The following is a 55737-nucleotide window of genomic DNA, read 5'->3' as shown; positions in this document are numbered from 1 at the left end:
GAGCGAAATGATCTTCAGCGCCATCATCAGCCGCACGACCGGCTCGGGCGTCGCCGGGCCGACGCCGCAGCAATGCGAGAGGATCAGATTGCGCTGGAGCTGCGCGGTCTGATCGGGCGGGATGCGCTTCGAGGCCAGCTTGCCGAAACCGGTATTGATGCCATAGACCGGCTCGGCGCCTTGCGCCGCCTTGGCGACGATCGCGGCCGCCGCCTCGACGTCAGGCCAATAGGAAGGCTCGAGCACGACCGCAGCTCCCGCATAGATCTGCGCGAGATCGTCGAGGCCGACGCGGCCGGGCGCCGCAATGATCGTGCTCATTGGCCCCTCCAGACACGCTGATGCAGCGGATTGAAGCCCATGCGGTAAACCAGCTCCGCCGGGCGGCTGATGTCCCAGATCGCGAGATCGCACCATTTGCCGGCGTCGAGCGTGCCGGTCTCAGCCGACAGACCAAGTGCGCGGGCGCCTTCGCGCGTCACTGCGGCAAGACACTCGTCGACGGTCATGCGAAACAAGGTCGCGGCCATGTTCATCGTGAGCAGCAGCGAGGTCAAAGGCGACGAGCCTGGATTGCAGTCGGTGGCGAGCGCGAGCTTCACGCCATGTTTGCGGAACAGCTCGACCGGCGGCTTCTGCGTCTCGCGGATGAAGTAGTAGGCACCGGGCAGCAGCACTGCGACCGTGCCGGCGCGCGCCATCGCGGCGGCGCCGGCATCGTCGGTGTGCTCGAGATGATCGGCCGAGAGCGCGCCGAATTCGGCGGCGAGCGCAGCGCCACCGAGATTGGACAGCTGGTCGGCATGCAGCTTGACCGGCAGGCCGAGCGCTTTCGCCGCGGCAAATACCCGCGACGTTTGCGCGTGAGAGAAGGCGATGTTTTCCATGAACGCATCGACGGCATCGGCGAGGCCCGACCTTGCGACCGCCGGCAGCATCTCATTGCAGACGAGATCGATGTAGCGGTCCTTGTCGCCGCCAGCCTCCACCGGCAGCGCGTGGGCGCCGAGAAAGCTGGTGCGCACGCCGACCGGCCGCCTGCTGCCGAGCGCGCGGGCTGCGGACAATTGCCGCAGCTCGGTTGCGGTTTCCAGGCCATAGCCGGACTTGATCTCGATCGTGGTGACGCCCTCGGCGAGCAGTGCATCGAGCCGCGGCAGAGCGCTTGCAACCAGCGCCTCCTCGCTGGCGGCGCGCGTTGCAGCGACGGTCGAGACGATGCCGCCGCCAGCGCGGGCGATCTCCTCATAGCTCGCGCCCGCCAAGCGCAGCTCGAACTCATGGGCGCGGTCGCCGCCGTAGACGAGATGGGTGTGACAATCGACGAGGCCCGGCGTGATCCAGCGGCCCTCGCAATCGATGCGCTCGGGCGCATCCGCATTGGCTGGAAAATCGGACTGCGGGCCGGCAAAGGCGATGCGGCCGCCGCGCGCGGCCACCACGCCCTGCTCGATCACGCCGAGGCCCGGCTGCCCCTCGCGCAGCGTCGCGAGCCGCGCATTGTGCCAGATCCGATCGAAGCGCTCGGCCATGCTGCTGCCTCCCAACTTCACGAAAGCTTGACGGGCGATATGTCTATACATAAACTCGCTTCCGCCGTCCTGTCCAGCGGGCTTATCGATCATGGCGTCACTGCACTTCGCATCCGCGCTTCTGCCCACGGGATGGGCCGAGGGCGTGCAGGTCGTCATCAGCAACGGCACAATCGCGTCGGTCACCGCGGGCGTGCCTCCGACCTCCGCCGACGAGCAACATGAGGTCGCGATCCCCGGCATCGCCAGCCTGCACAGTCACGCGTTCCAGCGCGGCATGGCAGGGGTTGCCGAGGTCAGCGGTCCTTCCACCGACACGTTCTGGACCTGGCGCGAGACGATGTATCGCTTCGCGCTGGCGATGAGCCCTGACGATGTCGAGGCGGTCGCGACGCTGCTCTATGTCGAGATGCTGGAGCACGGTTTTACGCGGGTCGGCGAATTCCATTATCTGCATCATGATCGCGATGGCACGCCTTACGCCGACATCGCCGAGATGGCGGTGCGCATCGCCGGTGCAGCTCAATCATCCGGCATCGGCCTGACGCTGCTGCCGAGCTTCTATGCGCATGGCGGGTTCGGCGGCGCCGCGCCGCACGAGGGACAGCGGCGCTTCATCTGCGATGTCGATCGCTTCGAGAGGCTGCTCGCGGCGTCGCGCAGGGCTATCAGCACTCTTGCCGGCGCCAATCTCGGCATCGCGCCGCACAGCCTGCGCGCCGTCGCGCCGGATGAGCTGAGCACGCTGTTGCCGCTTGCGGACGGCGGCCCGATCCACATCCACGTCGCCGAGCAGGTCAAGGAGGTCGAGGACTGCCTGGCCTGGTCGGCGCAGCGTCCCGTGCAATGGCTGCTCGATCATCATGCCGTCGATGCTCGCTGGTGCCTGATCCACGCGACGCACATGACGCCGGATGAAACGGCGGCACTCGCGAGCAGCGGCGCGACGGCCGGCCTTTGCCCCATCACCGAAGCCAGCCTCGGCGACGGCATCTTCCCGGCGCGCGACTTCTTGCGCGCGCGTGGACGCATCGGCGTAGGCACCGACTCGAACGTGCTGGTCGGCGTTAGCGATGAGTTGCGCCAGCTCGAATACGGCCAGCGGCTGACGCATCGCGAGCGCAACGTGCTGACGTCAAGTCCGGATGCGTCGACGGGCCGCACGCTTCTCGATGCCGCGCTCGCCGGCGGCGCGCAGGCGCTGGCGCAATCTCTCGCCGGGCTGCAGGTGGGCGGCCGTGCCGACATCGTCACGTTCGATCTGACGCATCCTTCGCTCGCGGGGCGGACGCAAGATGCGCTGCTCGACGGCTGGATCTTCGCGACGTCGAACGCCGCGATCGACTGCGTCTGGGCCGGCGGCGCCAAGGTCGTCCAGGGCGGCCACCATCGTTCGCGCGACGCGGCCCGGCGCGGCTTCAACAGAGCCGTGCGGAGGCTGCTCGCATGAGCCTCGCCGATGACAGCGCCAAGCAGGCAACCGGCACGCTCTACAAGACGATCCGGCAGGACATCGAGCGCCGCATCCTCACCGGCGAATGGCCGCCGGGCCATCGCATCCCGTTCGAGCACGAGATCATGGAGCACTATGGTTGCTCGCGCATGACCGTGAACAAGGCGCTGTCGGAGCTTGCCCAGGCCGACCTGATCGAGCGGCGGCGGCGCGCCGGCACTTTCGTGCGGCGACCGCAATTCCTGTCGGCCGTGCTGAAGATCCCCGACATCCGCGCCGAGATCGGCGCGCTCGGCCGCGCCTATGGCTACGAGCTGATCTCATCGACGCGCCGCACCGCCAACGCGGCCGATCGCGAGCGCCTCGGCGTCAAGACGCCATGCAAGGTGATCGCGATCCGCTGCCGGCACAGCGCCGACAATTTGCCATTCGCGATCGAGGATCGCCTGATCGACCTCGATGCCGTCCCCGACGCGGCCAAGGCCAATTTCAAGGTCGATCCGCCCGGCTCCTGGCTGCTACATCACGTGCCATGGACCGAAGCGGAGCATGCGATCAGCGCCATCGTCGCCGACGAGGCGATCGCCGATGGGCTCGACATCGCGATCGGCGCGCCCTGCCTCGTGATCGAGCGGCACACCTGGCGCAGCGGGCGCCCGCTCACGGCGGTGCGGCTGATCTATCCGGGCGAGCAGCACCGGCTGGTGGCGCGCTTCAGGGGCAGCGAATGAGACGCTCCTGCGCGCCCGGCCTGAGCACGAGATTTGCAAGCACGCTTGCAGACGCAGGCGGACCGCGCAGCCTTGACGGCGCGCGAGCCGCGCGACCAGTTTCCTCCCACCGCAAAGGACGATGACGATGCGCAGATTCGGGCTACTTGCAGTAACGGCCGCGCTCCTGACTTCGACGACCGCCTACGCCGATGACGTCAAGGTCGGCATCGGCATTTCCGGCTGGACCGGCTTCGCGCCGCTGACGCTGGCGAAGGAAGCCGGCATCTTCAAGAAGAACGGCCTCGACGTCACCATCAAGAAGATCCCGCAGAAGGATCGCCACCTCGCGATCGCCGCCGGCGACGTGCAGTGCGCGGCAACTACGGTCGAGACCTGGATCTCCTGGAACGCCAACGGCGTCGCCACCAAGCAGATCTTCCAGCTCGACAAGAGCTACGGCGCCGACGGCATGGCCGTGCGCAACGACATCGCTTCCATCAAGGACCTGAAGGGCAAGACCGTCGCCGCGTCCGCACCCGGCACCTCGCCCTATTTCGGGTTGGCCTGGATGCTCAAGAAGAACGGCCTCACGGTGAAGGACGTCACCATCGTGAACTTGGAGCCGGCCGCCGCAGCGCAGGCCTTCGTCGCCGGTCAGAACGACGCGGCGATGACCTACGAGCCGTATCTGTCGACGGTGCGCGCCGCTCCCGACAAGGGCAAGATCATCGCCACCACCCTCGATTATCCGATGGTGATGGACACGTTCGGCTGCACACCGAAGTTCCTGTCCGAGAACCCGAAGGCCGCCAAGGCGCTTGCCGACAGCTATTTCGAGGCGCTGGACATGATCGCCAAGGACCAAGCCAAGGCCTATGAGATCATGGGCGCGGACGTGAAGCAGACGGCTGAGCAGTTCGGCAACTCCGCCAAATATCTGCGCTGGCAGGACAAGGCCGCGAGCCAGAAGTTCTTCGAGACCGAGTTCAAGACCTTCAACAAGGAGGCCGCTGAGCTCCTGCTCGAGGTCGGCATCGTCAAGCAGATCCCGAAAATCGACGACCTCTACGACGCGAGCTTCATCAAGTAACTCGGAGCTAAGCTCTGAGTGATCCATCATTGCGAGCGTAGCGAAGCAATCCAGGGCCGGGGTACGACTCTGGATTGCTTCGTCGCTTCACTCCTCGCAATGACGCTGTGGAGACATCATGCCCTCGTGAATTTATTCGAACCGACCACCAGCAGCCCGCGACACCGGGCGTACCGCCTCCACCACGAAAGCCTTTCTCCGTGATCCGACCTCTCGATCCCGTCAGCGCCAGGTCAAGAACAGCGCTCGGCCTCGCCTTCTTCGTCGTCTTCGTCGCGGCGTGGTCCCTGGCGACGTTCGGCGGCTACGTGTCGAAGACCTTCCTTGCCGATCCGCTGACGATGGTGCGCGAGGGCTGGGATCTGCTGACCAAGTTCGGCTTCCTCTATGACATCGGCATGACCGTCTGGCGTGTCGTCGGCGGGTTCGTGCTCGCGGCTGCCATCGCCGTCCCGCTCGGCCTACTGATGGGCGCCTACAAGCCGGTCGAGGCGTTCCTCGAGCCGTTCGTGTCCTTCGCGCGCTATCTGCCCGCCTCCGCTTTCATTCCGCTGTTGATCCTGTGGGCCGGCATCGGCGAGCTCCAGAAGCTTCTGATCATCTTCATCGGCTCGGTGTTCCAGATCATCCTGATGATCACCGTGACTGTCGGCAATACCAGGCGCGATCTCGTCGAGGCTGCGTATACGCTGGGCGCCAGCGACCGCGGCATCATCGGCCGGGTGCTGCTGCCGTCCGCTGCGCCTGATATCGCCGAGGTCCTGCGCCTCGTGCTCGGCTGGGCCTGGACCTACGTCATCGTCGCCGAGCTGATCGGCTCCTCCTCCGGCATCGGCCACATGATCACCGACAGCCAGGCGTTGCTCAACACCGGACAGATCATCTTCGGCATCATCGTCATCGGCCTGATCGGGCTGATCTCGGACTTCCTGTTCAAGGCGTTCAACGCCTGGCTGTTCCCGTGGAAGCTCGCATGACCACGCTCGTCATCAACAACGTCACGCGCACCTTTCCGGCCCGCCAGGGTCATGCGCCGACGCGCGCGCTGGAGCCGGTCGACCTCACCATCGGCAACAACGACTTCGTCACCATCCTCGGCCCCTCCGGCTGCGGCAAATCGACCTTGCTGCGCATCGTCGCCGGCCTCGACCATCCGACCAGCGGCAAGGTACTGCTCGACGGCAACGAGGTGACCGGCCCCGGCGCCGATCGCGGCATGGTGTTCCAGTCCTACACGCTGTTCCCCTGGCTCAGCGTGCGCGAGAACATCGCCTTCGGCCTGCGCGAGCGCGGCGTATCCGAGGCCGAGCGCAACGCGATCGCCGACCGCTTCATCAATCAGATCGGGTTGAAGGGTTTTGAGAACCACTGGCCCAAGCAGCTGTCCGGCGGCATGCAGCAACGCTGCGCGATCGCGCGCGCTCTCGCCAACGATCCGAAGATCCTGCTGCTCGACGAGCCGTTCGGCGCGCTCGACAACCAGACGCGGGTGCTGATGCAGGAGATGCTGCTCGGCATCTGGGAGCGCGACCAGAAGACGGTGCTGTTCGTCACCCACGACATCGAGGAGGCGATCTTCCTCGGCAGCCGGGTGCTGGTGATGAGCGCGCGGCCCGGCCGCATCAAGGCCGACATCAAGATCGAGCTGCCGCACCCGCGCTCCTACAAGGTCAAGACCTCGCCGGAATTCGTGGCGCTCAAGGAGCGGCTGGTCGAGGAGATCCGCGCCGAGGCGCTGAAGGTCGCGGCGGAGGCGTAATCCCCGCCGCGCCCGATCAGAACCGCTCGGGCCTGACCACCTCGACATCGGACACCGTGACGAGCCCGACCTGGTGCTGGACCACGGCAAAGACAGCATCGACCACAGCATCGACGCGGCCACCGTCGACGATGCACATGATCGCCGCCATCTGGCCGACCTCCGAGACCTGCCCGCCGGCCGACCAGGGGCCGGACTGGCCGCGCCCGGCGATCACCGGCAGCACGGAGTAGCCGGTCACGCCGGCTTGGTCGAAGCGCTCGGTGACCCGGCGCAGCAGCGGCATCTCGATGATCAGATCGATGCGCTTCTTGGCGAATGTCTTCATCGTCTCCTCCCTCATTTCACGGCGCCGGCGAGCATCGTCGCAGCGCCGATATAGAGCGGAATTCCGACCAGCAGGTTGAACGGAAAGGTGATCCCTAGCGAGAGCGTGAGCGGGATCGCCGCATTGGCCTCCGGCAGCGCCAGCCGCAGCGCGGCGGGCACGGCGATGTAGGACGCGGAGGCCGCGAGGGTCATCAGCACGGCGGCCGAGCCGGCCGATAGCCCGATGGCACTCGCGAGCAGAGCGCCCAGCGCCGCGCCGATCAGCGGCATCAGCACGGCGAAGCTGCACAGCGGCACGCTGAGATATTTGCGGCCGTGCTGCAGGCCGCGGCCTGCGATCAAGCCCATGTCCAGCAGGAACACGCAGAGGAAGCCTGGGAAGAGATCGACCAGGAACGGCTTCACCGTTGCGAGCCCCTTGGGGCCGGTGATCATGCCCACCACGAAGGCACCGAGCAGAGTGACCACGGAGCCGTTCAGCATCACCTCGCGCCACATCGAATGCCCGTCCGCCGTTTCAGTCTTGCGATGCGGACGCGCGAGCTGCAGCGCCGACACGATCGCGGGCGTCTCCATCGCAGCCGCGACCGCGACCATGTAGCCCGCGAATGGCAACGACACGAGATTGAGCGCGCCGGTGACAGCGGCAAATGTCACCGCCGAGATCGAGCCGTAGTGTCCGGCCACGGCCGCGGCGTCGACCGGCGACAGCCGGCTCATTCGCGTCAGCAGCAGATAGGCCAGGATCGGCGTGAAATAGGACAGCAGGACGCCGGCGCAGATCGCGGCGACCAGATCCCAGCTCATGCCGTGATGCGCGACCTCGACACCGCCGCGGAAGCCGATCGACATCAGGAGATAGAGCGACAGCAGCTTCGCCACCGCCTCAGGCACGGTGAGATCGGACTTCGCCAGCGCGGCGGCGAGGCCGACCACGAAGAACAACACCATCGGCGACAGCAGATTCTGAAACGCAAGCTCGGTCAGCCCCATGAAGCCCTACTCCGCATCGGGCGGACGGCCTCCGGTGCCGGCCTCCGCCCTCCAAGGGCGCCCCCCAATGGGCGCCGGCCGCACTTGCAGCAAAGGGCGATAATTTGTAAAATTGATAATTGAAACCTTTACCATTGTGTTTCTCAATCATGACCGCCCATGCCGAAGACGTTGACCAATCTCGACATCGACCTCGTGCGCACCTTCGCGACCATCGCGCGGCTCGGCAGCTTCACCCAGGCCGCCGAGCGGCTCGGACGCCAGCAATCGACGATCTCGCTGCAGATCGGGCGGCTCGAAAGCGCGGTCAACGCCAAGCTGCTGGAGCGCTCGCCGCGCGCGGTGGCACTGACCACCGAGGGCAAGCTGTTCCTGGACTACGCGCAGAAGCTGCTCGACCTGAACGACGAGGCGGTGGCGCGGTTCGGCGAGCCGATGATGACCGGCGTGGTGCGGCTGGGGACGCCGGAGGATTTCGCGACCCGCCATCTGCCCGAGGTGCTCGCGCGATTCGCGCAGGCCTATCCGTCTGTCGCGCTCGAAGTCACCTGCGACCTGACGCTCAACCTGGTCGACCGCTTCCGCGCCGGCGATTTCGATCTGGTGCTGGTCAAGCAGGAGCCGTCGGTGCGCGCCAAGGGCCTGCGCGTCTGGCGCGAGCCGCTGGTGTGGGTGTCAGGCAGCCGCGACTTCCTGCATCACGGCGCGAAGGTGCCGCTGGTGGTGTCGCCGCCGCCCTGCGTCTACCGCAAGCGCGCCACCACGGCGCTCGACAGAGCGAGGAAGCCATGGCGCATCTCCTACACTTGCGCCGCCTTGTCCGGCGCGCATGCCGCGGTCAAGGCAGGGCTCGGGCTCGCGGTGCTGCCGAAGGACATGGTGCCGGCAGGCCTGCACGTGCTCGACGGCCATGACCTGCCGGATCTCAAGGACACCGAGATCGCGCTGCTCGAGGTCAAGGGTCTGTCGCTGCCGGCGCAACGGCTGAAGCAGCACATCGTCCGCTCGCTCGAATAGCAACGTAGCGGCCGATGCGCTTCAACCATGGCACGAGGTGGAATGCGCTCATCAGCAGATACATCACCGTCATGTCGCCGAGCGGCGCGCCCGCCGGCATGGCGGAGCAGATCACGTCCGACCGGCCGTCACGCGCCATGGCGTTCAGCACGGCCATCAGCGCGAAGGTCGGCGCCGCAGCGAAGCGGAGACCATTGGCGATGTCGGGCATCGCGCGCATCCTGGTCGGGAGGAACGCCATGGCTCTGCTCCGTGGTCAGCGCTGGCCGTATTCGTCGTGGCGACGCCACCAGACGCCCTGCTCGTTGCGCCCCTTGGGTGCGCGATCGAGCCATTGATAGGCGCCCCATAGCCCGTCGAGGCCGCGCGCATAGGCCGAATAGGTGTGATAGACGGCACCATCCTCAAGGATGAAGGCGCTCATGCCCGGCCGATCGCGCATGAAGGTCGCGCCATCCGTGCCGGTGCCGGCGGCGATCTCCGCCACCATCGCCGGCACGTCGCCAGCCCCGAGCGGAGGACTGGTGCGGTAGTTGTAGTCGGTGCCGCCCCGGCGCTGCTGCTCCTCGGTGATCGCGACGTTGAAGTCGAAGTTGAAGTCGCTGCTCGCCGATGACGCCCACGGGAAGGTCCAGCCCATCCGCGCCTTGTACGCCTTCAGCTTCGCCAGCGGCGCGCGTGACACCGCCCATAGCATCACATCATGATTGGCGAGATGGACCTGGAAGCCGTTGAAGCCGTCGGCAATCATCGAGCAGGACGGGCAGCCGGCCTGGAAGTCGGGTCCGAACATGAAGTGATAGACCAGCAGCTGCGAGCGCCCCCTGAACAGGTCAGGCAGCGCGGCGGGTCCGTCTTCGGTGTCGAAGCGATAGGCCTTGTCGACGCGCACCCATGGCAGGGCCTGGCGGCGCTCCGCCAACTCGTCGCTGCGGCGGGTGAGTTCCTTCTCGGCTTGCAGCAGGTCGAGCCGGGCCTTCAACCAATCTTCGCGCGTCCCGGTGATATGCATGGTCATGATCGTCATCCTTTTGCGTGTTGACCGCAGCTCAGACTAGGATCGGCACGGGAGGGGCCGGGAGTGACAAGTATGGCGGGATTTGCATGGACTCGCTGATCTCAGCGGCGGCGCAGGCACTCGCTGCGGGCGATCCGCTCGGCGCATTGAACCGGGTTGCGTTGCGCGATGATCCCCCGGCGCTGGCGCTGCGCGGCATCGCGATGGCGCGGCTTGGCGATTTCGGGCGCGCGAAGGCGCTGCTGCGGCAGGCCGCGCGAAGCTTTGGCCCCAAGGCAGTTCTGGCCCGCGCCCGCTGCACCGTCGCAGAGGCCGAGATCGCACTCGCAGCGCGCGATCTCGGCTGGCCGACCAAGTCGCTCGCAGCGGCGCGTGAGACCCTGGAGCAGCAGGGCGACCGCGCCAATGCCGCCTATGCGCGCAGCCTAGAGATCAGGCGCATGATTCTGATCGGGCACCTCGATGACGCCGAGCGAGGCCTCGCCGAGCTCGATCCCTCGCCGCTGCTGCCGGCCGCGCGCACGATCTACGAGCTGATCGTCGCCGGACTGGCCTTGCGCCGTCTACAAACAAAGACCGCGCGATCGGCGCTCGAGCGCGCGACGCGGTCGGCCCGGCAGGCCCGCATTCCGGAGCTCCAGGCGGAGATCGAGCGGGCCTCGTCGGCGCTGTCGGCGCCGGCCGCGCGGATGATCCTGCGCGGCGAGGAACGCCTGCTGCAGCTCGACGACGTCGAATCGCTGTTCCGGTCGGATGTGCTGATCGTCGATGCCTGCCGATTGGCGGTACGCCAGGCGAGCCAGATCGTGCCGCTGGCGCGGCGCCCGGTGCTGTTTGCACTCGCCCGGCGGCTGGCCGAGGGGGTCCCCGATGATGTGCCGCGGGCCGCACTGATCGCGCATGCATTCCGCGGCAAGGAAGCCGACGAGTCGCACCGCGCCCGCCTGCGCGTCGAGATCGGACGGTTGCGCCAGCTCCTCCATGGCCTGGCCGATATCAATGCCACGCGCGACGGCTTTGCCCTGGTGCCGTGTCGCGATCACGACGTCGTCGTCCTCGCACAGCCGATCGAGGACGACAATGCCACCGTGCTTGCTTGCCTCGCCGACGGTGAGGCATGGTCGAGCTCCGGCCTTGCGCTGGCGCTGGGCGCGAGCCAGCGGACGGTGCAGCGTGCCCTCGATGGACTGGCATCGTCCGGCAGGGTCCAGTCGTTCGGTCGGGGCCGCGCGCAACGCTGGACCTGCCCCGTCGTGCCGGAATTCGCGACCGCGTTGTTACTCCCGGCGTGGTCGTCGCTCGACTAGCGTGGGTCCATCGGAAAAAGTGGGATGGCAGACATGACACGAGCAACCGCAGAGATCATTCGCGAGTACGGCCCGTTCGACGACGCCGAGCGCGTCAACGGCGTCAGCTATGACGGCCGGCAGGTGTGGATCGCGACCGGCAACAGCATCAAGGCGTTCGATCCGGCCGACGGCGCGGTACGGAAGTCATTGGATATCCCCTCGCATGCCGGCACGGCGTTCGATGGCCGGCACCTCTATCAGATTGCCGAAGATCGCATTCACAAGGTCGATCCCGATAATGGCCGCGTGCTCGCGACGATCCCGGCGCCGTCGGGAGGCGGGGACTCGGGGCTCGCCTGGGCCGAGGGATCGCTCTGGGTCGGCGCCTATCGCGATCGCAAGATCCACCAGATCGATCCCGCGACCGGGCAAATCCTGCGCAGCATCCCGTGCACGCGTTTCGTCACCGGCGTCACCTGGGTCGATGGCGAGCTTTGGCATGGCACCTGGGAAGACGACGTCAGCGACATCAGGCGCATCGATCCCGCGACCGGCGAGGTGCTCGACCAGCTCGACATGCCTGCTGGCACCGGCGTCTCCGGCATGGAATCCGACGGCGGCGAGACGCTGTATTGCGGCGGCGGCGGCAGCGGCAAGGTCCGCGCCGTCAGGCGGCCGAAGCGGTCGCGAGGGTGAGCCGGCAAATCGACCCGCGGACGGCGTAGCGAAGGGAAGGCAGCCCTATTTCCCGATCGACGTATAGGCCGCCTTGCGGAAGTTGGCGTTGGCTTCCTCGCGGGTCTGCAGCTGCTGGCCACCGCCGCCACCGACCGGCTTGGTCGGCGTGACCACCGAGAACAGGACGAAGCCGCCAGCCTTGCGCGGGAAGATGAAGTATTCGGCGATGTCCGACTTCTCGCTGTCCTCGCAGGAGGACATGCCGCGGAACACAACGGCGCTGTCGACCAGTTCGCTGTTGCGCGCCGAGATGAACTTGCCCTTGCAGTCGCGGGCATCGTTGCCGATGATCGTGGCGGCGACTTCGAGGCCGTCGACATTCCGCTGCGGCGGCACGATCCGAACGAACCCGGTGGCGTTGTCGGCCTTCCAGGCGACCCCGCCCGATGTCAACCACACTGGCCGTTCGCCCCCGCCCAGAATGGCCGGATGCGACAGCGCGGCTTTGAGAATGAAGTTGGAGGCGATCTGCATCGCTTCCAATTGCAACTCGGGAGAGTCCTCCGACGCCCGCGCCGGCTGCGTGCTCGTCGTCGCGGTGGCGGCGGGCGGCGCTCCCTGACGCTGCGCCGAGGGAGCGCCGTGCTGCACGGTGAAATTCGTCGCGGCCGCCATTCCGCCGGCATTGATCATGCGCACGCAATTCGCCAGCGACGGCAGCAGCACGGACGTGCCGTTCAGATCGAACTGGAACAGATTGCCCTGCGCGAAGGCCGACATCGTCCGTGCCGCCCTGAACGCCTTGATCAGGCTGGAGTCGTTCGGCATCGGCACGACGACCATGTTGGCCGACCATACCGAGCCCTCGACATTGTAGGAATTGCGCCCGTCGAAGCTGAGCACGATGGGAAACTTCTGTCCCTGCGACAGCGACCAGCCGGGATGGATGAAGGCGAGAGCCCAGTTGAAGGTCGGCAGCGCGAGAACACCGAAATTGATGCCGCTCTTGTAGCTGGCGGAAGCGATGCAGCTCGAGAATTTTCCGGTGTTGTCGTCGGTGTAGGCGCCGCCCGACCAGCCCGCGACGGAGATGGAGCCGTAAGGCCCCTTCGCATGCGCAGGCTCATTCAACGCAGCTGTCGCCAGCGCCAGGAGCGAAAGCATCGTTCCAACGATCGTACGCCGCACCGTCATCCCAATTCCCCGTTTTCGCCGCATTGTTGCAATTCCCGCGGCTACGTCAAGTAGCAGCAAAGAACGTGCGACTACCCCAGGGATTGCGAGGCCGACCGGCCTCGTGCCCACGAAGGCACAACATGTCGCGGACGTCCTCCACAGCCCTTCATGGGAGCGTCATCGAACTCCGCTAGCGCTTGCCGGGTCTCACGCAGGCCAAGGGCTTCCTCGAAAGGGTTTCCTCGACATGACCACCACGCTGCCGGTGCTCGGCGCCGCCCTCTCCGTCAAGTCCATTCCGGCTCATCGCGACTGGCTGCTCGAACGTCAACGCGATCTCGAGATCCAGGACTTCTTCCGCGCGGACCTTCTCGACAGCGACTGGCGCAGCACCGCCAAGGAGATCAAGTCGATGCTGGACGGGCACACCGGTCGGCTCGGCATCCACGGCCCGTTCTGGGGCTTCAAGATCGACAGTCACGACCCGATGATCCGCCGCGCCGTGACCAAACGCCTGCTGCAGGGGCTCGAGGTCGCCGAATTTCTCGGCGCCACCCAGATGGTGATCCACTCGCCGTACACGACCTGGGATGCCAACAACATCGACATGCTGCCGGACAATCGCGAGGCGCTGATCGAGCGCGTGCGGGCGACCTTGACCGACGTCATTGCCTCTGCCGAGCAGGCCAACTGCGAGATCGTGATCGAGAACATCGAGGACAAGAACCCGCAGGATCGCGTTGGACTGGCGAAGGCGCTGGGCAGCAGCAAGGTGCGGGTCTCGCTCGACACCGGCCATGCCAACTACGCGCACCATTCGACCGGCGCGCCGCCCGTCGACTACTACGTCGATTCTGCCGGCGACATGCTGACCCATGTCCATCTGCAGGACACCGACGGCTACGCCGACCGCCACTGGGCGCCGGGCGAAGGCAACATCCGCTGGATCGCCGTGTTCCGCGCGCTCGCCAGACTCCATTCCAATCCGCGCCTGATCCTCGAGCTGCGCAACCACGATCAGGTCAAGGCCGGCGCGGCGCATCTCGCTTCGCTCGGCCTGGCCGAATAGCGCCGCCGAGTTCGCAAGCTTCATACATTCCCAGACGACAGAGAGATTGCCATGACCAAGCTCACTCGCCGCGGCCTGCTCGGCGCCGGCGCCGCGATCGGCGGCAGCTTCATCCTGCCGCGCGTCTCGATCGCGCAAGCCGACACCCGTCCCTCGGTCACCATCGCCGTGCAGAAGATCACCAACTCGAACGTGCTCGACGTGCTGCGCGAGCAGTCCAATGTCGGCGAGCGCGTGTTCTACTCGTCGCTGTGGGAAAGCCTGATCTCGAAGAACTTCCGCGGCAATCTCGAAGCGGTCCCGGGCCTCGCCACCGAGTGGAAGCGGATCGACGACCAGACCGTCGAGCTCAAGCTGCGCCAGGGCGTCAAGTTCCACAATGGCGACGAGATGACGTCCGAGGACGTCGTGTTCTCGTTCAGCCGCGAGCGCATGTTCGGCGACAGCGAGGCCAAGAGCCGCTCCACCATCAAGGCTTTCGAGAAGATCCCGGCGCCGCGCCCGGGCAAGGAGCTGCCGCCGGACGTGATCGGCGTCGCCCGCCGGATGTGGCCGGACCTGGTCCGCGTCGATGCGGTCGACAAATACACCGTGCGCTTCGTCAACGCGACGCCGGACGTCACCATCGAAGGCCGCCTGATGCGCTATGGCTCCGACATCATGAGCCGGCGCGGCTGGGAGGAAGCCGCGAGCTACCTCGACTGGGCGCGCAAGCCGATCACGACGGGCCCCTACAAGATCGTCGAGTTCAAGCCGGACGTGTCGCTGACCCTCGAAGCGCATGACGAATATTGGGGCGGCCGTCCGCCGCTGAAGCGCATCCGCTTCCTCGAAGTGCCGGAGGTTGCGAGCCGCATCAACGGGCTGCTGTCGGGCGAGTATCAGTTCGCCTGCGACATCCCGCCGGACCAGATCGCCGGCATCGAGAAGAATGCGGCGTTCGAGGTCCAGGGCGGCACCATCCTCAACCACCGCCTGACCGTGTTCGACAAGAATCATCCGCAGCTCGCCAATCCCCTGGTGCGGCGCGCCTTCACCCACGCGATCGACCGCCAGGCCATCGTCGACAGCCTGTGGGCCGGCCGCACCCGCGTGCCGAAGGGCCTGCAGTGGGAGTTCTACGGCGACATGTTCGTCGCCGACTGGAGCGTGCCCGCCTTCGATCCGAAGCTGGCGCAGGACCTGCTCAAGCAGGCCGGCTACAAGGGCGACCCGATCCCCTATCGCCTGCTCAACAACTACTACACCAACCAGGTCGCGACCGCGCAGGTGCTGGTCGAGATGTGGCAGGCGGTCGGCCTGAACGTGCAGATCGAGACCAAGGAGAACTGGTCGCAGATCCTGGAGCGCGCGCCCACCCGCGCCGTGCGCGACTGGTCGAACTCGGCCGCGTTCAACGATCCGGTGTCGTCGCTCGTCGCCCAGCACGGTCCGAACGGCCAGCAGCAGCAGGTCGGCGAATGGAGCAACGACGAGCTCAACCGGCTGTCGGAGTTCCTGGAAACCTCGACCGATCGCGAGGCCCGCAAGAAGGCGTTCCGCCGGATGCTGGAGATCGCGGAGCGCGAGGACCCGGCCTACACGGTGCTGCACCAGAACGCGACCTTCACCGCCAAGCCGAAGTCGATCAAGTGGAAGGCCTCGCCGGCCTTCGCGATGGACTTCCGCACCGGCAACTACGGAGCGTGATGCCGTGGCGCCGCTGGTCAGCATCTCCGGCCTCAGGGTCGCCTTCGACGGCACGCCCGTGCTGCATGGCATCGATCTCGACATCCGCAAGGGCGAGGCCGTCGGCCTCGTCGGCGAGTCCGGATCCGGCAAGTCGGTGACGTGGCTCGCGGCGCTCGGCCTGTTGCCGGTCAAGGCGAAAGTGTCCGGATCAGCCAAGCTCGAAGGCCGCGAGCTGCTGGGTGCTGATGGCAAGGTGCTCGACCAGGTGCGCGGCCGCCGCATCGCGATGATCTTCCAGGATCCCGCCAGCGCGCTCAATCCGGTGCTCACGATCCGCCGCCAGTTGTGCGAAAGCCTCGCGCTGCATCGCGGGCTGCGCGGCGAGGCCGCGCGGGCCGAGGCGCTCAGGCTGCTCAATCTCGTCGGCATTCCCGATGCGGCGCGGCGGCTGTCGGCTTATCCGCACGAGTTCTCCGGCGGCCAGGTCCAGCGCATCATGATCGCGATGGCGCTCGCCGGCCAGCCCGACCTCCTGATCGCCGACGAGCCGACCACCGCGCTCGACGCCACGATCCAGGCGCAGATCCTCGATCTGTTGTCGGCCATCCGGCGCGAGTTCAACATGGCGATGGTCCTGATCAGCCACGACCTCGGCGTCGTCGCCGAGAATTGCGACCGCGTCTGCGTGATGTATGCGGGCCGCATCGTCGAGCGCGCCCCGGCGACGAGGCTGTTCGATGATCCCTGGCACCCCTACGCGCAGGGCCTGATCGGCGCGCTGCCGCCGCTCGATGGCATCAGGCGGCGGCTGCAGGCCATTCCCGGCACGGTGCCCGATCCGCGCGCGCTGCCGAGCGGCTGCGCCTTCGCACCGCGCTGTACGTTTGCCGGCGACGGCTGCCATGCCGGCGTGCCGCCGCTGGCGCCGATCGAGCCGGACCGCGCGGTGGCCTGCCTGCGGCCGCAGCGTCTGCCGGTGGAGCTCGCCGCCGAATGACCGCGCCGCTGGTCGAGGTCCACGGGATCTCGCGCACCTACCGGATGAGGTCCGGCCTGTTCGGGCGTCCTGCATCGGTCCACGCCGTTGACTGCTTGAGCTTTGCGATTGCGAAGGGCGAGACGCTCGGCATCGTCGGCGAATCCGGCTCCGGCAAATCCACCACCGGGCGCATGGTGCTCGGACTCGAGCCGCCCGACCAGGGCAGCGTGCGCTTCGGCGGCGCGCCGATCGCAGCACTAGGCTCGGCGGCCTGGCGCGCGCAGCGCGCGCGCATGCAGATGATCTTCCAGGATCCGCTCGGCGCGCTCGATCGCAGGCTTGCCGTCGCCGAGCAGATCCGCGAGCCGCTCGACATCCATGACATCGGGACCAAGCCAGAGCGCGAGGCGCGCGTGCGCGAGCTGCTGCACGCCGTCGATCTCAACGACAGCCATGGCCGGCGCTATCCCGGCGCACTGTCCGGCGGCCAGCGTCAGCGCATCGTGCTCGCTCGCGCACTGGCAACCAGGCCGGACTTTCTCGTCTGCGACGAGCCGGTCAGCGCGCTCGACGTCTCGATCCAGGCGCAGGTGGTCAACCTGCTCGTCGATCTGCAGGCGCGGCTCGGGCTGACCATGCTGTTCATCAGCCACGACCTGCGCGTCGTCAGGCAGATCAGCACCAAGGTCGCGGTGATGTATCTCGGCCGCATCGTCGAATATGGCGATGCCGACGATCTGTTCGCGCGGCCCCAGCATCCCTATACGCAGGCGCTGGTCTCGGCCTCCCCTGCTCCGGGACGCCGCAGCACCAACCGCATCGTCCTGACCGGCGATCCGCCGAATCCGGCGGCGCGTCCTTCCGGCTGCGCCTTCCATCCGCGCTGCAGCCGCGCGACCGCCCGCTGCGCCAATGAGGTGCCCGCGCTCACCGCGCTGGATCAACAGCGCCAGGTGGCTTGCCATCTCGTGACGGGGCCACAGTCACAGACCCAGGATGCCGCGTGATGCTGCGCTATTTCGCGATCCGCCTGTCGCGCGCGCTGCTGACGATCGCACTCGTCGTCACCTTCGCCTTCATCGTGCTCAGGCTGTCGGGCGATCCCGCGCTGATGATCATGGGGCCGGAAGCGCCGCCCGAGGTCATCGCCGCGTTTCGCAAGGCGTGGGGCCTCGATCATCCGATCTGGATGCAATATCTCGACTACTTCAAGGCGATCGGCCAGGGCGAGCTCGGACGCTCGATGCGCGACGGCCGGCCGGCGATCCAGCTCGTCATCGAGCGCATCCCGGCGACCCTGGCGCTGACCATTCCGGCGTTCCTGGTCAAGGTGATGCTCGGCATTCCCTCCGGCATCTATGCCGCGCTGCATCGCGGTTCGGCCATCGACCGCGCCGTGATGATTACGGCCGTCGCGGGCTTCACGGTACCGAGCTTCGTGCTGGCGCTGATCCTGGTGCTGATCTTCGCCGTGCAACTCGGCTGGCTGCCGTCGGGCGGGCAGGACTCCTGGCGTCATGCCATCCTGCCGATCGTGACGCTCGGCTTCGGCGGCGCCGCGGTGCTCGCCCGCTTCACCCGCAGCGCGATGCTGGAGATTCTCGGCCAGCCCTATATCCGGACCGCATCAGCCAAGGGCGTGCCCTGGCGTCGGGTCATCACCGACCATGCGCTGCCGAACGCCGCGATCCCGACCGTCACCATCCTCGGCTTCATGGTCGGCAGCCTGATCGCCGGCGCGGTGGTGGTGGAAAGCGTGTTCTCGTGGCCCGGCGTCGGCCGGCTGCTCGTCGTCGCCGTCGCCAACCGCGACCTCGCCGTCGTGCAATGCATCCTGCTGCTGGTGGCGATGACGATGGTCACGTCGAACCTGATCGTCGATTTCCTCTACGGCCTGCTCGATCCGCGGCTGCGCAGCAAGGGAGCGGAGGCATGACCGACGTTGCGATGAAGGCACCTGCCGCGCGGCGGCTGAGCTGGCCCGACGTTCCCGTCTCCGTCACGATCGCCGCGTGCTGGATCGCGGCAATGCTGCTGCTGGCCGTCTTCGCCGACCAGTTCGCACCTTATGGCTTCACCAAGTTCGACCTGCGCAATCGCCTGACGCTGCCCGGCAACGCCGCGCATTGGCTCGGCACCGACGAACTCGGCCGTGACGTGCTGTCGCGTCTGATCGTCTCGATCCGGATCTCGCTCCTGATCGCATTCGGCGCCACCGCGATCTCCGCCATCGCCGGCACCACGCTGGGCTTTCTCGCCGCGCATTTCCGCGGCCTCGTCGAGCAGGCCGTGCTGATGCTCGCCGACTTCCAGGCCAGCATGCCATTCCTGATCCTCGCGCTTGCCGTGCTCGCCTTCTTCGGCAACTCGCTGCCGCTGCTGATCGGGCTGATGGGCCTGTTCGGCTGGGAGCGCTATGCGCGGATCGCGCGCGGGCTCGCCATCTCGGCCAATGCGCAGGGCTATGCCGCGGCCGTCCGCCAGCTCGGCGCGACGCCGCAGCGCGTGTATCTCAGGCACATCCTGCCGAACATCGCCTCGACCCTGATCGTGTCGATGACGCTGGTGTTTCCGGAAGTCATCCTGCTGGAGTCCGGCCTCTCGTTCCTCGGGCTCGGCGTGCAGCCGCCGATGACGAGCCTCGGCAACATGGTCGGCTATGGCCGCGAATATCTCACGCGCGCGCCGTGGATCATGCTGGCGCCGGCGATCATCATCGTCGTGACCACGCTTGCGGTGTCCGTGATCGGCGACTGGCTGCGTGACCGGCTCGACCCGACGCTGCAATAGCTGCACTCAGCCGCGGGCTTCCTTGGTCGCAGAGGCGGCCTGTTCGCAGATGATCACCGCGTTGCCAGCCGGCTCGCCCGCCAGCGCCGTCCATTTCGATGCTTCCTGCAGCCAAAGGTCGCGGCGTGCCGGATCGCGTGCGGCTTCCTCATGGCAGCTCGACGCCGCCGCCAAACATGCCGATTTCCTGTCCATGCGCCAAGGTCCGACAGATCAACACCAAACGCGTTAACACAGGATAGCACGATCTGAGGTTGTGATCGACTTCGCATGATTGCCCTGCCGGAAGGTTACACATAGCGCATCGGCAGCGAATGATGTGCGTGGCAGGCGGCCACCGCGGCATGGCCGAACGCGACCGAGATCTGGTGTAGGTCGGTGACGACGTCGCCGATACCATAAAGCCCGTCGACGCCGCAGCGCTGCTTGGCGTCCACCTCCAGAAAATCCTCGGCCGTGTGTCGCGCGCCCATCCGGATGGCGAGCTCCGAGCGGACCTCAGCCCCCAGCGCGGGATAGATGACCTCGAAGCGTTCGCTGGCGCCATCCGCGAACACCGCCTCGATGGCACCGCTCTGGCGCTGAAGCGACTGGAGAGGCGGCATCACGCGAACCCCGGCCGCGGCCAGCTCCTCCCGCGCTGCGACGTTCTGCGCGTCATCACTCGGGATCAACGTGATGTCGGCGCTGTAGACACGCATGAACAGCGCCTTGCCTGCAGCATGACCGAGTGCGCCGACGATGCCGATCTTGCGGCCGGCCGCCTCGTAGCCATCGCAGACAGGGCAGTAGCGCAGCTCACCCTGGCGAACCGCCTCGATCCAGTCGGGAAGAGGAAACTGCCTGTCGACGATCCCCGTCGCCAAAATCACCCGCTGCGCGGCGATTGCACCGTCAGCATATGTCGCGACGACGTCGGCGCCGGTCCGGTCGAGCGATGTCACTGTGCCGCGGATGATCGGGACGCGGAGGTCCTCCACCTGATGCTCCATCCGCGCGAGCAGCTCATGTCCCGAAATGCCGTCAGGAAAGCCAGGTAGATTATGACTGCGGGGAATCAGGGCTGCCCGCGATGCGCCGCTGTCGATGATCACGACGTCCCGTCGGAACCGCGCCAGATAGATCGCGGCCATCAGGCCGGCCGGCCCGCCGCCGACGACGAGAACTTCGGTGCGCATCGCAGCCCCTCGCCCTTCTTGACAGCTCGGCCGCGTCTGCCGCGAAACCGTTGTTCGTCCCATGCGCGCGACCGCTGCCGAACCGCAGGTTCCTGAGCGCTCGGTCGACGCCGACACCCCAAATTCTACGCAGCCAGCGGTCCTAAGTTCCCCCCCCCCGGGCTCCGGAGCGAAATTCGCTCGGCCATAATCCGGAACACACAAGGAACTTTTTTGGGCAACGGAACTTAACCTATGTCACTGCCATGCCGCGGCGATAGTGGCAAAATTTGATACCTAAGGTTGCGTTTCGGGGAGCATCGATGCGATTTGAGAATTCAACCGACGAAAGTCTGTTGGCCTATTATGAGAGTGTCCGAAAGCAAGTTGCCGCTGATAGTCGGATCGGGGGACCCTATCGGCTCATCGGAGACCGGGCCAAGCAATACGCCCAGGAGCTTCAGGCTGAAATGCGACGACGGCAGATGCGCTTTACGCCCATCGAATGGCCGAACTGATCTGTAGAATCAATGGTGTCGTTCGTGGAGAGATACCCGTCACGCGACCGCACATATGGATGGACCGGCGATGCCCTCTTCCACAAGGGGAGAGGGCACCGCATTGCGCAGGAATTATTTCGCAGCCAAGCAAAACGGGCTCACGATCATTCCCACGACCAGCTCGCGAAATCGTTCTCGAACTGAGGCACGTCCTTCCAGACGCCCTTCAGCTTCTTGTTGATCACCGTGATCCACTGCGGCTGGAACAGGAAGCCGGCGGCCGCATCCGTTGCCAGCATGCGCTGGGCGTCGCCGAGCAGCTTGGTGCGCTCTGCCTCGTTCGGCGTGTCGACGATCTTCTGATACAGCTTGTCGAAGGCCTCGGACTGATAGCCGAAGTAGTAGTTCTTATCGGTGAACTTCACGAGATCGAACGGCTCGACATGCGAGACGATGGTCAGGTCGAAATCATGCGGTCCGTTGAACACCTGTGACAGCCACGCCGCCCATTCGAGATTCTCGATCTTGGCGACGATGCCGACCTTGGCCAATTGAGCCGCGAGCACCTCGCCGCCCTGGCGCGCATAGGCCGGCGGCGGCAGCCGCAGCGACAGTTGCAGCGGCGTGGCGATGCCGGCTTCCGCCAGCAGCTTCTTGGCCTTCTCCGGGTCGTAGGGATTGATGTCGGTGGTGTCGACATAGCCGAGCGAGCCCGGCACGTAGAAGCTTCCGATCGGCGTACCCAGGCCGTCGACGGCGCCTTCGATCATCGCCTTGCGATCGATCGCGGCAAGGATCGCGCGGCGGACGCGGACGTCGTCGAGCGGCTTCTTCTTGTTGTTGATGGTGACGATGGTCTTCGCCTTTGAGCCGCCGATCAGCACGGTGAAGCGCGGGTCGGACTTGAACTGCGCGATGGTGCGCGCCGTGGTGCCGCGCGGGAAGGCATCGACGTCACCCGACAACAGCGCCGCGACCTGCGCCGCCGGATCGGAGATGAAGCGGATCGTCACCTTGGACAGCTTCACGGCTGCGGCGTTGCGATAGTCCGGCCATTTGTTCAAGCTCAGGGACGAGCCCTTGGCCCAGCTACCCAGCGTGTACGGCCCGGTGCCGACCGGCTGCGTCGCGTTGGTCGGCGCGCTCTTCGGCTCGACGATCGCGGCTGTGGCCTGTCCGAGCAGGAACGGCAGGTTGGGCTCGGAATATTTGAGCTTGACCTCGATCGTCTCGGCATCGGGCGCGTTGACCGCCTCCATCGCCTGGAACAGCGCCTTGTCCTTGTTGGTGCTGTTGGCGGCGCCGGCGCGCTCGAATGAGAACTTCACGGCGACGGAATCGAACGCCTCGCCGTTCTGGAATTTCACGCCCTTGACGAGCTTGAAAGTGTAGCTCTTCAGATCCGACGAGGCCTGCCAGCTCGAGGCCAGCAGCGGCGACACCGAGCCGTCCTCGTTGATCTTGGTCAGCGTCTCATAGACGTTGTAGAGCGTGACCTCGGCGATGGCCGCGGCGGCCGCGCTGGTCGGATCGAGCCCCGGCGGCTCCAAGGTCATGCCGACGACGACGCTGTCCTTCTTGCTTTGTGCCGAGGCCGGCACAGCGGTGGCCGCGACGAGCGCGGCCAATGCGACGATGGATAGTCTTTTCAACATTGTTCGTTTCTCCCGGACGGAACCAAGTTACGCGTCAAAGCGGCTTCGAGACAAGAGGCTGGTGTTCTGCGGCGACGAGCGCCGGCAGCGCCATCACGCTTTCCGCCTTGTGGCAGGCAGCGGAATGCAGCCCCGCGAGCGCCCGCAGGGAGGGTGCCGTCGCCCGGCACTGGGCATCAGCGAGTGGACAGCGCGGCGCGTAGGCGCATCCGGCCGCGCCGAGGGATTGCGACGCGATCGCGACGCTCTCGCGCCGGCGCCGGATCGCGCCGGCCTGCGCCCGCGGCACGGCGTCGAGCAGCGCCCGGGTGTACGGGTGCGCGCACTGGCCGAACAGATCCTCGGGCCGTCCGCGCTCGACGATGCGCCCGAGATACATCACCGCGACCTCGTCGCAGAGATAGTCGACGACTGCCAGATCATGACTGATCAGCACATAGCTGAGGCCGAATTGCTCCTGCAGGTCCTGCATCAGATTGAGCACCTGCGCCTGCACCGAGACGTCGAGCGCGCTGACGGGCTCGTCGGCGACGATCAGCTTCGGCTGCGTGATCAGCGCCCGCGCGATCGCGATGCGCTGACGCTGGCCGCCGGAGAACTCGTGCGGATACTTGTCCATGTCGGCGTCGCGCAATCCGACCTGCCGCAGCACCGTTGCCACGCGCGTGCGCAGGCTGTTGCGATCCGGGCTTTCCAACGCGGTCAGCGGCTCGGCGACGATGCGCGCGATGATCTGGCGCGGATCGAGCGATCCATATGGGTCCTGAAACACCATCTGGAAATCGCGACGGGCTCGCCGCAGCTCATCCACCGAGAGGCGGTTGAGATCGCGCCCGGACATCAGCACCGATCCCGATGACGGCCGCTCCAACGCCATGATCAGCCGCGCCAGGGTCGATTTGCCGGAGCCGGACTCGCCGACGATGCCGAGGCTCTTACCCGGCATCAACGTCAGCGACACGCCGTTGAGCGCGAGCACCTGGCCCGGCGGCCGCAGCAGGCTCTCGCGCGGCAGCGCGTAGCGCTGCACGAGCTCCCTGACCTCGAGCAGCGGCGTCTCTGCAATTCCTTGCGCGGCGGTGCTCAAGCGACCACTCCCGCCGGATCACATGCGAGCGCGACGCCGGTCCGGATGCACCGGACGCCGTGCCCGGTGCCGATCTCGATCGACGGCGGCAGCGCCGTGCGACAGGCGTCGATCACCAGCCCGCAGCGATCGGCGAACGGACAGCCGGCCGGCAGATCGGCGAGCTCCGGCACGGTGCCGGCAATGGTCGCAAGCCGCGTACCCTTGCGGGCCCCGAGCCGCGGCCGCGCCCGGAACAGGCCCTGCGTGTAGGGATGGCCCATGCGCGAGAACACCGCATCGGTGCTGCCGCTCTCGACCACCGTGCCGCCATACATCACGATCATACGCTGCACATTCTCGGCGATGACGCCAAGGTCATGCGAGATCAGGATCATCGCCATGCCCTGCTCGGCCACGAGATCGGCGATGAGGTCGAGGATCTGGCGCTGGATGGTGACGTCGAGCGCGGTGGTCGGCTCGTCGGCGATGAGCACGTCGGGCTTGCAGGCCAGCGCCATCGCGATGGTGACGCGCTGGCGCTGGCCGCCGGAGAACTGGTGCGGATAGGCGTCGTAGCGTCGGGTGGGGTCCGGCAGACCGACGCGGTCGAGCAGCGCGATCGCCTGGCGTTTCGCTTCAGTCGCGGAGCAGCCGGTATGTCGCAGCAGCGGCTCCGCCACCTGGTGGCCGATCGTATGCATCGGGTTGAGCGCGGTCATCGGCTCCTGAAAGATCATGCTGATGCGGTTGCCGCGCAGCTTGCAGTAATCGGCATCGGGCAATCCGACCAGCTCGCGGCCATCGAGCTTGATGCTGCCGCTGACGACAGCGCTGTCAGGCAGAAGCCCGAGCAGAGCGAGCGCCGTGATCGACTTGCCGCAGCCGGACTCGCCGACGATGCCCAAGGTCTCGCCGCGCCGGAGCGCGAACGACACCTCGCGCACCGCTTGCGCCGGGCCGCGGCTGGTGTTGAGCCGGATGCCGAGACCGCTGACATCGAGCAGAGGTTGATCGCTCGCCATCATCGCTGCCTCGCCAGCCGAGGGTCGAGCAGATCACGCAGGCCGTCGCCGAGCAGGTTGAGGCCGAGCACCGCGAGCGCGATGGCGGCGCCGGGGTACACGGCGAGGCTCGGCGACTGGAACAGCAAGGTCTGCGCATCGTTCAGCATGCGCCCCCAGGACGGCTGCGGCGGCTGGGTGCCCAAGCCGAGATAAGACAGCGCCGCCTCCGCCAGGATCGCCAGCGCAAACTGGATCGTCGCCTGCACGATCAGGATCGACAGGATGTTCGGCAGCACGTGCTCGATGGTGATGCGGAAGCGGCCCTTGCCGGCAGCGCGTGCCGCCAGGATGAACTCGCGCGCCCAGACAGCACCGGCCTGGCCGCGGGTGACGCGCACGAACACCGGGATCTGGAAGATGCCGATCGCGGTGATCGAGGTCACCATGCCCGGGCCGATCACAGCCGCCAGCATGATCGCCGACAACACCGCCGGAAAGGCGAAGGTGAAATCGCTGAAGCGCATGATCAGCTCCTCGGTCCAGCCGCGCTGCGCGGCTGCGATCAGGCCGAGGCAGACGCCGCAGGTGAGACCGATGCCGACGGCGATGATGCCGACCAGAATGGTCGCTCGCGCGCCGACCAAGAGCAGCGAGACGATATCGCGGCCGAGCACGTCGGTGCCGAGCCAATGTGCTGATGACGGCGGCCGCAGCTTCGAGGCGACGTCGATCTCATAGGCCGACCACGGCGTCCACACCAGCGACAGCAGCGCAGCGCCGAGCACCAGCAGACACAGCAGCGCGCCGACGATGAAGCTGCGATGGCGCAACGCGCGGCGCCAGAACGCGCTCGGCGCGGGGGCCGTGCCGGCTGCGGCTTGAACGATCACGGACGAACTCACAGCTCGTGCACCTTGATGCGCGGATCGATCACCGCATACAGCACGTCGACCACGAAGTTGACGACGATCACCATCGCCGCCAGCAGCATGACGCAATTGCGCACGACGATGAGATCGCGATTGGCGATCGACTGGAAGATGAGACGCCCCAGGCCCGGCAGATAGAACACGTTCTCGATCACGATGGTGCCGGCCAGCAGGTTTGCGAATTGCAGGCCCATCACGGTGAGCACCGGGATCATCGCGTTGCGCAAGACGTGCTGCCACAGCACCTCGCGCTTCGTCAGGCCCTTGGCGCGCGCGGTCCGGACGAAATCCTCGCGCAGAACGTCGAGCACCGCAGAGCGCGTCACCCGCGCCAGGATCGCGGCCTGCACCACCGCCAGCGCCACGGCCGGCAACAGCAGCGCGCGCAGCCCCGGCCAGATGCCGTCCTCCCAGCCGGGGAAGCCGCCGGCCGACAGCCATTGCAGCTTCACCGCAAACAGGAGGATCAGGAGGATCGCGAACCAGAAGTTCGGCAAGGCGATGCCGATCTGGGTCAGGGACATCACGCCGACATCGCCGAGGCGGTTGTGATTGGCGGCCGTGTAGATGCCGGCCGCGAGCGCCAGCACGGTCGTGAGTCCCATGGCCAGGATCGCGAGCGGAATCGTCATCGCCAGCCGCTCGCGGATCAGTTCGGCCACCGGCGTGCCATAGGCATAGCTGTTGCCGAGATCGCCGCTCAGCATGCCGCCGATCCAGTGCAGGTAGCGCCAGGCCAGCGGCTGATCCAGCCCGAGCTTGACCGTCAGCGCCCTGACCGCATCGGGCGAGGCATCCGCGCCCATCAGCATCTGGGCGGCGTTGCCCGGGAGCGCGTCGAGCACCAGGAATATGATCAGCGACGCGCCGACGAGGGTCGCCAGCAAGGTCAGGCAGCGCCGCAGCAGAAAAACGCTCATTCGCGCCGGGACTCCAGTTTTCGGCGGCCGCACGTTCCACAGCTTTCGGCTCCGATGCAAGCCTGTTGCCTGCATGATTGCATTGCCCGGCGCAGGACATCTTCGCAGGCCACACCGGCCACGGTATCGTCGGCTTGATCCCGGTCAACGGCGGAGCGCCGGCGACCGCCATCATGCGGCTGATCGCAACAACGCAAGGGCCCCTCTCGATCATGACCATCCGTCCGAGCTTTCTCTGGGGTGCCTCGACCTCGGCCTTCCAGATCGAGGGCGCAGCCCATCTCGACGGCCGCGCCGACAGCATCTGGGATGTCTTTCTGCGCGCGCCGGGCCGCACCAAGACCAACGACACGGCCGAGACCGCATGCGACCATTATCATCGCTACGCCGGCGACGTGGTGCTGATGCAAGAGCTCGGCCTCAACGCCTATCGCTTCTCGATCTCCTGGCCGCGGGTGCTGCCGCAAGGCCGCGGCGCGGCCAACGAAGCCGGCCTCGCCTTCTACGACCGCCTGATCGACGCCCTGCTTGCCGCTGAGATAGAGCCGTGGCTCTGTCTCTACCACTGGGACCTGCCGCAGGCGCTGGAGGCGCTCGGCGGCTGGCAGAACCGCGACATCGCCGGCTGGTTCGCCGACTATACCGCGCTGGTCGCGCGGCGCTATGGCGACCGGGTCAAGCGCTTCGCCACCTTCAACGAGCCCTGCGTGTTCACGCTGTTCGGCTACGGCCTCGGCTGGCATGCCCCTGGCTTGGCCGACAAGATGGCGCTGCACAAGGCGATCCATCACGTCAATCTCAGCCATGGCCGCGCCGTCGACGTGCTGCGCAAAGACGTCGCCGGCGCCTCGATCGGCGCGATCCACAACCGCCAGCCCTGCTATCCCTGCACCAGCAAGCCGGCGGACGCTGCAGCGGCGCTGCGGCTCGCAGCCTATTGGAACGACGCTTTCCCGTTCCCGCAAGCGTTTGCCAGCTACCCGCCGGAGCTGGCGGAGGCCGTCGCGCCATATGTCGCGCCCGGCGACATGGCGCAGATCGCACGGCCCGTCGACTGGTTCGGGCTCAACCACTACTCGCCGCATTACGTGAGGGCTGACACCAACCTGATCGGGGCGAGCTTCGGGCCGGCGCCCGACACCGTGCCGCGCAGCGCGATCGGCTGGCCGGTCGTGCCCGGTGCGTTCCACGACACGCTCCTGGATATCCACCAGCGGTTCCTGCTTCCGATCTACGTGCTTGAAAACGGCACCGCAGCTGCCGACGTCCTCGGCAATGATGGCCAGGTTCATGACGTGGACCGGATCGCCTATCTCAAGGCCTACACTGCCGCCATGGAACAGGCGATGAAAGAAGGCGCCGACGTCCGCGGCTATTTCGTGTGGTCGCTGCTGGATAATTTTGAATGGGGGGCGGGCTATTCGCAGCGTTTCGGCATTGTCTATGTCGACCACACCACGCAGCGTCGCATTCCCAAGGCGTCTGCGCGATGGTATGCGGACATGATCGCGGCCCACCGGACCTCCGACGGGCCGTACAACCGGGCGGAAGACTGAGGCATGAGCGATCGCGTTCTTCTGGGCGATATCGGCGGCACAAATGCGCGCTTCGCGCTGCTCGACGATGGCGTGGTCGGCGAGGTCGAACACCTGAAGGTCGCGGACTTCGCCACCATTGCCGATGCGATTACCGCGTTCCTGTCGCGGCACGCAGAAGGCGGAGCCCCCTCCGCGGCCGTGCTCGATATCGCCGGGCCGATCGAGCGCAATCGCGGCATGCTGACCAACAGCACCTGGGCCATCGACGGCGCCGAGCTGGCCGCGCAATTCAATCTCCGCTCGGCGAAGCTGCTGAACGATTTCGAGGCCGTCGGCTGGTCGCTGCCGGCGTTGCGGCCGGATGATCTGTATCCGCTCGGCGGCAGCGCGGCGGTCGCCGGCGCGCCGATGCTGGTGATCGGCCCGGGCACCGGGTTTGGCGCGGCCTGCTATCTGCCGGGCGGCGGCCGTCCCACGGTTGCCGTCACCGAGGCGGGTCACGCCACCTTGCCGGCCACCACCGCGCGCGAGGCCGCAGTGCTGGCCAAGATGCGCGAGCACTTCGGCCATGTCTCGATCGAGCGCGCGCTGTCCGGCAGGGGTCTCGAAAACGTCTATCATGCCATCGCGGCCGTCGACGGAGCCTCGGTGCCGAAGCGCGACGCCGCCGCCATCACCAGCGCCGCGCTCGACGGCGGCTGCGCCACCAGCCGCGCCACGCTCGACATGTTCTGCGCCTGGCTCGGCGCCGTCGCCGGCAACCTGACGCTCACCTTCTGTGCCCGCGGCGGCGTCTACATCGCCGGCGGCATCCCGCCGCGGTTTCCCGACTACTTTGCACGATCCGATTTCCGCCGGCAGTTCGAGAGCAAGGGACGCTATGACAGCTATCTGCGGCCGATCCCGGTGCACATCGTCACCAAGCCCGACATCAGCTTCCTCGGTCTCAAATCGTTCTTCGAGGCCGGCATCACCGCGAGCGGCGGCTCCCCGACGCACTGAGATCGAATGAGCGACATCGTCACGATCACGCCGAACCCGGCCGTCGACGTCTCGACGAGCGTCGAGAAAATCGTGCCGGTGGCCAAGCTGCGCGGCACGACGCAACAGCGAGATCCCGGTGGTGGCGGCATCAACGTCGCCCGTGTCATCGCCCGCCTCGGCGGCGACGTCACCGCGCTCTATCCGGTCGGCGGTCCGACCGGCCTGCTGCTGAAGCAGCTCGTCGAGAAGGAAGGCGTCGCCAGCCGCACCTGGGCGACGGCCGAGGACACGCGTGAGGACTTCTTCGTCCAGGAGCGCGTCAGCGGCCAGCCCTATCGCTTCATCCTGCCGGGTCCGACGCTGACCGAGGCCGAATGGCAGGCCGGCCTTGCCTTGCTCGCAGCCCAGGATCCGTTCCCCCGCTTCGTCATCGGCAGCGGCAGCCTGCCGCGCGGCGTCCCGACCGACTTCTACGCGCGCGCTGCGACGCTTGCACGATCACGCGGCGCGCAATTCGTGCTCGACACCTCGGGTCCAGCTTTGGCCGCGGCGGTTGCCGGCGGCATCGACCTGATGAAGCCGTCGCTGCACGAGATGCAAGAGCTGGTCGGCGGCGCCCTGCCCGATGCAACGGCGTGGGAGAAAGCCGCCCACGCGCTGGTCGCGAGCGGCAAGGCCGGCACCGTCGCGCTGACCATGGGTCATCTCGGCGCCCTGCTGGTGACCCGCGACCGCGTGCTGCGCGCTCAGCCGCTGACGATGGTGCCGGTCAATGCGGTCGGCGCCGGCGACAGCTTTCTCGGCGCGCTGGTCGCGAAGCTCGCCGCTGGCGAGTTGCTGGACGACGCGTTTCGCTTTGCAGTCGCCGCAGGTGCCGCGGCGCTGCTGCGCACCGGCACCGCGCTGTGCGATCCCGCCGACGTCAGCCGTCTGCAGGCTGACGTGCGGCTCGAGACGGCGTGACATCGCTCGCCGCATCACCGTTGAGCCGATCGAGCGAGAGCAGCAACCCGCCGACGCGCTCCAGCGACGACATCCACTCGGCGAGGCGGTTGAAATTGTCCACCATCCAATTGAACGACCCCTGCACCAGCGTGAACGCAGCGGCTGCCTGGGTGAGTTCGCCCAGGGTCATCTGATCGCCGAGGAACTTCGGCGCGCACAGCACGAGGCCGATGATCGGCGCGAGCAGCGTATTCAGATGAGACACCAGGGTGTTGCGCATCAGCTGCCAGCACAGCCGCTTCCATTGCTGGATCGTGCGGTCGAGCGCCATCCACAGCCCGGCAATGACGCCGCGTTCCTCCTGCTTGGGCGCGATGCCTTCGCCGATGTCGCGCAAGTGATGGGCCGCGGTGATCAGCTCCGACTCGGCCTGGTTCTTGGTCTGGATGACGCGCGTGAGCGGCGAACCGACCCACAGCATGGCCCCGGTCACCAGCCCGGAATAGATGACGACGCTGACCACCAGGTAGCCTGGAATCCACAACTGCTGCCCGCCCACGACGAAGCCGATGGATCCGCCGACCTGCCACAGCACCTGGACGAACACGACCGCCGTCAGCAGCGAGGAGATCACACTGACCACGAAGTCGATCGGCGCATCGGTGGCGATGCGGACGTCCTCGGCAATGCGATACTCCGGAATCTTCAGATCGCCCTGCACCGTCGCGAGCCGCGCATAGCGGTCGTTCTCGACCCAGTAATTGATCACCTTGGCGCTCAACCATTGCCGCCAGCTGCGTTGCATCACCATGCGGCCCCACACCGAGACGATCGCCAGCACGACGCTCGCCAGACAAAGCGGAATGAGCAGAGCGGCCTGCTGCCGCAGCCGCGTCGGATCGCGGCCCTCCAGCGCGTCGAAGAAATCCCTGTTCCAGTAATTGAAGCGGAACTGCACGTAGAGCTGGAGCACCACGAGGACGACCAGGGCGACGCAAAGCAGCCAGACCCGCCACGCCGTCGATCCGAGCCAGAATTGCCGCGCCGTGAGCCAGAATCGCGACCATTCGCGATTGCCGTCCTCGTTCTGGTCGTCGGAGATCATTGGTGATCCGGATGGAGGTGATCGATGGGTTTTAGCAAACATCCTCGCCTATGGTGGAACCGTTGTCATCCCGCGATTTAAGGAGCTCGCGGAGCGCCCTGCTTGATCTTGCGCAAGGCAGCCGCCGCCCGCCGCGACAAACTGACGTTTGCGTTGCGATGCGGGAGATGACCGATGACGGCACCTAGCTATATCCGCTGGTTCAAGGATCTCCGCATCGAGGACGTGCCCGGCGTCGGCGGCAAGACGGCGTCGCTCGGCGAGCTGTATTCGGCGCTGGCGTCGCACGGCGTGCGCGTGCCCAACGGCTTCGCACTGACGGCGGCCGCCTATCGCGATGCGCTGAGCGCGGCCGGAGCCGACGACGAGCTACGGAAGCTGCTCGCCGGCCTCGACAAGCGCCGCATTGCCGACCTCGCCAAGCGCGCGGCGAAGGCCCGCGCGATCGTGTTCGCGGCGACCGACCGTGACGACCTGCGCCACGAGGTCACAGTGGCCTACAAGCAGTTGGAGCAGGAGTATGGCCGCGACGTCGCGGTTGCCGTGCGCAGCTCGGCCACCGCCGAGGACCTGCCGAATGCGAGCTTCGCAGGCCAGCACGAGAGCTTTCTCAACATTCGCGGCGCCAAGGACCTGTTCGAGGCGTGCCGCCGCTGTTTCGCCTCGCTCTATACGGACCGCGCGATCTCCTACCGCATCGACAACGGCTTCGACCACGACAAGGTCGCGCTGTCGGTCGCCGTGATGAAGATGGTGCGCTCGGACCGCGCCGCGAGCGGCGTGATGTTCTCACTCGACACCGAAAGCGGCTTTCGCGATGTCGCCTTCATCACCGGGGTCTACGGCCTCGGCGAGACCATCGTGCAGGGCACGGTCGATCCGGATGAATTCTACGTCCACAAGCCGACCTTCGCGGCCGGCTTCCGCAGCGTGCTGTCGCGCCGGCTCGGCGCCAAGGACAAACGGATGGTCTATGCCAAAGCCGGCGCAAAGCCCGGCTCGCGCAGTCGTGGCCCCACGACGCGCACCGAGGCGACGCCGCCGGCTGACAGGGCGAAATTCTGCATCAGCGATGCCGACGTGCTGGAGCTCGCGCAGGCCACCATCGTCGTCGAGGAGCACTACTCGCAGAAGGCCGGCAGGCCGACACCGATGGACGTCGAATGGGCCAAGGACGGCCGCGACGGCGCGCTCTACATCATCCAGGCGCGGCCGGAGACGGTGGCCTCGCAGCGGCGGCCCGAGGCGATCGAGACCTACGTTCTGAAGAAGACCGGCAAGGCGCTGGCAACCGGCCGCGCCGTGGGCGAAAGGATCGCCACCGGCAAGATCCGCCTGATCCGCACTCCCAAGGATCTGAACGCGTTCCGCCCCGGCGAGGTGCTGGTCGCCGCATCGACCAGTCCGGACTGGGAGCCGGTGATGAAGACCGCGGCGGCGATCGTCACCGATCATGGCGGCCGCACCTGCCATGCCGCGATCATCGCCCGCGAGCTCGGCGTGCCGGCCGTGGTCGGCACGGAGGATTTCAGCAAGCACGCGAAGACCGGAACGACCGTCACCGTCTGCTGTGCGGAGGGCGATGCCGGCCATGTCTACGACGGCGCACTGCCGTTCGATGTCGAGCGCCTGGCGATCGACAGCCTGGAGAAGCCGCGCACGGAGATCATGGTCAATCTCGGCAATCCCGAACTGGCCTTCAAGACCGCGCTGCTGCCGAACGATGGCGTCGGCCTCGCCCGCATGGAGTTCATCATCAACCAGGCGATCGGCATCCACCCGATGGCGCTGGCGACGCCCGCAAAGGTGACCGCGGCAAAGGACCGCGCGACGATCAAGCGCCTGACTGCGCGCTACAAGAAGCCCGCCGACTTCTTCGTCGAGCGGCTGTCGGAAGGCGTCGGCACCATCGCCGCGGCGTTCTACCCACGACCGGTGATCGTACGCCTCTCAGACTTCAAGACCAACGAATATGCCAGCCTGATCGGTGGCTCCGATTTCGAGCCGAAGGAAGAGAACCCCATGCTCGGCTTCCGCGGCGCCTCGCGCTATGCGCATCCCGCCTACGCCGCCGGCTTCGCGCTGGAATGCGCGGCGTTGAAGCGCGTGCGCGACACGATGGGGCTCGCCAATCTGAAGATCATGATCCCGTTCTGCCGCCGCGTCGAGGAGGCGCGCAAGGTGATCGCGGCGATGGCCGGGCACGGCTTGGTGCGTGGCGAGAACGGGCTCGAGATCTACATGATGTGCGAGATCCCGAACAACGTGATCCTGATCGACGAATTCGCCAAACATTTCGACGGCTTCTCGATCGGCTCCAATGATCTCACCCAGCTCACGCTCGGCGTCGACCGCGATTCCGATATCGTCGCGTTCGATTTCGACGAGCGCGATCCCGGCATGCTGGCGATGCTGAGGATGGCGGTCGAAGGCGCGCATCGCAACCGTCGCCATGTCGGCATCTGCGGCGAGGCGCCGGCCAACTATCCCGAAGTGGCGCGCTATCTGGCCGAACTCGGCATCGATTCGATCAGCGTCAATCCGGCGAGCGTCGTGCGCACCATGGAGATCGTCCGCACCGCGGAGCGGGAGCTTGCCTCGCGCACGCCGCAGGCGCTGGCGAGCTGATCATGGCCGAAGCTCAAGAGCTGGTCTTGAAGAAGTCCAGCACGGTCGAAGCGCCGCCCATGACGTCGCCGCCGCCATAGAGGCTTGCCAGGAACGTGCCGCGATGGCTGGCGCCGGTGACCGCTGTGCCTTGCGCAAAGCGGCCGTCGGCCGCCAGCGGCATCTTGACCAGGCTCGGCGGCAGCGCCTCGTCGAGAAGGCCGTAGTAGAACCGCATCGGGGCGTCATAATCCCAATAGGTCGAGCTGTTGCCGGCCAAGCGGCGGAGGAAGCGGCTGTTGGTCTCGTGGGTGAAGCGCTCGAAGAAGCCGTCGACCAGCAGGTCCGAGGGCTGCGGCACCGACTTGCTGAACGTCTCGTCCATGCTGTAGCCGGCCCAGTATTTCTCGGCCAGCGCGAGGTGTTGCGGCTTAATCGCGGTCTTGAACAGGTCGCCGAGCCGGTAATACTGGCGATAGCTGCCCAGGAGGACGATGACGCACGGCGTGATCCAAATCGGCTGCTTCGGATAGGTGCTGTCGGTCGACGCGCTGCCCGGTTCGGCCGACACCCAATAGCGCATCGAATCCGCAAGATTATTGAACGGACTTTGCGTTGCGCTCGCCGCCACCGCGACGCGCCGCCGCTGCAGCTCCTGGCGCAGCCATTGCGTGTTCAAGGCACCCTGCGACCAGCCGTTCAGGAACAGCCCGGTCTTTCGCAGGCCGAGATGATCGAGCGCGAGCAGGCCCGCGTTCAGCATGTCCAGGCAGCACTGCACGGTCGCGTCCTTCACCGCATAGGCCTCGCCTCGCCCCTGGCGATACGGTCCCTTGCCGAGATAGTCGGCCGCGATCAATGCAAAGCCGTTGCCGACCAGGCGCTGGACGTTGAACAACGTCTCGATCGAATCGACATTGTCGCGCGGTTCGTAGTTCGGATCAGCCAGTCTGACGAGATTGGACGGGACCTGATCGAACGACAGGATGGTGCCGTGCTGCCACGACACGACCGGCAGTGCGCCCTTGTGATCGGCGGGCAGCGCGAGCAGGCCGCTGACCTTGACGCGCTCACCGGTCTCGGGGACGCGCGTGTAGGTCGTCAGCCGGCGCAGTTCGACGTCGACCCGCGCCCCGTGCTTCTCGGCCGAGAATGGCGGCAAGATATTGTGCTCATTGAAGACGGCGTGGAGCTTCGCTGCGAGCGCATCGAGCCGGTCCTTGCTGACGCGCACCGGCCGGCCGAGGCTTGCGCCGTCACGTGGTTGCGCGATCGCCGGGCCGGCTGAGAACGATACGGCCGCAGCGCCGAGGCCGGCTGAGGCCAGCAGCCTTCGGCGGGATGGCCGGCCGGCCAAGGCTGCAGAGCCGAACTCCGGCCCGGTCAGTTTGGCCATCGGCCGGGCCAACGCCTCTTCGGGTCCCGCGACCAGGGTATCCAGGCCGATCATTCGCCGCTTCATCACGTCCCTCCGAGCCGACTACAGCCGAGGGTAGTTCGCAAAGCCTAGCACTTGTTAAATGGTGCAGCAATCGGACCTGAATGTTTCGACAGTCGGCCGCACTGTCGAGCCTGAAGCGGCCGCGTCGCGGCTCGCCTCCGCACGTCAAGCGCAGCCATGCGAATGATTTGCGATGGCGTTCTCGGCGCACACCAGGAAGAGATCACGAGGAGGAGATGAAGGCTTACCGCGCCGCTTCGAAACCTCCGAGCACTGCGGTCAGGTTCTGCCCGAGAATGTCCGAGAGGTAGCCCCCCTCCTGCACGAACACCGTGGGCAGGCCGAGCCGCGCGACCGCGCCGCCGATGCGGCGGAAACCCGGCGTCGTCACGGAGAGCCCCTTGAGCGGATCGTGCTCGGAGGCATCGAGACCGAGCGCGACCACGAGCGCGCCGGGCGCGAACGCATGGATCGTCTTGGCCGCGGTCTCGAACGCCTTGAGATAGGTGTCGTCGCCGCTCTTCAGCGGCAGCGGAATGTTGAGGTTGGCGCCAAGGCCCGCGCCGGCGCCGCGCTCATGCGCATAGCCCCAGACGAACGGGTAGTAGTGCGTGGGGTCGGCGTGGATCGAGATGGTGAGCACGTCGGGCCGCTCATAGAAGATGCCCTGCGTGCCGTTGCCGTGGTGGACGTCGACGTCGAGGATGGCGACCCGCTCGTGGCGCTGACGCAGATGCGCGGCTGCAATGGCGGAGTTGTTCATGAAGCAGAAGCCCGAGGCCATGTCCCGATAGGCATGGTGGCCCGGCGGCCGGCACAGCGCATACGCCGCATCCTCGCCATCGAGCAGCAGTTGCGCCGCGGTCGCAGCCACGTCGGTCGCGGCGCAGGCGCCTTCCCACGTCCCCGGCCCGATCGGCGCCGAGGTGTCGGTCGTGTGCCAGCCGAGCCGCCCGACGATGTGCGTCGGATAGGTGGCGGCATTGCGAACGGGATGGATGTTCGGAATCATCTCCGCACCGGCATCGCCGAGCGCGGCCCACGCGTCCCACGCCTCTTCCAGGAAATGGAGGTATTCCGGACTGTGCACGCGCGCGCGAGCTTCCTGGCCGAAATGAATCGGCGCGACCAACTCGTGATGGCCGGCCTTCAATCCCGCAAGCAGACGATCCGCCCGCTCGGGCTGCTCGGTGGTGCGCTTGACGACGCCGCGCACCAGATAGAATTGCGGATCATGGCTGCGATGCAGCTCGGTGTAGACGGCCTTCACGCGCAATGGCTCCTGTTCGCTTGCACCGACGATTGTGCACGCAGTAGCAGCCGATACAAGCACAGATGGTTCGCACGTCCATTGGTCCGTGGGCGGCTTCCAACCGGCGGAACGGACCGCTGCGCTTCGCATCTTGTCGGCAGCGAATTTGCCGGGATCCAGGCGATCCGGCGCGTGAGGCGCGGTGGATGTGAGGAGAGATCCGCTCCGCCATGCTGGCGGTTGCCGCGACGGCCGTCGGAATGCGCCACGAAATCTGAAAAACTCGACGGGCAATCCTGATCGGCTCCTGCGCGTATGGTCAGGAGAGAAGCCTTTGCCCGGCATGGAGACCCCGGGATTGATCCAAAATTTGGATCGATCGATACAGGCTTCGGTTTGGACCGCGGCCCTCCCTCTCCTCTAGGACAGTTCTCGAGGAACGTGACAAGAGAGGTGGCGCGCATGAGCGCAATCGTAACCACGGCCGAACTGCGCCGATCGCGCGTGCGGCTGCTTATCGTGACCATGCTGTTCCTGGTCACGACCGTGAACTATGCCGACCGCGCGACCTTGTCGATCGCAGGACCTTCGCTGTCCAAGGAGCTGCATCTCGATCCCGTGGCGATGGGCTATGTGTTCTCCGCCTTCGGCTGGTCCTATGTGCTCGCGCAGGTGCCGGGCGGCTGGCTGCTCGATCGCTTCGGTTCGCGCTGGGTCTATGCCTGCAGCATCGTGATCTGGTCGATCTTCACCATGATGCAGGGCTGGATCGGCTTCTTCTCCGGCGCCGCCGCCGTCACCGCGCTGTTCACGCTGCGCTTCATGGTCGGTCTCGCCGAGGCACCGAGCTTCCCGGCCAATGCCCGCATCGTCGCCGCCTGGTTTCCGAGCAGCGAACGCGGCACGGCGTCGGCCTTCTTCAATTCGGGGCAGTACTTCGCGACCGTGATCTTCGCGCCGCTGATGGGCTGGATCGCGCACGCGTTCGGCTGGCGCCACGTCTTCACCGTGATGGGCGCGCTCGGCATCCTCATGGGCCTGATCTGGATCAGGACCATGTACGGACCGAAGGAGCACGCGAGCGTCAACCAGGCCGAGCTCGACTACATCAAGGACGGCGGCGCGCTGGTCGACATGGAGGGCGCGAAAGACGCCAAGGCCGCCTCCGGTGGTCCGACCTGGTCGCACATCGGACAGTTGCTGTCGAACCGCATGATGCTCGGCGTCTATATCGGCCAGTACTGCATCAACACGCTGACCTATTTCTTCCTGACCTGGTTCCCGGTCTATCTGGTCAAGGAGCGCGGCCTGTCGATCCTGCAGGCCGGCTTCATCGCCACCCTGCCGGCGCTGTGCGGCTTCATCGGCGGCGTGCTCGGCGGTTTCATCTCCGACGCCATCCTGCGCAAGACGGGATCGCTGACGCTCGCCCGCAAGATCCCGATCGTCGGCGGCATGCTGCTGTCGATGGCGATCATCGGCTGCAACTATGTCGACGGCCAGGCGCTGGTGGTCGGCCTGATGGCGCTGGCCTTCTTCGGCAAGGGCATCGGCGCGCTCGGCTGGGCGGTCGTCTCCGACACCTCGCCGAAGGAAGCCGGCGGCGTCTCCGGCGGCCTGTTCAACACCTTCGGCAACCTCTCCAGCATCACCACCCCGATCGTGATCGGCTACATCCTGTCGGCCACCGGCTCGTTCAACGGCGCGCTGGTGTTCGTCGGCCTCAACGCCCTGGTCGCAGCGTGTGCCTACTTGCTGATCGTCGGCAAGATCCAGCGCGTCCAGCTCCGAACCTCCTGAGCACCACGCCGCGCTTCGCGTGGTCTCGACTCCAACGGCGGCCCCCGGCCGCCGTTTTCTTTGTCGGCGCCTCGCTGCCATTCCAGGGCGACGCGCGATAGCGCGGTGGAATGGCGCAGGTGGCGTTCAATTGAACAGCCAATCGTCGACATGCATGAGCACTAATACGCTATTCCCTGCTACAACGAGAAATATGCAAAGCCAGAACACCAAGCCAAAAAAGTACATCTTGGGCTGCACGTCACGATCGTAGACGGCGCCACGACCAAGCAGCCGCCCAGTTCGCAGGGCGGTCCAGACGATCGGACCTCCGAACCAGAGCAGCACCAAAGGAAACACGGCAAAGCCGGCAAGCATGATTTTCAGAGCCATCAGAAGCAACCCAGACGTGGTGGAAACGGACACGATCTCATCATCTCAACCCGCCGATCAGCGGACAGGCCTATCGAGCCGAGCAAAGGGAGCGCGGGGAAAGTTGCCCCGGCACACGCCACAAGGTCCCCCGCCCCCGGCGCGATAGGCGCACCCGAAACCACGGTGATCCCCAGCAATCGACTTCGGCTCCCTGCATCTCGGCATTGTTAGGTGAGCAATGTATCCTTAATCCAAGGTCGCGCGATGAATGAGCTTCATACTTTACAACATACAACCTGTGGTTAAAATGTCACAATGGGTTGAAATTTACATACGAAACAACCAGACGTTATTGCCCACGGACCCGCGCACCGAATAGCATGGCTCGGGTCTGGTGGTGGGAGGCAACGATGCGTAACGCATCCATCGCAATCATTTCTGCTGTTTCAATCCTTCCATTTGCGCAGGCCGCGTCGGCGGCCGATCTGCCGCTAAAGGCCCCGCCCCGCGCTGCGCCGCTCGCCGTGTTTAGTTGGACGGGATGCTATGTCGGCGCGAACCTCGGCGGAGGCCAGGTGAAACACAACCTGACGACCGACGCGCCTCCGTTCCCGCCCAATCTCATCAATGGCATTGCAAGAACGGCAATCAACAATGCCGGTCTGGCGAACCTTAGTCACACCGGCATTACCGGTGGCGGACAGGTCGGGTGCAACTGGCAGCCAACAACCGGAGGCTGGTCGCACCTGGTCTTGGGTATCGAGGGCGATTTCAACGGCATTGACGGCAAAGTGTCGCGAAACACCGGCAATGTTGTCGAGCCGGTATCGGGGAGAACGGTTGCATCAGTCGACGACATTGGCATGAATTGGTTCGCCACGGTCCGAGGGCGCATTGGCTGGGCCTTTGACCGATTCATGATCTATGGCACGGGCGGCGCGGCGATCGCCAATGTCGACGCATCAAAGAGATTTGCGTGGGATTTTGCCGACGGCTGCCCGATCGTGAACGGCTTGAATGAATGTCATGTCGGCGGCCGCAGCAGCACCCGTGTCGGCTGGACAGCCGGCGGTGGCGTCGAATGGGCATTCCGAGACCATTGGTCCGCGAAGGCTGAGTATCTCTACGCCGACCTCGGCGACTTCTCCTATTCGACTCTCAACAACGGACCCGGATTTGGCCCCCCTGGACAAGTAGCCAACCATACGGTGAGCACGAAACTCCAGATCGTTCGCGTGGGCATCAACTATCGCTTCTAGCGGACTACATTGAATGCGTACTGAACTCGCAGAGCAACAATGGCGCTCCTTGGCGGTGCCGTTTGTCAATTGATTGCACTGTCGCTGCCCCCCGCAGGTGGTCCATCAACAGCGCGTACGATCTAGCGGCAAGTGGTTGGTCCGCTTATGGCACGAAACGTAGGTCCCCCGAATGGAGGGCGTATTTCCGAAGCTGGAGGTACACCGTCTGCACCATCACCCGACCGGCAACAGCCGGATTTGATGATTCTCTCTGCGGGGAAGCTGATGCGGCACTTCGTTGAGCAAGAGCTTCTGCTCGCTCTTGACCCCGACCCCTTTCAGCTCGCGCAGTCGCCCCGATCTGATCGCGCGTCGCACATCCTCGAGTGAGCGGACGCCCAGCTTGTCGTAGAGCAGTTTGACCCGCTTGGGCCCGAGCCCGGGAAGCGCCGCGATCTCACCGAGGTCCCCCGGCAGCTCACGCTTGAGTCGGTCAAGCACATCGAACTTGTGCGTCGCTACGATGGTCTCGATCTTGCCCGCGAGGTCCTTGCCGATCCCAGGTAGCTCGGAGAGATCCTCGCCTGCCTTCAGCAGGCCGGTGATGCTCTTGGGCAGGCACTCGATCAGGCGGGCTGCGTTACGATACGCGCGAGAACGGCCCTTGATCTCCAGGAGCTCCGCGGCCTGGTCGAACATCTTGGCAATTTCGGCATTCTGAACCGGCATAGGCGCTCTCCACGCCTTCTAGGCGCACACCGGGCGTTCCGCTCTTGATACAGATGACGAGAATTAGCCGCAGCAACCTACTTCGTCTTCAAGTCGACAGCAGCGGCCAATTCTCGGAGCCGTGCCGCCACATGGACCGGATAGGACGAGCCGACCTGGAGTCTCTCAAGAGCTCTCGGCAGTCGCCCCAATTGAGTCCGGGCGTAGGCGCGGATATCCTGGAGCGAGGGCTGATGCGTGACCGGACGCCCTTGTTGCAAGACAGGGACGATCAGGGCCTCTCCCTCTTGGACGTCATCGTCCGTCGAGAGCACGTCGGATACCATGCGGCCGTCGGGATCATAACGACGCCACACCTGCTTGCGGCCCGGCCAAGTCGCCTTTCCGGTCGAACGCTTTCGTCGCGGCGTGCCTGCATACTCTTGTAGCTTATAGGCGCAGTCGAGGGCGGGGGCATCGGAGGATGTCGCCAGGCTGGTGCCGATCCCGACACCGTCGATGGGGGCGGCTTCAAAGGAAGACAGTGCTTCTTCGTCGATGCCGCCGCTGACGAAAATGGTCACGTCCTCGAGATCGCCCTCATCAAGGATCCGCCGGACGCTTCTCGAGAGCGCCACCAGGTCACCGCTGTCGATCCGTACTCCACGGATGGAAATGCCAAGGGCCCGCAGCCGGGGAGCCAAGGCCACCACCTTTCTGGCCGCCATCTCCGTGTCGTAGGTGTCGATCAACAGCACGAGATCCTTCGGTCTTGCCCGCGCAAAAGCTTCAAACGCTGCCGTCTCGTCATCGAACGATTGGACGAACGAATGCGCCATCGTGCCATAGGAAGGGATTCCAAAGCATTTCTCGGCGAGAACGGTCGCAGTCCCGGCAAAGCCCCCGATATAGCTGGCGCGGGCTGCCAAAAGACCGGCTTCCGCGCCATGAGCCCGGCGCAGCCCGAAATCGACCAACAGCTTGTTCGGCGCGAGCAGCGCCATGCGGGCGGCCTTGGACGCGATCAGCGACTGGAAATGCAACAGATTGATCAAGCGGGTCTCGACGAGCTGAGCCTCGGGGAGAGGCGCCGTGATGCGGAGGATAGGTTCGTTGGCGAAGAATATCGTGCCCTCCGGCATGGCGTGGACGTCACCGCTGAAGCGGAAATCTGCGATATAATGGATCAGGCTCGCGCTGAACCGGCCGCTTCGTACCAGCCAGCTCAGTTCGTCGTCGGAAAAGCGCGGACCTCGCAGGAACTCGAGCGCCTGCTCCAGACCGGCCGCCACCAGGAAGTTGCGCTGGGGCGGCAGCTTCCGGACGAAGAATTCGAAAACGGCTGTCTGCGTCTGGCCCGCTTCCAGATACGCCTGCACCATGTTCAGTTGGTACAGGTCCGTCAGGAGCGCGCTTGACGACGTATTCATGAGCAACCCCGAGATCAGGAGGCCGGTGTCGTCGTCGTCTTCGCCGGGAACCGCTTTAAGGTTGCGATGACCTCGTCATCGCTGACTTGGCTGAAGTCACGATAATAGTAGCCGATCGCGCCAAAGTCTCGCGGCGTGTCCAGGCAAACGACTGCATCGACCTCCGTGTGCAACCGCTGCAAGGTCTCGAGCGGCGCGACCGGGACGGCTAGGACCAACTCCTTCGGCTCTCGTCTTCGCAGCGCGCGGATCGCTGCGAGCGTCGTCGCCCCCGTCGCAATGCCGTCGTCGACGATGATCGCGACCTGCCCTTTGACGTCGGACCGCAGGCGACCGCCAAGATAAAGTTCGCGCCGCCTGTCGATCTCGGCAAGCTCACCGGCGCAGATGGCGTCGAACGTCTTCTCGCTCACGCCGGTCAGATCGATGACGTCCTGATTGCGAACGATAATCGGATCGTCTCCGTCCACCACCGCCCCGATCGCGAGCTCCGGCTGCATGGGCGCGCCGATCTTGCGCACCAGAACCAGATCGAGCGGCGCGTCCAACCGTTCGGCCACCTCAGCCGCCACGGGAACGCCGCCGCGAGGCAACGCCAGAATCACGGGATGGCGGCTCTTGTACTTCAGCAAGGTTTTTGCCAGCTGACGGCCGGCGTCTTCCCGGTCCTGAAACAACATGTCCGCAGATCCGCTTGAATTTTTGCCAGATTATTGCTCCGGCGCCCGGGATCGTTGATCGGTGTCAAACTGTCTCGGTCTTCGTTTGGCAAGTGATTGTCATGCTGGACCGCCAGAACGAACTCACGACGGACGGTGCCGAGAACGTCAGCGTTTCTGCCCTTTCCGGCAAGGTCGCATTCCTGAGCCGCCCCGAGGGCTACACTCCCGTTCCCGACCGCCTTCAGACGCGCGAGACCCACATGTCCTGGGTCTTCATGAATGGCGGGCGGGTCTACAAGCTCAAGAAGCCGGTCCGTTTTGCCTATCTCGATTTTTCGACTCTGGTTCGCCGCAGGACGGCCTGCCTGGCAGAAGCCAGCCTCAACCACCGGCTGGCACCCGACGTCTATCTCGGCGTCGTTCCGCTGACCGAGACTGCTTCGGGGTACGCGATCGGCGGCTCCGGTCCGGTGGCTGACTGGCTCGTCGTCATGCGCCGGCTGAACGAGGACGAAACGCTCGAGGCCATGCTGCGCAACGGCACGGCTCGCCAGACCGATGCCGACCAGCTCGCAGCGGTTCTCGCCGGGTTCTATTCGCATGCTTCGCGGGTCCTGATCGACCCAGAGACCTATTTGGCTTCGTTGCACGAAGCCGCCGTCCTCGATTTGCAGGTCCTGCTGAATCGACGCTTCGCCCTGCCGCACGGCACGATCTTGCGCGTTGCGTCCGTTCAACGACGATTTCTCAAGCAGAACGCCCGGATCCTGATCGATCGGGTTTCGCAAAGGCTTATCGTCGATGGTCACGGCGACCTGAGACCAGAGCACATCTGGCTCACGCCTGCCCATCCGATCATCGACTGTCTCGAGTTCAATTCGCGTTTGCGAGCCAGCGATGCACTGGACGAGATCGCGTTTCTGCACCTGGAATGCGAACGGCTTGGCAGCCGATGGTTCGGCGACACGATCCGACAAGGGCTGGCACGCACGCTGCACGATGATCCGGCAAGCGGCGTATTCCTGTTTTATCGAGTTGGTCGCGCGATGCTACGGGCGCGCTTGTCCATCGCGCATTTGCTCGATGCCCAGCCGCGCACGCCGGAAAAATGGCCTCGCGTCGCGCACCACTATCTCGCCCTGGCCGAAGCCGATGCAAAGCGGCTTGAACGGCTGCTCGCCCGATGATCGAGCAAAGCTTCGTCAGGCCTGATACATCATCAAATCGGCCAGCGACTCGTTCTGATGCAGCCGTCTGATGGCTTCTGCCAGCAGCGGAGCCGCCGAGATCACCTCAAGCTTGGCAAGAACCGGACCCGGGCGCAGCCGAAACGGCGGAACGGTGTCCGTCGCGATAATGTGATCGATAGACGCGTCCGCAAGTGCCGTTTCCGCCCCCGGCATGAACAGGCCGTGAGCGACGCACGCAATGACACTTCCTGCGCCGTGCGCGCGCGCCGCTTTCGCCGCACGCACCAGGGTTCCGCCACTGCTGATGAGATCGTCGACGACGACGCAGAACGCATCAGCCACGTCGCCGGCAAAGAGGTCGCCGGACACCCGGCCGGAGCTGCGATGTTTCTCGACGAAGGCCTTGCCTATGGGTCTCTGCAAGGCCTTTTGCAATGCCTCCCGCAACAGATCGGCCCGCTTGCCACCACCGAGATCGGGAGAGACGACGCTGATCGGCCTGTCGCCGGCGATTGATTTTATCCTTCCGATCAGCAGCGGCGCCGTGGTGAGTGCAATCGAAGGACAGCGGAATGCATTCTCGAAGGCAGCCTCGTTATGCACATCGAGCGTCACCATCCTGGCCGTGCCGACCGCCTCGAACAACGACGCCAGGTAACGGATCGTCACGGGGTCATTCTCTTTCGTTCTGCGATCCTTTCGCGCGTAGCAAAGATATGGCGTGACTGCGGTCACGCTCGTGGCACCTGCATCTTTCAGTGCGCCGATCATGAACAACAGACGACAAAGCTTGTCGTTCGGACTCTCAATCGGACCTCCATGAAGACTGTGAACGACAAAGACATCGCACCCGGCAACCGTATCGAGTGGCCGGACCTTGTGCTCGCCGTCTTCAAAGCTGCGCTCTTCGTGGGCCGCCAGCTTGCAGCCCAATGAGGACGCAATCTGCTCGCCCAGCTCCGTGCTGCCATTCAAGGCAAAAAGGCGCAACCGATCGCTCCGCGTCCGTGCGGTACGAGGCGTCCAGCTACTGTCCATTGTGAGCACACCACCAATTGAGATGAGGAACCACCTACGTCCGCATGCCGTGTTTGCTCAGGAGCCTGACCGTGCTGGCCTGAGGCCCCTTTTCTCCGAGCTCCTCAACATAGCCGACACGCGCGCCGACGGCGATGTTCGCGCGGCCTTCCAGAACACTGTTGCAATTGAAATAAACCTCGTGGCCGTCGTCCGCCTCGAGGAACCCGAATTCGCCGCTAGGATCGATCCGTAGCACGGTGCCAACCGGCTCTCCTTGGTGGTGCTTCGTCTCGCGGTGCATCACAAGCACCTGATCCTGCAGTTGCCGCCGCGCCCGCTTGAAAGCGTCGTCCACTGCAAAGGTCGGGTCGGCATACCTTTCATCCTCCTTGGGCGTCCGGCCCACGTTGACTTCGCGCCCGTCGGGAAGAACGAGCCGGATGTTTACCTGGTACTGACCGCCCGTCTTGTGACGCTCGCCAGGGCCTCGCACGATGACGCGCCCTGCGGTCGCTCGACCGAAGCGCTTTTCCAGCTCGGAAATGTGCTGGCTGATCGCAGCTTGCAGCTCAGGAGACGGCGTCAGATTCTCGAATTCGATTTGAGCCGGGGTTTGCATGATCTTGCTCCTCAGAAAAGGCGACCGATCTGAGCACGCCGCCCGCGCACGGCCTTGCGCGAAATCAACCCGGCCCGACGCCCTCAACCAGGTAACTAGCCGCCGGTCCAGAACGCCCGGCGGCGCTCATTTTGTTGCCCTCCTTCGGGGAACTTTGCGGCAGGTCAAAGCAGGCCGAGGACAGGCTGCGACTAATTCACTATCTGTCTCTGTCCTGGGAGTGACACCATGAGCACAACAACGGGTGTGACTGCATTGGATCATTCGGTTCAGGAAACCAATGTTTGGCTCAAAGCGATCGATGAGCAGTTGGCCCTGGAAAGCCGCCACCATGCCTACAATGCGTTGCGAGCCGTCCTGCACGCGCTGCGCGACCGTCTGCCGCCGGAGGTCGCAGCCAAGCTCGGCGCGCAGCTACCGATCATTGTGCGCGGCATCTACTACGAGGGCTGGCATATGGCGGCGACTCCGACCAAGGAGCGGCACATCGACGAATTTGTAGCGCATGTTGGCCGAGAGCTTCCGCCGCAATTTCCCATCGATCCCCTCACGGCCGCGCGTGGAATCTACGAAGTGCTATGGGAAAAGCTGGATCCCGGCGAATTCGAGAAATTGATGGCCCATCTTCCGGCCCAACTCAGAAACCTCCAGGGCTGACCCAGAAGGGCTGACCCCAGAGCGGATGCGTCATGAAGATCGATCAAGCGTTCGACGTTCGCATTCCGCCATTCGGGCTGGCAGGAACGCTGACCCTGCCGGAAAATGCACGCGGCCTGGTCGTCTTTGCACACGGCAGCGGCTCAAGCCGATTCAGTATCCGGAACATTGCGGTCGCGCAGGGGCTGAATGAGCGCGGCTTTGCGACGCTGCTATTCGATCTTCTCACACAGCAAGAAGAGCATGACCGCTCGAACGTTTTCAATACCGGAATGCTTGGAAAGCGGCTGGTCGCAGCCATCGACTGGCTTCAAGGCCTTAAACCGGCGATTGCCGGCCTCCCGGTTGGATTGTTCGGCGCGAGCACCGGCGCCGCGGCCGCCCTTGTCGCCGCGGCTCAATTGCCTCATCGAATTGCCGCCGTAGTCTCCCGCGGCGGCCGTCCGGATTTGGCTGGCGAGGCCTTGTCCCATGTCCATGCGCCAACCCTGCTGATCGTGGGCGGCGCCGACTCCGGCGTGATCGAGCTGAACGAGGAGGCGCTCGCCCGGCTTGGCGGGCCAACGGAACTGGAAATCGTTCCTGGGGCGACGCACCTGTTTCCAGAGCCGGGCGCAATGAACACCGTCATCGACCATGCCAGCCAGTGGTTCGAGCGATATCTGCGCACACCAGCGCCTGTCCCCACCTCAAGCTAGGAGAGAACCATGGAACTCCTGTCCGGCGCTTTTGTCGACCGATCGACTATTCCGCGACGCTTCACCTGCGACGGCGAAAACCTGTCCCCGCACCTGCAGTGGGCCAACGCACCCGAGGGAACCCGCAGTTATGTCCTGCTCTGTGACGATCCCGATGCCCCAAGCGGCACCTGGCATCATTGGGCGGTCTACGACATTCCACCCACGCAAACCGGCCTTGTGGATGGCGCAGCACAGAAGCCCGGGCTGAAGCAGGCTGCCAACGATTTCCGGAAGATTGGCTATGGAGGACCGTGTCCTCCGCCGGGACATGGCGTCCACCACTATCATTTCCGGCTCCTTGCGCTCTCGGCGGATCATCTGAATCTACGGGCGAATGCTTCGTGCCGCGACGTCGAACGCGAGGCGCGCAAGGTCACCCTTGCCGAGGCCACTCTGGTCGGCCTGTATCATAGATAGTCGCGAGCGAGACGCCGATCGTCACCACCGGCCCAATGTGCCTGGAACTTGCGCCCACAACGGTTTAGCGGACTCTCGACTGAACCCAAAGATGAAGTAGGCGATAGGACACTCATCGTCTGAACCGAATGATGGACCAGCGAGACTGGGATCACCGCTGCGAGGGACACTGCCAGCAACCTCGGCCATTCCTCCGGACAGCACATGTCCACCTGCGATATGGACGGGAAGGCTGTAGGTGCGATCGCACGTGCCGGCGTCAGTAATGATGAGACCATTCCAATATCCGTCGTAGCCGTCACCCCGGCCGGAGATCGCCATCCGGTGCGCCTGCCGCGCATCCGCCGCACTGGCGAAGGCAGCGGCTACGACCAGCATGGTCCAGAATCCTGCGCGACAAACGTTAGCGCGAATGGTGGGACCGGCGGCTATTGTCATTCCGGGTGCTTAGGGTGCGTCAGGCGTCCAAACTTAACTCGCTGATGTTCTGCCCTCGCCGAAGAAGCTCGTTCTGCACGCGTAGCAGCTCGAGTATCTCTTCATTCTGCGCCTGGAGCTTGGGCAGGACAGACATAACCAGCTTGGGTGGGGCGCCTTCCGGAAGGCTCGCCATTATCCACCCCATGTGGGCGAGCATCTTCTTGTTCACCCAATCACCTGCTGTGCGCGTCAAGCGATGCCGCGGCTCGACCGGAAGATACCGGAACGCGACCACGCCGCCAACTGCGGCCAACCCCAGCACGACCAATTTGGTCATCCAGGTCATCCCGGCCTCCCTGCGCCGCGCACCACCACGCGCCTACGAAGATTCAGCCCTTTGCGAAAGCGTCTTCCAAAGCAGATAGCCGCCGAGCGCGATCAAGATAATGGGCATAAGCGGCAAGGGCAGAGCAACAAGATCCCAGATGCCGGCCGCGAGCATGATGAGCCCCACGATTACACCAAACATCTCGACCTTCAGGCCCCGTTGCTGTCGCACGATCTGCGCGCCTACAACGAGGACGCCGACTCCTACAAGGAACCAAGCCCAGGGCAGGTCGGCGAGCATGACGACACCGACCCAGATGAAGAACACCGCCCAGGCTGCTGAATCGATCTGGCGAGTGCGTTCGTCTCGGCTCGAAGGTCCCGGTGAGTCAGTCAAAGGCGACTGCACGGACATGGCGCACCTCTTTTATAAAAGATCGCGCCGTTACAGCCGACTGCTATTGATCTGGATCAACGGTGCTACTGGCTTTCATTTCGATCGGGTTCGTCCCAATCGACGCGAAGCGCCTCCCCGTCGACCGATCAGGAACGGCCTCCGAGGTGCCTGATCGCATTCTTTCGAAATGGCACAGCGCCCGCTTACCGGTCTTGAATGCTTGACTTGACCTCAATCAGTTTCATCAAGTCGAATATGCCTCATTCTAAATTTATGATGCGCGGCCAAGCCTTACAATTTGAGAACGATGCCCACTATCGCCGATAGCGAACAATATCTCCTACGCCTGTGCTCTACCGAATAGATCGACATCGATTGGTGCTAACGTCCATCGAAGGCACTGCGGTCAGTGGCAAGTTTGAATTTGTTCGCGCTCCAAGTAACAGGTCACTTATCTCGTACACCGTCGCAATGCATGAGTTGCACATCAAGAACCACAATCAGCGCAGCAACATTGTGCGTGACCCTTGAGCTTGAGGACAGCGCAACATCGATCTTGTGATCAGGTATATCAGTTCAGAGGAAGATGCCCGACACGGCTTGCCGGAGACGCGGCCGCAACGCGCACGCGACTGGAGGCGAAGCGCGATCGGATCGAGGGCGAGCGGCAACGCATTGCAGAGCTGAACGGGGGACGACAGCGTGTCGAGGCGGAACGGGCCGCGCTTGCGGAAGCCCCCATCCCTGTGGCCCTGCATCCGGCAACCTTGGATCGCCATGTCGCGACCGTCGACGCGCTGGCGGAAAGGATGCGGGCCACGCCAGTGCCGACGACGACCGAGGCACCCTGATCGACGATTTCCGGGCCCTCGTGCATGGCGTCACGGTTCACCCGAAGGGACCCCGGGAGGGCTTTGAGATTGAAGTCAAGGGAAAGCTGGCAGCATTGCTCGGGGCAGATGTGTTTCCAGAGGCCCGCTACAATAGTGGGTCACGCGTGGTAGCGGGGGAGGGACTCGAACCCCCGACCCCAGGATTATGATTCCCGTGCTCTAACCAGCTGAGCTACCCCGCCACGGTGTTCGATCAAGGCAAGACCAGCCGAAGCGAGCGCCGGGCCTTGTGAACGGGCGGCATATAAGGAGGCGTCTCCGCCCCTGTCAAGCAAAGCTCGCGGGCCGCAGCGGTTTTCGCACCAGCGGATTTCTAGGCGACTCTCCAAGGCCTTGCGGATGTATCCGCCACTCGCCGAGGGGCACGGGCCGACGCGCGCGGGAGAGAGCGGCAGCTCGGCAATGCAGATCACAAAAGGCTCACTTCGGCTGCACGTTCGGATTGCCGCCGGGGCTGCCGGGCGGCGGAATCACCGGCGTCGTGCCGCCCTCCGGGGTCGGCGCGTGCATCTCCGGATCGACCCCGCTCGGCGGACACAACACGCCGTTGGTCTTCGCCAGCTTGTCGCCGAGCGGCTCGCCGGCGCGGCCGGTGGTGATGCCGTCGGGCGTCGCCGTCGCGCGGACGTTCGGCGCGCAGGCGGCATTCGCATCGGGCGCCGGTGCCGTCGCCTGCGGCGGCGTGGCCGGCGTCGGGGGCGCCTGGGCGTGGGCCGCAGCCGCGGCCGAGGCCAGTGCGAACGAGAGGAACAAGGATTGCCTGATGCTCATGGCGGGGCAACGCAAACCCCGCGCTCGCGTTCCGCGCGAAGGGCATGGCAAAGCGCCTGCCAGAGTATCTGGCGATCAGCCCTTGCGGTAGCGAATGAGCGAGAAGTGTCCGAGCGGCGGCATCGGCCGGCGCTCGGCCAGCGTGACGCCGCCATGCTTCGCGGCCCAGTTCACGAGGCGGGCCCAGGGGAACTCCGGCCGCCAGCCAAGCCGGCGCGCGATCGGCGCGAAGGCGAGCTCGAAGAGGCGGCGCGGGCCGCTCTCGGCGCCGATGTGGTTGACCAGGATCAGCTCGCCGCCGGGCTTCAACACGCGGATGAAATCGTCGAGCGTCGCTTCGGGATCCGGCACCGCGGTGATGACGTATTGCGCGACCACCGCGTCGAAGAAATTGTCGGGAAAAGCGAGATGCTTCGCGTCCATCACCGCAAGCGTCTCGACGTTGAAGAGCTTCAGCTCGCGCACGCGGGCCTGCGCCCGCCGCAGCATCGGCTCGGAGATATCGACGCCGCAGATCTTCGTGGTCCGGGCATAGTCCGACAAAGACAGGCCGGTGCCGACGCCGACGTCGAGAATGCGGCCGCCGATGCGATCGGCTTCCGCGATGGTCGATTGGCGGCCCTGATCGAAGACCTTGCCGAACACCAGATCGTAGATCGGCGCCCAGCGCTCATAGGCCTTTTCGACCCCCGCGCGGTCGATGTCCCCCATGCCCCTGCCCCGAATGATGGATGCTGATCAGCCGCGGACCGGCTCGGCCACGCGCTGCGGCCTGATCACGTTGCCGCCCAAGCTGCTGCTTTCCGCAACAGCGCTCTGGATGAAGCCGCCACCGAGCACGCGGGCGCGGCCGGACGCGGCATCGTAGAACACGCAGGCCTGGCCGGGCGAGACGCCCTCTTCGCCGGCGACGAGCTCGACCTCGTAATGGCCGTCCGCACCGCGCAGCCAGGCCGGCTGCGGCGGCCGCGTCGAGCGCACCCGCACGAACAATTCGAGGCCCTCGCGCGCGGCCGCGTCGAGCGCGCCGTCACCGATCCAGTTGACCTCGCGTAGCGTGATGCGATGCGTCCGCAGCGCCTCGCGCGGGCCGACCACGACGCGGCGGGTGGCGACGTCCAGCTTGACGACGTAGAGCGGCGCGCCGGCAGCGATGCCGAGGCCCTTGCGCTGACCGATCGTGTAGTTCGCGATGCCGTGATGCGCACCGAGCACGCGGCCCTGGAGATCGACGATCTCGCCCGGCTCCATCGCGTTCGGGCGCAGCTTGCCGATGATGTCGGTGTAGCGGCCGGTCGGCACGAAGCAGATGTCCTGGCTGTCGTGCTTGTCGGCGACCTCCAGGCCGAAGCGGCGCGCGAGCTCGCGCACCTCCGGCTTGGTCATGTCGCCGAGCGGAAAGCGCAGATAATCGAGCTGCTCGCGCGTGGTCGCGAACAGGAAGTAGCTCTGGTCGCGATCGCTGTCCGCCGCGCAAGTGAGCGCGCGCGATCCGTCCGCCAGCCGCCGCGAGGCGACGTAGTGGCCGGTGGCGAGCACGGAGGCGCCGAGCTCGCGCGCGGTCTTCAGGAGATCGCCGAACTTGATGGCGCGGTTGCACTCGATGCACGGCACCGGCGTCTCGCCCGAAGCGTAGCTGGCGGCGAAATTGTCGATCACCGACTCGCGGAAGCGGTCTTCGTAGTCCAGCACGTAATGCGGGATGCCGAGGCGCTCGGCGACGTTGCGGGCATCGTGGATGTCCTGGCCGGCGCAGCACGCGCCCTTGCGGTGCGTCGCCGCGCCGTGATCGTAGAGCTGCAGGGTGATGCCGACGACGTCGTAGCCTTCCGACTTCAACAGCGCGGCCGTCACCGACGAGTCCACGCCGCCGGACATGGCGACGACGACCCTGGTGTCTTCGGGACGGCCTTCGAGATCGAGACTGTTGAGCATGATCCGGTCACTGCGATCGCGGCGCCAGGCAACGGGTTCCCGGCGCGGGAACGCCTCGCATGCGCCGTCTTTGCGGATGGCTTGCTTCCGGCGATCTCCGACAGGATGTCCTGACCGGAAACAACACGAAAGCATCTGTCTCTAATATAGGCGCACTTCCTGCGAAGCAATTGCGCCGGTCGCAGATGCCGGCGGCAAATCTTGCCGGCCGGGCAGAAATGACGAGGACGCGGCGGGGGATCCACGCCCCGCTCGATTCCATAAGAATTTGAATTTGTTGACTATTTTTGACAGAACTGGCTTGGCCCGCTCCTTGCTGAACTGCTTCGTCGAGTTCATCGCGAGAGGTTCCAAGGTGTTCAGCGTCACGTCAGACATCCAGGCCGGCACGGCTCTCAAGACCACGGCGCCGAGACAGTCCCGTCAGGACGCTCCGCAGCCGGCCGACAGCTTCTCGGCGCTGGTCGACGCCGCGACTCCGGATCCGTCGACAGCGTCGCCGCCCACCTCCGCGTCGCCGTCACCGCGCGCCGGCAGCGCCTCCACCCCGAGCCGCGAGCCGGCGCGGGCCGGCGACGCCGATCGCACCACCCAGGCCAGGTCGCAGGACAAGCCGGCGGACAAGGCCGACGGCAGCACTGCGCGCGACGACGCCAGCGGTTCGGATACCACGGCCGACGCGACCACCGGCACGCCGACCAAGACCGACGCGGCCGGGACCGCCGACGGAAAGACCAGCGACGGCAAGACCGGCGACAAGAAGGACGGCGATCAGGCCAGCACGGATGCGAGCGCCGTGACGACCGCAGTAGCCGAGCAGACCCTGACCGTGCCGACGCCGGTCGCCGTGGCCATCCAGCCGGAGACCATCCTCGCCAACCCTGCTACCGGCGATGGCACGGCGGGCGGCGACGGCAAAACCAATGCGCCCGGCGCCACCGCGCCCGTCGGAGCATCCGGTGTTGGCCCGCAGGGCTCGGTCGATGCCGCGGCAGGTCTGCTTGCGGCCGCAGCCAAATCCACCGGTGCGGCCAAGGATGCCGACGGAGCCGGATCCGCCGCGGCGGCGCCCGAGACGGCAACGGCGGCCTCCGGCGACGCTGCCGCATCTGCCGATCAGACCTTCACCGCCGCGCTCGATGCGGCCGTTCCCGGCGGCACCAAGACGACGGGCAAGCCGGGCACCCAGACCAAGACGGGGCTCGCCGACGGCGCAGCCGGCAAGGTCACCGAACCGGGCAATGGCGACGTCCAGGCCGCTCAGCAGCCGGGCCATGGCGCCCTCGCCCAACAGCCCGCTGTTGCAGCCAAGCCGGACTCCCTCGAGGCCGGCGACGGGAAGGCGAATGGCAACGTGCAGGCACCAGCCTCACATGATCGCAACGCCGCGCCGACGACCAGCCCGACCAACGCGCCGGCGCCCGACCCGAGCGCACAGGCCACGGCCGCCGTGCAGCCCCAGCTGTCGACGCCGGCCGTATCGACCAGCCAGATCACCTCGGCCAACCTGACCGCGACAGCCGCCACGGCGGCCGCTGTGCCGCTGCACGGGCTTGCCGTCGAGATCGCAGCCTCCGCGCTCAACGGCAAGAGCCGCTTCGAGATCAGGCTGGATCCGGCAGAGCTCGGCCGCATCGACGTCCGGATCGACGTCGACCGCAACGGCCAGGTGACCTCGCATCTGCGGGTCGAGAAGCCGGAGACGCTGGCGATGCTGCAGCAGACGGCGCCGCAGCTGCAGCAGGCGCTGCAGGACGCCGGCCTCAAGAGCAACAATAGCGGATTGCAGTTCTCGCTCCGCGACCAGAACTCGTCCGGCCAGAACGGCGGCGATTATCAACAGAATGGCAACGCACAACGCCTGATCGTGACCGAGGACGAAAACGTCCCGGTCCAGCTCGCCGGCCGGTCCTATGGACGGATGTTCGGCGCGCAAGGCGGCGTGGATATCAGGGTTTAACAGGAGGCTTCCATGGCAATCGGCGACGCAATCACGTCAAGCCCGCCAGTCTCGGGCACGACCAACACCAATTCGTCATCCGGAAACAGCAACCTCGGCTCGAGCGCGGGCTCGACGATTGCAGGCAACTTCCAGACCTTCCTGACGCTGCTGACGACGCAGCTGCAGAACCAGAATCCGCTGGATCCGCTCGACACCAACCAGTTCACGCAGCAGCTCGTGCAGTTTGCCGGCGTCGAGCAGCAGCTCAAGACCAACGACCAGCTCGCATCGCTGCTCACGATGCAGCAGACGGCACAGGCGACCCAGGCGCTGGCCTTCGTCGGCAAGACCGCGGTCGTCGCCGGCGACACCACCAGCCTGTCCAGTGGAAAGGCGAGCTGGGGCCTCACCATCCCCAAGAACTGCAATCTGACGGTCAACATCATCAACAAGGCCGGGCAGACCGTCTTCACCGGCAAATATACGGCCAACGCTGGTGACAACCAGACCTACAGCTGGAATGGTCAGGGCAATGACGGCACGCAATGGCCGGATGGACAGTACAAGATCACGACGGTGGCGACCGACGCCACCAACGGCAATCCGGTTGCGATCAAGACCCAGGTCCAGGGCGCGGTGTCCTCGGTCGACCTGACCCAGCAGCCGCCATTGCTGACGATCGGCGGCCAGACCTACACGGTCAACCAGATCCGGCAGATCGTCGGCTAGCCCCCAAGCAACCGGCTCCTGAGACCGCGGATGCGCCTGCAGCTGAGCTTGAACATCAAGCTCTGCTGCCGCGACGACACGTCAGCGTAAGCGCCGGAAATTCTTAACCAATCATTTACCACGATTCCGCTCCCGGGGCGTCTCGCCACCGGAAGTGGCGGCGTTCGCGCACATCGCCGGATTCGCGCCCTTGGCTTAGGCAAATTTTAAGCGAGGCGGCGTAGGGTCTTACCGTGAGTTCAGTGGTTAAGAGTTTGTGAGTACGCCATGACAGAACCCCATCGCCCGAGGGTGAAATACGTCATCGGGCCTGACGGCAGCCCGCTCACCATCGCGGATTTGCCTGCCCCAGGCACCAAGAGGTGGGTCATTCGCCGGAAGGCGGAAGTCGTTGCCGCCGTTCGCGGCGGCTTGCTATCCCTCGAGGAAGCGTGCAGCCGCTACACCCTGACCGTCGACGAATTCCTGTCGTGGCAGTTCTCGATCGACCAGCACGGTCTGGCCGGCCTGCGCACCACCCGAATTCAGCAATATCGCCAATAGATCGTTACCGACACGACTGGACTTCTTCGAAAATCGGCTTGGCCCTGCCAAGCCGATTTTTTGCATGTCTACACTTTGTTAGGACCCTTTAACCACCGTTAACCATATCGAAACCTTCCCATAGGCAATAATTGCCCAGTGGTTCGTTTCAACCTCCGCAACCCGTCCCGCGAATGGCGGGGGCAGCGGCTGACATCGGATCGCCACCTGGAATGCGGGTGTTGGTGAAGGTTAAGGATTGAATTTCGCGATCTATGCAACCGGCCGTAAAGGCCCGCG

General features: G+C 65.5%; 56 protein-coding genes and 1 tRNA gene (1 of these 57 only partly in view). 28 read left to right on the top strand and 29 right to left on the bottom strand.

Annotation, left to right across the window (positions count from 1 at the left end; translation table 11 throughout):
* Both hutH and hutI read right to left on the bottom strand, forming a co-directional pair.
* On the bottom strand, positions 1-321 hold the 5' end (the start) of the coding sequence (gene hutH / locus QX051_RS26255) for a histidine ammonia-lyase (RefSeq protein WP_315778116.1). Its footprint begins 1227 nt before the window's first position; only the first 321 of its 1548 coding nucleotides appear in the window; it begins with the start codon at positions 319-321; its stop codon lies beyond the left edge, outside the window.
* Positions 318-1532 (bottom strand): imidazolonepropionase, encoded by a 1215-nt coding sequence (gene hutI, locus QX051_RS26250; RefSeq protein WP_315778115.1) that lies wholly within the window; start codon positions 1530-1532, stop codon positions 318-320. Before hutI ends, hutH begins: the two co-directional genes overlap by 4 nt.
* A 91-nt stretch (positions 1533-1623) precedes the next feature.
* On the opposite strand from hutI, the gene QX051_RS26245 reads away from it, so the two are divergent.
* The 5 genes from QX051_RS26245 to QX051_RS26225 all read left to right on the top strand — a co-directional run bounded on the left by QX051_RS26245 (position 1624) and on the right by QX051_RS26225 (position 6547).
* On the top strand, positions 1624-2982 hold the full coding sequence (locus QX051_RS26245; protein WP_315778114.1) for a formimidoylglutamate deiminase: 1359 nt from the start codon (positions 1624-1626) through the stop codon (positions 2980-2982).
* On the top strand, positions 2979-3716 hold the full coding sequence (gene hutC, locus QX051_RS26240; protein WP_315778113.1) for a histidine utilization repressor: 738 nt from the start codon (positions 2979-2981) through the stop codon (positions 3714-3716). Before QX051_RS26245 ends, hutC begins: the two co-directional genes overlap by 4 nt.
* 127 nt (positions 3717-3843) lie before the next feature.
* Entirely contained in the window at positions 3844-4788 is a 945-nt protein-coding gene (locus QX051_RS26235) for an ABC transporter substrate-binding protein (RefSeq protein WP_315733759.1), read from the top strand.
* A gap of 203 nt (positions 4789-4991) precedes the next feature.
* A complete protein-coding gene (locus QX051_RS26230) occupies positions 4992-5765 on the top strand; it encodes an ABC transporter permease (RefSeq protein WP_315755491.1) in 774 nt (257 codons plus the stop codon).
* Positions 5762-6547: an ABC transporter ATP-binding protein gene (locus QX051_RS26225; protein ID WP_315778112.1), complete on the top strand. Its 786-nt coding sequence runs from the start codon at positions 5762-5764 to the stop codon at positions 6545-6547. The genes QX051_RS26230 and QX051_RS26225 overlap by 4 nt, the downstream gene beginning before the upstream one ends.
* A 16-nt stretch (positions 6548-6563) precedes the next feature.
* Here QX051_RS26225 and QX051_RS26220 read toward each other — a convergent pair whose 3' ends face one another.
* Both QX051_RS26220 and QX051_RS26215 read right to left on the bottom strand, forming a co-directional pair.
* Positions 6564-6875 (bottom strand): DUF190 domain-containing protein, encoded by a 312-nt coding sequence (locus QX051_RS26220; protein WP_315778111.1) that lies wholly within the window; start codon positions 6873-6875, stop codon positions 6564-6566.
* 11 nt (positions 6876-6886) lie between these two features.
* A complete protein-coding gene (locus QX051_RS26215; protein ID WP_315778110.1) occupies positions 6887-7870 on the bottom strand; it encodes a sodium-dependent bicarbonate transport family permease in 984 nt (327 codons plus the stop codon).
* A 159-nt stretch (positions 7871-8029) separates the two neighbouring features.
* On the opposite strand from QX051_RS26215, the gene QX051_RS26210 reads away from it, so the two are divergent.
* Positions 8030-8887, top strand: a complete 858-nt coding sequence (locus tag QX051_RS26210; protein ID WP_315733767.1) for a LysR substrate-binding domain-containing protein — start codon at positions 8030-8032, stop codon at positions 8885-8887.
* Here the strand turns inward: QX051_RS26210 and QX051_RS26205 are convergent.
* Positions 8826-9128 (bottom strand): hypothetical protein, encoded by a 303-nt coding sequence (locus QX051_RS26205; RefSeq protein WP_315778109.1) that lies wholly within the window; start codon positions 9126-9128, stop codon positions 8826-8828. The genes QX051_RS26210 and QX051_RS26205 overlap by 62 nt on opposite strands.
* Positions 9129-9143: 15 nt before the next feature.
* Positions 9144-9905 carry a DUF899 domain-containing protein gene (locus QX051_RS26200; protein ID WP_315778108.1) on the bottom strand — a complete coding sequence of 254 codons (762 nt, stop codon included), beginning with the start codon at positions 9903-9905 and terminating at the stop codon, positions 9144-9146.
* 86 nt (positions 9906-9991) lie between these two features.
* On the opposite strand from QX051_RS26200, the gene QX051_RS26195 reads away from it, so the two are divergent.
* Together QX051_RS26195 and QX051_RS26190 are read left to right on the top strand one after the other, a co-directional pair.
* Positions 9992-11212: a helix-turn-helix domain-containing protein gene (locus QX051_RS26195; RefSeq protein ID WP_315778107.1), complete on the top strand. Its 1221-nt coding sequence runs from the start codon at positions 9992-9994 to the stop codon at positions 11210-11212.
* A gap of 33 nt (positions 11213-11245) precedes the next feature.
* Entirely contained in the window at positions 11246-11890 is a 645-nt protein-coding gene (locus QX051_RS26190; RefSeq protein WP_315733775.1) for a PQQ-binding-like beta-propeller repeat protein, read from the top strand.
* Between the two features lie 45 nt (positions 11891-11935).
* On the opposite strand, the gene QX051_RS26185 is transcribed toward QX051_RS26190, so the two are convergent.
* Complete coding sequence (locus QX051_RS26185) at positions 11936-13066, bottom strand: hypothetical protein (protein ID WP_315778106.1); 1131 nt, start codon at positions 13064-13066, stop codon at positions 11936-11938.
* A gap of 229 nt (positions 13067-13295) precedes the next feature.
* Between QX051_RS26185 and QX051_RS26180 the strand changes: the two genes are divergently transcribed.
* The 6 genes from QX051_RS26180 to QX051_RS26155 are packed head-to-tail and all read left to right on the top strand — an operon-like array spanning position 13296 to position 19557.
* Positions 13296-14117 carry a sugar phosphate isomerase/epimerase family protein gene (locus QX051_RS26180; protein ID WP_315778105.1) on the top strand — a complete coding sequence of 274 codons (822 nt, stop codon included), beginning with the start codon at positions 13296-13298 and terminating at the stop codon, positions 14115-14117.
* A gap of 51 nt (positions 14118-14168) precedes the next feature.
* Entirely contained in the window at positions 14169-15806 is a 1638-nt protein-coding gene (locus tag QX051_RS26175; protein ID WP_315778104.1) for an ABC transporter substrate-binding protein, read from the top strand.
* A gap of 4 nt (positions 15807-15810) precedes the next feature.
* A complete protein-coding gene (locus QX051_RS26170; protein ID WP_315778103.1) occupies positions 15811-16785 on the top strand; it encodes an ABC transporter ATP-binding protein in 975 nt (324 codons plus the stop codon).
* Positions 16782-17774, top strand: coding sequence for an ABC transporter ATP-binding protein (locus tag QX051_RS26165; protein ID WP_315778102.1), 993 nt, complete (start codon positions 16782-16784; stop codon positions 17772-17774). Before QX051_RS26170 ends, QX051_RS26165 begins: the two co-directional genes overlap by 4 nt.
* Positions 17774-18703, top strand: a complete 930-nt coding sequence (locus QX051_RS26160) for an ABC transporter permease (protein WP_315778101.1) — start codon at positions 17774-17776, stop codon at positions 18701-18703. Before QX051_RS26165 ends, QX051_RS26160 begins: the two co-directional genes overlap by 1 nt.
* Positions 18704-18714: 11 nt before the next feature.
* On the top strand, positions 18715-19557 hold the full coding sequence (locus QX051_RS26155; protein ID WP_409997731.1) for an ABC transporter permease: 843 nt from the start codon (positions 18715-18717) through the stop codon (positions 19555-19557).
* A gap of 6 nt (positions 19558-19563) precedes the next feature.
* On the opposite strand, the gene QX051_RS26150 is transcribed toward QX051_RS26155, so the two are convergent.
* Both QX051_RS26150 and QX051_RS26145 read right to left on the bottom strand, forming a co-directional pair.
* Positions 19564-19731, bottom strand: a complete 168-nt coding sequence (locus tag QX051_RS26150) for a hypothetical protein (protein WP_315733792.1) — start codon at positions 19729-19731, stop codon at positions 19564-19566.
* A 116-nt stretch (positions 19732-19847) separates the two neighbouring features.
* The gene (locus QX051_RS26145; RefSeq protein WP_315778122.1) at positions 19848-20735 is read right to left on the bottom strand and encodes an NAD(P)/FAD-dependent oxidoreductase; all 888 of its coding nucleotides are present in this window, start codon (positions 20733-20735) and stop codon (positions 19848-19850) included.
* A 302-nt stretch (positions 20736-21037) separates the two neighbouring features.
* On the opposite strand from QX051_RS26145, the gene QX051_RS26140 reads away from it, so the two are divergent.
* Complete coding sequence (locus tag QX051_RS26140) at positions 21038-21232, top strand: hypothetical protein (RefSeq protein ID WP_315755179.1); 195 nt, start codon at positions 21038-21040, stop codon at positions 21230-21232.
* Positions 21233-21378: 146 nt separating this feature from the next.
* Here the strand turns inward: QX051_RS26140 and QX051_RS26135 are convergent, their stop codons facing one another.
* The 5 genes from QX051_RS26135 to QX051_RS26115 are packed head-to-tail and all read right to left on the bottom strand — an operon-like array spanning position 21379 to position 26791.
* Positions 21379-22869: an ABC transporter substrate-binding protein gene (locus QX051_RS26135; protein ID WP_315778099.1), complete on the bottom strand. Its 1491-nt coding sequence runs from the start codon at positions 22867-22869 to the stop codon at positions 21379-21381.
* A gap of 34 nt (positions 22870-22903) precedes the next feature.
* Positions 22904-23935, bottom strand: a complete 1032-nt coding sequence (locus QX051_RS26130; protein WP_315778121.1) for an oligopeptide/dipeptide ABC transporter ATP-binding protein — start codon at positions 23933-23935, stop codon at positions 22904-22906.
* Between the two features lie 17 nt (positions 23936-23952).
* The gene (locus tag QX051_RS26125; protein ID WP_315778098.1) at positions 23953-24963 is read right to left on the bottom strand and encodes an ABC transporter ATP-binding protein; all 1011 of its coding nucleotides are present in this window, start codon (positions 24961-24963) and stop codon (positions 23953-23955) included.
* Positions 24960-25832, bottom strand: coding sequence for an ABC transporter permease (locus QX051_RS26120; protein WP_409998139.1), 873 nt, complete (start codon positions 25830-25832; stop codon positions 24960-24962). The genes QX051_RS26125 and QX051_RS26120 overlap by 4 nt, the downstream gene beginning before the upstream one ends.
* Before the next feature lie 8 nt (positions 25833-25840).
* Positions 25841-26791: an ABC transporter permease gene (locus QX051_RS26115; protein WP_315778097.1), complete on the bottom strand. Its 951-nt coding sequence runs from the start codon at positions 26789-26791 to the stop codon at positions 25841-25843.
* 212 nt (positions 26792-27003) lie between these two features.
* Here QX051_RS26115 and QX051_RS26110 point away from each other — a divergent pair, with 212 nt between their 5' ends.
* From QX051_RS26110 to QX051_RS26100, 3 genes are read left to right on the top strand one after another with little or no spacing between them, the layout of a single operon-like run.
* Entirely contained in the window at positions 27004-28347 is a 1344-nt protein-coding gene (locus QX051_RS26110) for a GH1 family beta-glucosidase (RefSeq protein WP_315778120.1), read from the top strand.
* A 3-nt stretch (positions 28348-28350) separates the two neighbouring features.
* Positions 28351-29331 (top strand): glucokinase, encoded by a 981-nt coding sequence (glk, locus tag QX051_RS26105; protein WP_315778096.1) that lies wholly within the window; start codon positions 28351-28353, stop codon positions 29329-29331.
* Positions 29332-29337: 6 nt separating this feature from the next.
* Entirely contained in the window at positions 29338-30276 is a 939-nt protein-coding gene (locus QX051_RS26100) for a 1-phosphofructokinase family hexose kinase (protein WP_315778095.1), read from the top strand.
* On the opposite strand, the gene QX051_RS26095 is transcribed toward QX051_RS26100, so the two are convergent.
* On the bottom strand, positions 30236-31363 hold the full coding sequence (locus QX051_RS26095) for an SbmA/BacA-like family transporter (protein WP_315778094.1): 1128 nt from the start codon (positions 31361-31363) through the stop codon (positions 30236-30238). The genes QX051_RS26100 and QX051_RS26095 overlap by 41 nt on opposite strands.
* A 174-nt stretch (positions 31364-31537) precedes the next feature.
* On the opposite strand from QX051_RS26095, the gene ppsA reads away from it, so the two are divergent.
* Positions 31538-33991 (top strand): phosphoenolpyruvate synthase, encoded by a 2454-nt coding sequence (gene ppsA, locus QX051_RS26090; protein ID WP_315778093.1) that lies wholly within the window; start codon positions 31538-31540, stop codon positions 33989-33991.
* Positions 33992-34004: 13 nt separating this feature from the next.
* On the opposite strand, the gene QX051_RS26085 is transcribed toward ppsA, so the two are convergent.
* Together QX051_RS26085 and QX051_RS26080 are read right to left on the bottom strand one after the other, a co-directional pair.
* Positions 34005-35432 carry a lysophospholipase gene (locus QX051_RS26085; protein WP_315778092.1) on the bottom strand — a complete coding sequence of 476 codons (1428 nt, stop codon included), beginning with the start codon at positions 35430-35432 and terminating at the stop codon, positions 34005-34007.
* 223 nt (positions 35433-35655) lie between these two features.
* Complete coding sequence (locus tag QX051_RS26080; RefSeq protein WP_315778091.1) at positions 35656-36681, bottom strand: histone deacetylase family protein; 1026 nt, start codon at positions 36679-36681, stop codon at positions 35656-35658.
* A 444-nt stretch (positions 36682-37125) separates the two neighbouring features.
* Here QX051_RS26080 and QX051_RS26075 point away from each other — a divergent pair, with 444 nt between their 5' ends.
* Complete coding sequence (locus QX051_RS26075) at positions 37126-38463, top strand: MFS transporter (protein WP_315733819.1); 1338 nt, start codon at positions 37126-37128, stop codon at positions 38461-38463.
* A gap of 126 nt (positions 38464-38589) precedes the next feature.
* Here the strand turns inward: QX051_RS26075 and QX051_RS26070 are convergent, their stop codons facing one another.
* A complete protein-coding gene (locus tag QX051_RS26070) occupies positions 38590-38868 on the bottom strand; it encodes a hypothetical protein (RefSeq protein WP_315778090.1) in 279 nt (92 codons plus the stop codon).
* A gap of 359 nt (positions 38869-39227) precedes the next feature.
* On the opposite strand from QX051_RS26070, the gene QX051_RS26065 reads away from it, so the two are divergent.
* Positions 39228-40076: an outer membrane protein gene (locus QX051_RS26065; RefSeq protein ID WP_315778089.1), complete on the top strand. Its 849-nt coding sequence runs from the start codon at positions 39228-39230 to the stop codon at positions 40074-40076.
* A gap of 216 nt (positions 40077-40292) precedes the next feature.
* On the opposite strand, the gene QX051_RS26060 is transcribed toward QX051_RS26065, so the two are convergent.
* The 3 genes from QX051_RS26060 to QX051_RS26050 form a co-directional block, all read right to left on the bottom strand.
* Positions 40293-40787: a helix-hairpin-helix domain-containing protein gene (locus QX051_RS26060; RefSeq protein WP_315778088.1), complete on the bottom strand. Its 495-nt coding sequence runs from the start codon at positions 40785-40787 to the stop codon at positions 40293-40295.
* Positions 40788-40864: 77 nt separating this feature from the next.
* Entirely contained in the window at positions 40865-42196 is a 1332-nt protein-coding gene (locus QX051_RS26055) for a nicotinate phosphoribosyltransferase (RefSeq protein WP_315778087.1), read from the bottom strand.
* Positions 42197-42210: 14 nt separating this feature from the next.
* The gene (locus QX051_RS26050) at positions 42211-42876 is read right to left on the bottom strand and encodes a phosphoribosyltransferase (RefSeq protein ID WP_315778086.1); all 666 of its coding nucleotides are present in this window, start codon (positions 42874-42876) and stop codon (positions 42211-42213) included.
* Positions 42877-42977: 101 nt separating this feature from the next.
* On the opposite strand from QX051_RS26050, the gene QX051_RS26045 reads away from it, so the two are divergent.
* Positions 42978-44045 (top strand): hypothetical protein, encoded by a 1068-nt coding sequence (locus tag QX051_RS26045; protein WP_315778085.1) that lies wholly within the window; start codon positions 42978-42980, stop codon positions 44043-44045.
* Between the two features lie 15 nt (positions 44046-44060).
* Here QX051_RS26045 and QX051_RS26040 read toward each other — a convergent pair whose 3' ends face one another.
* On the bottom strand, positions 44061-45038 hold the full coding sequence (locus QX051_RS26040; protein WP_315778084.1) for a ribose-phosphate diphosphokinase: 978 nt from the start codon (positions 45036-45038) through the stop codon (positions 44061-44063).
* 82 nt (positions 45039-45120) lie between these two features.
* Positions 45121-45687 (bottom strand): HPF/RaiA family ribosome-associated protein, encoded by a 567-nt coding sequence (locus QX051_RS26035; protein ID WP_315778083.1) that lies wholly within the window; start codon positions 45685-45687, stop codon positions 45121-45123.
* Positions 45688-45915: 228 nt separating this feature from the next.
* Here QX051_RS26035 and QX051_RS26030 point away from each other — a divergent pair, with 228 nt between their 5' ends.
* From QX051_RS26030 to QX051_RS26020, 3 genes are read left to right on the top strand one after another with little or no spacing between them, the layout of a single operon-like run.
* A complete protein-coding gene (locus QX051_RS26030; RefSeq protein WP_315733835.1) occupies positions 45916-46344 on the top strand; it encodes a DUF2267 domain-containing protein in 429 nt (142 codons plus the stop codon).
* Positions 46345-46376: 32 nt separating this feature from the next.
* The gene (locus QX051_RS26025; protein ID WP_315778082.1) at positions 46377-47042 is read left to right on the top strand and encodes a dienelactone hydrolase family protein; all 666 of its coding nucleotides are present in this window, start codon (positions 46377-46379) and stop codon (positions 47040-47042) included.
* A gap of 9 nt (positions 47043-47051) precedes the next feature.
* Positions 47052-47501 (top strand): YbhB/YbcL family Raf kinase inhibitor-like protein, encoded by a 450-nt coding sequence (locus tag QX051_RS26020; RefSeq protein ID WP_315733839.1) that lies wholly within the window; start codon positions 47052-47054, stop codon positions 47499-47501.
* A 457-nt stretch (positions 47502-47958) separates the two neighbouring features.
* Here QX051_RS26020 and QX051_RS26015 read toward each other — a convergent pair whose 3' ends face one another.
* The 6 genes from QX051_RS26015 to mnmA all read right to left on the bottom strand — a co-directional run bounded on the left by QX051_RS26015 (position 47959) and on the right by mnmA (position 52244).
* A complete protein-coding gene (locus QX051_RS26015) occupies positions 47959-48267 on the bottom strand; it encodes a hypothetical protein (protein ID WP_315778081.1) in 309 nt (102 codons plus the stop codon).
* Between the two features lie 33 nt (positions 48268-48300).
* The gene (locus QX051_RS26010; RefSeq protein WP_315778080.1) at positions 48301-48663 is read right to left on the bottom strand and encodes a hypothetical protein; all 363 of its coding nucleotides are present in this window, start codon (positions 48661-48663) and stop codon (positions 48301-48303) included.
* 980 nt (positions 48664-49643) lie between these two features.
* Positions 49644-49720 (bottom strand) — tRNA-Met (locus QX051_RS26005).
* A 238-nt stretch (positions 49721-49958) separates the two neighbouring features.
* Entirely contained in the window at positions 49959-50309 is a 351-nt protein-coding gene (locus QX051_RS26000; protein ID WP_315757300.1) for a hypothetical protein, read from the bottom strand.
* Positions 50310-50384: 75 nt separating this feature from the next.
* Complete coding sequence (locus tag QX051_RS25995) at positions 50385-51020, bottom strand: class I SAM-dependent methyltransferase (protein WP_315733850.1); 636 nt, start codon at positions 51018-51020, stop codon at positions 50385-50387.
* 27 nt (positions 51021-51047) lie between these two features.
* On the bottom strand, positions 51048-52244 hold the full coding sequence (mnmA, locus tag QX051_RS25990; protein WP_315778079.1) for a tRNA 2-thiouridine(34) synthase MnmA: 1197 nt from the start codon (positions 52242-52244) through the stop codon (positions 51048-51050).
* A gap of 355 nt (positions 52245-52599) precedes the next feature.
* Between mnmA and QX051_RS25985 the strand changes: the two genes are divergently transcribed.
* From QX051_RS25985 to QX051_RS25975, 3 genes are all read left to right on the top strand, one after another.
* Positions 52600-54204 carry a flagellar hook-length control protein FliK gene (locus QX051_RS25985; protein ID WP_409998141.1) on the top strand — a complete coding sequence of 535 codons (1605 nt, stop codon included), beginning with the start codon at positions 52600-52602 and terminating at the stop codon, positions 54202-54204.
* Between the two features lie 12 nt (positions 54205-54216).
* A complete protein-coding gene (locus QX051_RS25980; protein ID WP_315733856.1) occupies positions 54217-54915 on the top strand; it encodes a flagellar hook assembly protein FlgD in 699 nt (232 codons plus the stop codon).
* Positions 54916-55182: 267 nt separating this feature from the next.
* Positions 55183-55458: a DUF1153 domain-containing protein gene (locus tag QX051_RS25975; protein ID WP_002714638.1), complete on the top strand. Its 276-nt coding sequence runs from the start codon at positions 55183-55185 to the stop codon at positions 55456-55458.
* Positions 55459-55737 lie beyond the last annotated feature (279 nt).

Source organism: Bradyrhizobium sp. SZCCHNR1053, from assembly GCF_032381235.1.
In the GTDB taxonomy this organism is placed as follows: Bacteria; Pseudomonadota; Alphaproteobacteria; order Rhizobiales; family Xanthobacteraceae; genus Bradyrhizobium.
The sequence above is the reverse complement of the archived record's forward strand: the minus strand, read 5'-3'. Positions and strand labels throughout refer to the sequence as shown.

What these genes read in the sequence shown, in the direction of transcription:
- hutI (WP_315778115.1), bottom strand. Translation starts at nt 1,532, where the DNA reads ATGGCCGAGCGCTTCGATCGGATCTGGCACAATGCGCGGCTCGCGACG.
- QX051_RS26245 (WP_315778114.1), top strand. Translation starts at nt 1,624, where the DNA reads ATGGCGTCACTGCACTTCGCATCCGCGCTTCTGCCCACGGGATGGGCC.
- hutC (WP_315778113.1), top strand. Translation starts at nt 2,979, where the DNA reads ATGAGCCTCGCCGATGACAGCGCCAAGCAGGCAACCGGCACGCTCTAC.
- QX051_RS26235 (WP_315733759.1), top strand. Translation starts at nt 3,844, where the DNA reads ATGCGCAGATTCGGGCTACTTGCAGTAACGGCCGCGCTCCTGACTTCG.
- QX051_RS26225 (WP_315778112.1), top strand. Translation starts at nt 5,762, where the DNA reads ATGACCACGCTCGTCATCAACAACGTCACGCGCACCTTTCCGGCCCGC.
- QX051_RS26220 (WP_315778111.1), bottom strand. Translation starts at nt 6,875, where the DNA reads ATGAAGACATTCGCCAAGAAGCGCATCGATCTGATCATCGAGATGCCG.
- QX051_RS26215 (WP_315778110.1), bottom strand. Translation starts at nt 7,870, where the DNA reads ATGGGGCTGACCGAGCTTGCGTTTCAGAATCTGCTGTCGCCGATGGTG.
- QX051_RS26210 (WP_315733767.1), top strand. Translation starts at nt 8,030, where the DNA reads ATGCCGAAGACGTTGACCAATCTCGACATCGACCTCGTGCGCACCTTC.
- QX051_RS26205 (WP_315778109.1), bottom strand. Translation starts at nt 9,128, where the DNA reads ATGGCGTTCCTCCCGACCAGGATGCGCGCGATGCCCGACATCGCCAAT.
- QX051_RS26200 (WP_315778108.1), bottom strand. Translation starts at nt 9,905, where the DNA reads ATGACCATGCATATCACCGGGACGCGCGAAGATTGGTTGAAGGCCCGG.
- QX051_RS26195 (WP_315778107.1), top strand. Translation starts at nt 9,992, where the DNA reads ATGGACTCGCTGATCTCAGCGGCGGCGCAGGCACTCGCTGCGGGCGAT.
- QX051_RS26190 (WP_315733775.1), top strand. Translation starts at nt 11,246, where the DNA reads ATGACACGAGCAACCGCAGAGATCATTCGCGAGTACGGCCCGTTCGAC.
- QX051_RS26185 (WP_315778106.1), bottom strand. Translation starts at nt 13,066, where the DNA reads ATGACGGTGCGGCGTACGATCGTTGGAACGATGCTTTCGCTCCTGGCG.
- QX051_RS26180 (WP_315778105.1), top strand. Translation starts at nt 13,296, where the DNA reads ATGACCACCACGCTGCCGGTGCTCGGCGCCGCCCTCTCCGTCAAGTCC.
- QX051_RS26175 (WP_315778104.1), top strand. Translation starts at nt 14,169, where the DNA reads ATGACCAAGCTCACTCGCCGCGGCCTGCTCGGCGCCGGCGCCGCGATC.
- QX051_RS26165 (WP_315778102.1), top strand. Translation starts at nt 16,782, where the DNA reads ATGACCGCGCCGCTGGTCGAGGTCCACGGGATCTCGCGCACCTACCGG.
- QX051_RS26160 (WP_315778101.1), top strand. Translation starts at nt 17,774, where the DNA reads ATGCTGCGCTATTTCGCGATCCGCCTGTCGCGCGCGCTGCTGACGATC.
- QX051_RS26155 (WP_409997731.1), top strand. Translation starts at nt 18,715, where the DNA reads ATGAAGGCACCTGCCGCGCGGCGGCTGAGCTGGCCCGACGTTCCCGTC.
- QX051_RS26145 (WP_315778122.1), bottom strand. Translation starts at nt 20,735, where the DNA reads ATGCGCACCGAAGTTCTCGTCGTCGGCGGCGGGCCGGCCGGCCTGATG.
- QX051_RS26140 (WP_315755179.1), top strand. Translation starts at nt 21,038, where the DNA reads ATGCGATTTGAGAATTCAACCGACGAAAGTCTGTTGGCCTATTATGAG.
- QX051_RS26135 (WP_315778099.1), bottom strand. Translation starts at nt 22,869, where the DNA reads ATGTTGAAAAGACTATCCATCGTCGCATTGGCCGCGCTCGTCGCGGCC.
- QX051_RS26125 (WP_315778098.1), bottom strand. Translation starts at nt 24,963, where the DNA reads ATGATGGCGAGCGATCAACCTCTGCTCGATGTCAGCGGTCTCGGCATC.
- QX051_RS26115 (WP_315778097.1), bottom strand. Translation starts at nt 26,791, where the DNA reads ATGAGCGTTTTTCTGCTGCGGCGCTGCCTGACCTTGCTGGCGACCCTC.
- QX051_RS26110 (WP_315778120.1), top strand. Translation starts at nt 27,004, where the DNA reads ATGACCATCCGTCCGAGCTTTCTCTGGGGTGCCTCGACCTCGGCCTTC.
- glk (WP_315778096.1), top strand. Translation starts at nt 28,351, where the DNA reads ATGAGCGATCGCGTTCTTCTGGGCGATATCGGCGGCACAAATGCGCGC.
- QX051_RS26100 (WP_315778095.1), top strand. Translation starts at nt 29,338, where the DNA reads ATGAGCGACATCGTCACGATCACGCCGAACCCGGCCGTCGACGTCTCG.
- QX051_RS26095 (WP_315778094.1), bottom strand. Translation starts at nt 31,363, where the DNA reads ATGATCTCCGACGACCAGAACGAGGACGGCAATCGCGAATGGTCGCGA.
- ppsA (WP_315778093.1), top strand. Translation starts at nt 31,538, where the DNA reads ATGACGGCACCTAGCTATATCCGCTGGTTCAAGGATCTCCGCATCGAG.
- QX051_RS26085 (WP_315778092.1), bottom strand. Translation starts at nt 35,432, where the DNA reads ATGAAGCGGCGAATGATCGGCCTGGATACCCTGGTCGCGGGACCCGAA.
- QX051_RS26075 (WP_315733819.1), top strand. Translation starts at nt 37,126, where the DNA reads ATGAGCGCAATCGTAACCACGGCCGAACTGCGCCGATCGCGCGTGCGG.
- QX051_RS26065 (WP_315778089.1), top strand. Translation starts at nt 39,228, where the DNA reads ATGCGTAACGCATCCATCGCAATCATTTCTGCTGTTTCAATCCTTCCA.
- QX051_RS26060 (WP_315778088.1), bottom strand. Translation starts at nt 40,787, where the DNA reads ATGCCGGTTCAGAATGCCGAAATTGCCAAGATGTTCGACCAGGCCGCG.
- QX051_RS26055 (WP_315778087.1), bottom strand. Translation starts at nt 42,196, where the DNA reads ATGAATACGTCGTCAAGCGCGCTCCTGACGGACCTGTACCAACTGAAC.
- QX051_RS26050 (WP_315778086.1), bottom strand. Translation starts at nt 42,876, where the DNA reads ATGTTGTTTCAGGACCGGGAAGACGCCGGCCGTCAGCTGGCAAAAACC.
- QX051_RS26045 (WP_315778085.1), top strand. Translation starts at nt 42,978, where the DNA reads ATGCTGGACCGCCAGAACGAACTCACGACGGACGGTGCCGAGAACGTC.
- QX051_RS26035 (WP_315778083.1), bottom strand. Translation starts at nt 45,687, where the DNA reads ATGCAAACCCCGGCTCAAATCGAATTCGAGAATCTGACGCCGTCTCCT.
- QX051_RS26030 (WP_315733835.1), top strand. Translation starts at nt 45,916, where the DNA reads ATGAGCACAACAACGGGTGTGACTGCATTGGATCATTCGGTTCAGGAA.
- QX051_RS26025 (WP_315778082.1), top strand. Translation starts at nt 46,377, where the DNA reads ATGAAGATCGATCAAGCGTTCGACGTTCGCATTCCGCCATTCGGGCTG.
- QX051_RS26020 (WP_315733839.1), top strand. Translation starts at nt 47,052, where the DNA reads ATGGAACTCCTGTCCGGCGCTTTTGTCGACCGATCGACTATTCCGCGA.
- QX051_RS26015 (WP_315778081.1), bottom strand. Translation starts at nt 48,267, where the DNA reads ATGACCTGGATGACCAAATTGGTCGTGCTGGGGTTGGCCGCAGTTGGC.
- QX051_RS26010 (WP_315778080.1), bottom strand. Translation starts at nt 48,663, where the DNA reads ATGTCCGTGCAGTCGCCTTTGACTGACTCACCGGGACCTTCGAGCCGA.
- QX051_RS26000 (WP_315757300.1), bottom strand. Translation starts at nt 50,309, where the DNA reads ATGAGCATCAGGCAATCCTTGTTCCTCTCGTTCGCACTGGCCTCGGCC.
- QX051_RS25995 (WP_315733850.1), bottom strand. Translation starts at nt 51,020, where the DNA reads ATGGGGGACATCGACCGCGCGGGGGTCGAAAAGGCCTATGAGCGCTGG.
- mnmA (WP_315778079.1), bottom strand. Translation starts at nt 52,244, where the DNA reads ATGCTCAACAGTCTCGATCTCGAAGGCCGTCCCGAAGACACCAGGGTC.
- QX051_RS25980 (WP_315733856.1), top strand. Translation starts at nt 54,217, where the DNA reads ATGGCAATCGGCGACGCAATCACGTCAAGCCCGCCAGTCTCGGGCACG.
- QX051_RS25975 (WP_002714638.1), top strand. Translation starts at nt 55,183, where the DNA reads ATGACAGAACCCCATCGCCCGAGGGTGAAATACGTCATCGGGCCTGAC.